General features: G+C 61.4%; 57 protein-coding genes, 4 pseudogenes and 1 riboswitch (1 of these 62 running past the window's edge). Of the genes and pseudogenes, 29 read left to right on the plus strand and 32 right to left on the minus strand.

Translation table 11 applies throughout. The features are described from left to right. The 3 genes from G8767_RS26660 to G8767_RS26670 form a co-directional block, all read right to left on the minus strand. The coding region (locus tag G8767_RS26660) for a universal stress protein (protein WP_166812801.1) at nt 1–481 on the minus strand (481 nt) is incomplete at its 3' end. 10 nt (nt 482–491) lie between these two features. Continuing rightward, entirely contained in the window at nt 492–857 is a 366-nt protein-coding gene (gene crcB, locus G8767_RS26665; protein WP_042926029.1) for a fluoride efflux transporter CrcB, read from the minus strand. Next, on the minus strand, nt 854–1351 hold the full coding sequence (locus tag G8767_RS26670; protein WP_042926031.1) for a CrcB family protein: 498 nt from the start codon (nt 1349–1351) through the stop codon (nt 854–856). Before G8767_RS26670 ends, crcB begins: the two co-directional genes overlap by 4 nt. A 10-nt stretch (nt 1352–1361) precedes the next feature. Further along, a riboswitch (Fluoride riboswitch) is annotated at nt 1362–1450 on the minus strand. A 255-nt stretch (nt 1451–1705) separates the two neighbouring features. Here G8767_RS26670 and eno point away from each other — a divergent pair. The 3 genes from eno to ligD are packed head-to-tail and all read left to right on the plus strand — an operon-like array spanning nt 1706 to nt 4217. Continuing rightward, nucleotides 1706–2971: a phosphopyruvate hydratase gene (gene eno, locus G8767_RS26675; protein ID WP_042926033.1), complete on the plus strand. Its 1266-nt coding sequence runs from the start codon at nt 1706–1708 to the stop codon at nt 2969–2971. Next, nucleotides 2968–3306 (plus strand): hypothetical protein, encoded by a 339-nt coding sequence (locus tag G8767_RS26680; protein ID WP_042926035.1) that lies wholly within the window; start codon nt 2968–2970, stop codon nt 3304–3306. The genes eno and G8767_RS26680 overlap by 4 nt, the downstream gene beginning before the upstream one ends. Nucleotides 3307–3311: 5 nt before the next feature. Further along, nucleotides 3312–4217 carry a non-homologous end-joining DNA ligase gene (gene ligD, locus G8767_RS26685; RefSeq protein WP_080552816.1) on the plus strand — a complete coding sequence of 302 codons (906 nt, stop codon included), beginning with the start codon at nt 3312–3314 and terminating at the stop codon, nt 4215–4217. Between the two features lie 645 nt (nt 4218–4862). On the opposite strand, the gene G8767_RS26690 is transcribed toward ligD, so the two are convergent. Next, nucleotides 4863–5090, minus strand: coding sequence for a hypothetical protein (locus G8767_RS26690; protein ID WP_037131601.1), 228 nt, complete (start codon nt 5088–5090; stop codon nt 4863–4865). Nucleotides 5091–5155: 65 nt separating this feature from the next. On the opposite strand from G8767_RS26690, the gene G8767_RS26695 reads away from it, so the two are divergent. The 3 genes from G8767_RS26695 to G8767_RS26705 all read left to right on the plus strand — a co-directional run bounded on the left by G8767_RS26695 (nt 5156) and on the right by G8767_RS26705 (nt 7033). Continuing rightward, entirely contained in the window at nt 5156–5878 is a 723-nt protein-coding gene (locus G8767_RS26695; protein ID WP_003944653.1) for an SOS response-associated peptidase, read from the plus strand. A 94-nt stretch (nt 5879–5972) separates the two neighbouring features. Beyond that, entirely contained in the window at nt 5973–6776 is an 804-nt protein-coding gene (locus G8767_RS26700) for a hypothetical protein (RefSeq protein WP_003944658.1), read from the plus strand. Beyond that, a complete protein-coding gene (locus G8767_RS26705; RefSeq protein ID WP_003944643.1) occupies nt 6773–7033 on the plus strand; it encodes a hypothetical protein in 261 nt (86 codons plus the stop codon). Before G8767_RS26700 ends, G8767_RS26705 begins: the two co-directional genes overlap by 4 nt. An 81-nt stretch (nt 7034–7114) precedes the next feature. Here G8767_RS26705 and G8767_RS26710 read toward each other — a convergent pair whose 3' ends face one another. From G8767_RS26710 to G8767_RS26720, 3 genes are read right to left on the minus strand one after another with little or no spacing between them, the layout of a single operon-like run. After that, entirely contained in the window at nt 7115–8155 is a 1041-nt protein-coding gene (locus G8767_RS26710; RefSeq protein ID WP_003944645.1) for an NAD(P)/FAD-dependent oxidoreductase, read from the minus strand. 16 nt (nt 8156–8171) lie between these two features. Then, nucleotides 8172–9407 (minus strand): MFS transporter, encoded by a 1236-nt coding sequence (locus G8767_RS26715; RefSeq protein ID WP_011331649.1) that lies wholly within the window; start codon nt 9405–9407, stop codon nt 8172–8174. Nucleotides 9408–9417: 10 nt separating this feature from the next. Then, complete coding sequence (locus tag G8767_RS26720) at nt 9418–10770, minus strand: NAD(P)-binding domain-containing protein (protein ID WP_003944612.1); 1353 nt, start codon at nt 10768–10770, stop codon at nt 9418–9420. Between the two features lie 99 nt (nt 10771–10869). Between G8767_RS26720 and G8767_RS26725 the strand changes: the two genes are divergently transcribed. Then, nucleotides 10870–11751 (plus strand): metalloregulator ArsR/SmtB family transcription factor, encoded by an 882-nt coding sequence (locus G8767_RS26725; protein ID WP_037131630.1) that lies wholly within the window; start codon nt 10870–10872, stop codon nt 11749–11751. A gap of 443 nt (nt 11752–12194) precedes the next feature. Here the strand turns inward: G8767_RS26725 and G8767_RS26730 are convergent, their stop codons facing one another. From G8767_RS26730 to G8767_RS26755, 6 genes are all read right to left on the minus strand, one after another. Further along, on the minus strand, nt 12195–12911 hold the full coding sequence (locus tag G8767_RS26730) for a TIGR02206 family membrane protein (protein WP_003944610.1): 717 nt from the start codon (nt 12909–12911) through the stop codon (nt 12195–12197). Nucleotides 12912–13000: 89 nt separating this feature from the next. Continuing rightward, nucleotides 13001–13420, minus strand: coding sequence for a Rieske (2Fe-2S) protein (locus G8767_RS26735; RefSeq protein ID WP_011331647.1), 420 nt, complete (start codon nt 13418–13420; stop codon nt 13001–13003). Continuing rightward, the gene (locus G8767_RS26740; RefSeq protein WP_011331646.1) at nt 13417–14679 is read right to left on the minus strand and encodes a metal transporter; all 1263 of its coding nucleotides are present in this window, start codon (nt 14677–14679) and stop codon (nt 13417–13419) included. The genes G8767_RS26735 and G8767_RS26740 overlap by 4 nt, the downstream gene beginning before the upstream one ends. Continuing rightward, nucleotides 14676–15737 (minus strand): multicopper oxidase domain-containing protein, encoded by a 1062-nt coding sequence (locus G8767_RS26745; RefSeq protein ID WP_011331645.1) that lies wholly within the window; start codon nt 15735–15737, stop codon nt 14676–14678. The genes G8767_RS26740 and G8767_RS26745 overlap by 4 nt, the downstream gene beginning before the upstream one ends. A 244-nt stretch (nt 15738–15981) precedes the next feature. Next, nucleotides 15982–16509: a signal peptidase II gene (lspA, locus tag G8767_RS26750; protein WP_011331644.1), complete on the minus strand. Its 528-nt coding sequence runs from the start codon at nt 16507–16509 to the stop codon at nt 15982–15984. After that, nucleotides 16506–17426 (minus strand): cation diffusion facilitator family transporter, encoded by a 921-nt coding sequence (locus G8767_RS26755; RefSeq protein WP_003944635.1) that lies wholly within the window; start codon nt 17424–17426, stop codon nt 16506–16508. Before G8767_RS26755 ends, lspA begins: the two co-directional genes overlap by 4 nt. Nucleotides 17427–17605: 179 nt before the next feature. Between G8767_RS26755 and G8767_RS26760 the strand changes: the two genes are divergently transcribed. The 6 genes from G8767_RS26760 to G8767_RS26785 all read left to right on the plus strand — a co-directional run bounded on the left by G8767_RS26760 (nt 17606) and on the right by G8767_RS26785 (nt 24338). Further along, on the plus strand, nt 17606–19537 hold the full coding sequence (locus G8767_RS26760) for a bifunctional copper resistance protein CopD/cytochrome c oxidase assembly protein (protein WP_047270589.1): 1932 nt from the start codon (nt 17606–17608) through the stop codon (nt 19535–19537). A 139-nt stretch (nt 19538–19676) separates the two neighbouring features. Beyond that, entirely contained in the window at nt 19677–20555 is an 879-nt protein-coding gene (locus G8767_RS26765) for a M23 family metallopeptidase (RefSeq protein WP_230691701.1), read from the plus strand. A gap of 32 nt (nt 20556–20587) precedes the next feature. Next, complete coding sequence (locus tag G8767_RS26770; protein WP_003944627.1) at nt 20588–20947, plus strand: BlaI/MecI/CopY family transcriptional regulator; 360 nt, start codon at nt 20588–20590, stop codon at nt 20945–20947. Then, the gene (locus G8767_RS26775) at nt 20948–21898 is read left to right on the plus strand and encodes a M56 family metallopeptidase (RefSeq protein ID WP_047270591.1); all 951 of its coding nucleotides are present in this window, start codon (nt 20948–20950) and stop codon (nt 21896–21898) included. A 117-nt stretch (nt 21899–22015) separates the two neighbouring features. Continuing rightward, the gene (ctaD, locus tag G8767_RS26780) at nt 22016–23773 is read left to right on the plus strand and encodes a cytochrome c oxidase subunit I (RefSeq protein WP_047270592.1); all 1758 of its coding nucleotides are present in this window, start codon (nt 22016–22018) and stop codon (nt 23771–23773) included. Between the two features lie 28 nt (nt 23774–23801). Then, on the plus strand, nt 23802–24338 hold the full coding sequence (locus tag G8767_RS26785; RefSeq protein WP_223304456.1) for a hypothetical protein: 537 nt from the start codon (nt 23802–23804) through the stop codon (nt 24336–24338). Between the two features lie 131 nt (nt 24339–24469). On the opposite strand, the gene G8767_RS26790 is transcribed toward G8767_RS26785, so the two are convergent. The 3 genes from G8767_RS26790 to G8767_RS26800 all read right to left on the minus strand — a co-directional run bounded on the left by G8767_RS26790 (nt 24470) and on the right by G8767_RS26800 (nt 26113). After that, nucleotides 24470–24661, minus strand: a complete 192-nt coding sequence (locus G8767_RS26790; protein ID WP_047270593.1) for an antitoxin — start codon at nt 24659–24661, stop codon at nt 24470–24472. Nucleotides 24662–24809: 148 nt separating this feature from the next. After that, nucleotides 24810–25460 (minus strand): vitamin K epoxide reductase family protein, encoded by a 651-nt coding sequence (locus G8767_RS26795; RefSeq protein WP_052959927.1) that lies wholly within the window; start codon nt 25458–25460, stop codon nt 24810–24812. Next, nucleotides 25457–26113, minus strand: a complete 657-nt coding sequence (locus G8767_RS26800; protein ID WP_047270652.1) for a DsbA family protein — start codon at nt 26111–26113, stop codon at nt 25457–25459. Before G8767_RS26800 ends, G8767_RS26795 begins: the two co-directional genes overlap by 4 nt. Nucleotides 26114–26296: 183 nt before the next feature. Between G8767_RS26800 and G8767_RS26805 the strand changes: the two genes are divergently transcribed. After that, nucleotides 26297–26839 carry a copper resistance CopC family protein gene (locus G8767_RS26805; protein WP_223304457.1) on the plus strand — a complete coding sequence of 181 codons (543 nt, stop codon included), beginning with the start codon at nt 26297–26299 and terminating at the stop codon, nt 26837–26839. A gap of 42 nt (nt 26840–26881) precedes the next feature. Continuing rightward, the gene (locus G8767_RS26810; protein ID WP_054827426.1) at nt 26882–27817 is read left to right on the plus strand and encodes a cytochrome c oxidase assembly protein; all 936 of its coding nucleotides are present in this window, start codon (nt 26882–26884) and stop codon (nt 27815–27817) included. A 59-nt stretch (nt 27818–27876) separates the two neighbouring features. Here the strand turns inward: G8767_RS26810 and G8767_RS26815 are convergent, their stop codons facing one another. The 7 genes from G8767_RS26815 to G8767_RS26845 form a co-directional block, all read right to left on the minus strand. Then, nucleotides 27877–28620, minus strand: a complete 744-nt coding sequence (locus G8767_RS26815) for a DUF305 domain-containing protein (protein WP_047270597.1) — start codon at nt 28618–28620, stop codon at nt 27877–27879. Then, nucleotides 28613–29413, minus strand: a complete 801-nt coding sequence (locus tag G8767_RS26820; protein WP_047270598.1) for a DUF3105 domain-containing protein — start codon at nt 29411–29413, stop codon at nt 28613–28615. Before G8767_RS26820 ends, G8767_RS26815 begins: the two co-directional genes overlap by 8 nt. Nucleotides 29414–29473: 60 nt before the next feature. Next, nucleotides 29474–31075 (minus strand): apolipoprotein N-acyltransferase, encoded by a 1602-nt coding sequence (gene lnt / locus G8767_RS26825; protein ID WP_054827437.1) that lies wholly within the window; start codon nt 31073–31075, stop codon nt 29474–29476. Then, on the minus strand, nt 31072–32631 hold the full coding sequence (locus G8767_RS26830; protein WP_223304458.1) for a cytochrome c biogenesis protein ResB: 1560 nt from the start codon (nt 32629–32631) through the stop codon (nt 31072–31074). The genes lnt and G8767_RS26830 overlap by 4 nt, the downstream gene beginning before the upstream one ends. Before the next feature lie 68 nt (nt 32632–32699). Beyond that, nucleotides 32700–33509 (minus strand): cytochrome c biogenesis CcdA family protein, encoded by an 810-nt coding sequence (locus G8767_RS26835; RefSeq protein WP_058228108.1) that lies wholly within the window; start codon nt 33507–33509, stop codon nt 32700–32702. Next, a complete protein-coding gene (locus G8767_RS26840; protein WP_047270604.1) occupies nt 33506–34120 on the minus strand; it encodes a TlpA disulfide reductase family protein in 615 nt (204 codons plus the stop codon). The genes G8767_RS26835 and G8767_RS26840 overlap by 4 nt, the downstream gene beginning before the upstream one ends. Nucleotides 34121–34146: 26 nt before the next feature. After that, nucleotides 34147–34788 (minus strand): TlpA disulfide reductase family protein, encoded by a 642-nt coding sequence (locus G8767_RS26845; RefSeq protein ID WP_047270605.1) that lies wholly within the window; start codon nt 34786–34788, stop codon nt 34147–34149. Between the two features lie 230 nt (nt 34789–35018). On the opposite strand from G8767_RS26845, the gene G8767_RS26850 reads away from it, so the two are divergent. Beyond that, nucleotides 35019–35282, plus strand: coding sequence for a DUF4229 domain-containing protein (locus G8767_RS26850; RefSeq protein ID WP_080961187.1), 264 nt, complete (start codon nt 35019–35021; stop codon nt 35280–35282). Between the two features lie 136 nt (nt 35283–35418). On the opposite strand, the gene G8767_RS26855 is transcribed toward G8767_RS26850, so the two are convergent. From G8767_RS26855 to G8767_RS36605, 3 genes are read right to left on the minus strand one after another with little or no spacing between them, the layout of a single operon-like run. Next, nucleotides 35419–35727, minus strand: coding sequence for a hypothetical protein (locus G8767_RS26855; RefSeq protein WP_047270607.1), 309 nt, complete (start codon nt 35725–35727; stop codon nt 35419–35421). After that, complete coding sequence (locus G8767_RS26860; protein WP_223304461.1) at nt 35724–36014, minus strand: MerR family DNA-binding protein; 291 nt, start codon at nt 36012–36014, stop codon at nt 35724–35726. Before G8767_RS26860 ends, G8767_RS26855 begins: the two co-directional genes overlap by 4 nt. Then, nucleotides 36004–36135, minus strand: a complete 132-nt coding sequence (locus tag G8767_RS36605) for a MerR family DNA-binding transcriptional regulator (protein ID WP_223304459.1) — start codon at nt 36133–36135, stop codon at nt 36004–36006. The genes G8767_RS26860 and G8767_RS36605 overlap by 11 nt, the downstream gene beginning before the upstream one ends. 201 nt (nt 36136–36336) lie before the next feature. Between G8767_RS36605 and G8767_RS26865 the strand changes: the two are divergent. Beyond that, a pseudogene (locus tag G8767_RS26865) lies at nt 36337–36600 on the plus strand (cytochrome b); the annotation flags it as partial. Nucleotides 36601–36663: 63 nt separating this feature from the next. Here G8767_RS26865 and G8767_RS26870 read toward each other — a convergent pair. Then, nucleotides 36664–38286: an Nramp family divalent metal transporter gene (locus tag G8767_RS26870; RefSeq protein ID WP_047270656.1), complete on the minus strand. Its 1623-nt coding sequence runs from the start codon at nt 38284–38286 to the stop codon at nt 36664–36666. A 43-nt stretch (nt 38287–38329) separates the two neighbouring features. Then, nucleotides 38330–39673, minus strand: a complete 1344-nt coding sequence (locus G8767_RS26875) for a CBS domain-containing protein (RefSeq protein WP_166812803.1) — start codon at nt 39671–39673, stop codon at nt 38330–38332. 931 nt (nt 39674–40604) lie between these two features. On the opposite strand from G8767_RS26875, the gene ccsB reads away from it, so the two are divergent. From ccsB to phoU, 5 genes are all read left to right on the plus strand, one after another. After that, nucleotides 40605–41591 (plus strand): c-type cytochrome biogenesis protein CcsB, encoded by a 987-nt coding sequence (ccsB, locus tag G8767_RS26880; protein ID WP_047270614.1) that lies wholly within the window; start codon nt 40605–40607, stop codon nt 41589–41591. 270 nt (nt 41592–41861) lie between these two features. Next, nucleotides 41862–42131 carry a WhiB family transcriptional regulator gene (locus tag G8767_RS26885; protein WP_052959928.1) on the plus strand — a complete coding sequence of 90 codons (270 nt, stop codon included), beginning with the start codon at nt 41862–41864 and terminating at the stop codon, nt 42129–42131. Further along, on the plus strand, nt 42128–42457 hold the full coding sequence (locus tag G8767_RS26890) for a hypothetical protein (protein ID WP_054827429.1): 330 nt from the start codon (nt 42128–42130) through the stop codon (nt 42455–42457). Before G8767_RS26885 ends, G8767_RS26890 begins: the two co-directional genes overlap by 4 nt. Nucleotides 42458–43963: 1506 nt before the next feature. Beyond that, a complete protein-coding gene (locus G8767_RS35965; RefSeq protein WP_232354283.1) occupies nt 43964–44140 on the plus strand; it encodes an ANTAR domain-containing protein in 177 nt (58 codons plus the stop codon). Between the two features lie 233 nt (nt 44141–44373). Beyond that, on the plus strand, nt 44374–45039 hold the full coding sequence (gene phoU, locus G8767_RS26900) for a phosphate signaling complex protein PhoU (protein WP_047270619.1): 666 nt from the start codon (nt 44374–44376) through the stop codon (nt 45037–45039). Between the two features lie 272 nt (nt 45040–45311). On the opposite strand, the gene G8767_RS26905 is transcribed toward phoU, so the two are convergent. Beyond that, entirely contained in the window at nt 45312–45479 is a 168-nt protein-coding gene (locus G8767_RS26905) for a hypothetical protein (protein WP_155419211.1), read from the minus strand. Between the two features lie 195 nt (nt 45480–45674). Then, complete coding sequence (locus G8767_RS26910) at nt 45675–47690, minus strand: heavy metal translocating P-type ATPase (protein ID WP_047270622.1); 2016 nt, start codon at nt 47688–47690, stop codon at nt 45675–45677. 101 nt (nt 47691–47791) lie between these two features. On the opposite strand from G8767_RS26910, the gene G8767_RS26915 reads away from it, so the two are divergent. From G8767_RS26915 to ccsA, 7 genes and pseudogenes are all read left to right on the plus strand, one after another. Beyond that, nucleotides 47792–48154 carry a metalloregulator ArsR/SmtB family transcription factor gene (locus G8767_RS26915; RefSeq protein ID WP_047270658.1) on the plus strand — a complete coding sequence of 121 codons (363 nt, stop codon included), beginning with the start codon at nt 47792–47794 and terminating at the stop codon, nt 48152–48154. A 778-nt stretch (nt 48155–48932) separates the two neighbouring features. After that, on the plus strand, nt 48933–49256 hold the full coding sequence (locus G8767_RS26920; protein WP_134929860.1) for a hypothetical protein: 324 nt from the start codon (nt 48933–48935) through the stop codon (nt 49254–49256). A 300-nt stretch (nt 49257–49556) separates the two neighbouring features. Beyond that, a complete protein-coding gene (locus tag G8767_RS26925; protein WP_058228114.1) occupies nt 49557–51134 on the plus strand; it encodes an NlpC/P60 family protein in 1578 nt (525 codons plus the stop codon). A gap of 132 nt (nt 51135–51266) precedes the next feature. Further along, nucleotides 51267–51955: pseudogene (locus G8767_RS26930) on the plus strand (cbb3-type cytochrome c oxidase subunit I); the annotation flags it as partial. Nucleotides 51956–52160: 205 nt separating this feature from the next. Further along, a pseudogene (locus G8767_RS26935) lies at nt 52161–53337 on the plus strand (IS3 family transposase). Nucleotides 53338–53651: 314 nt separating this feature from the next. Further along, entirely contained in the window at nt 53652–54128 is a 477-nt protein-coding gene (locus G8767_RS26940) for a hypothetical protein (protein WP_047270626.1), read from the plus strand. 118 nt (nt 54129–54246) lie between these two features. Next, a pseudogene (ccsA, locus tag G8767_RS26945) lies at nt 54247–54420 on the plus strand (cytochrome c biogenesis protein CcsA); the annotation flags it as partial. Nucleotides 54421–55175: 755 nt separating this feature from the next. Here ccsA and G8767_RS26950 read toward each other — a convergent pair. Both G8767_RS26950 and G8767_RS26955 read right to left on the minus strand, forming a co-directional pair. Next, on the minus strand, nt 55176–55862 hold the full coding sequence (locus G8767_RS26950) for a DUF305 domain-containing protein (protein WP_047270628.1): 687 nt from the start codon (nt 55860–55862) through the stop codon (nt 55176–55178). Between the two features lie 38 nt (nt 55863–55900). Further along, nucleotides 55901–56573 carry the 3' end of a heavy metal translocating P-type ATPase gene (locus tag G8767_RS26955; protein WP_058228111.1) on the minus strand. Its footprint extends 1790 nt past the window's final position, so only the last 673 of its 2463 coding nucleotides appear in the window; its start codon lies off the right edge, out of view; its stop codon occupies nt 55901–55903.

Raw genomic sequence — 56573 nt, forward strand, 5'->3', positions numbered from 1 at the left:
TACGGTGAATCAGGTGCGCGGACACCGATTCGCCGGACATGCGTTCGAGCATCGACATGAACCCGCGACGTGGTGTGCCGATGATGATCATCAGTGCGTTGTGGTGTTCGGCGATCGAGGTCAACAGGTGCATCGGATCGTCCTGAGTGCAGTCGTAGGACCAGTTCCCGGGAAGCGGTGCGAGAATGCGGCACGCGTCGATGCGTTCGGATTCGAGGCCGGCAGCGAAGTCGTTCTCGTAGTCGGGAGAGTCGGGATCGATGGGAAGATCGTTCGGGTCGACGCTGTGCCCGACGTGGAGGGCGGCGTTGACGTGCTGCGCGAATTCCACGGCGAACCTCAACGCCGAGTGCGATCCGGCATTGCGGTCGAATCCGACCACCAGATGACAGTTCGGCGGGTGCGCCCGGGGTCCGTCGATGTGCAGTGGTGGCAGTGATCGGAGGTTGCCGGTGAATGCGCTTCGGTGGTCTTTGCTCATCGTGTTCTCCTCACAGACCCGCCAGCGCGAGGCCGGCGGCGCCGGCAGTCACCGTCAAGACGAGGGTGCCGACCGCATTCCCCAGCGCAGGCCAGTAGCGTTGTCGTTGAATCAATCTCACGGTTTCGAAGCTGGCGGTACTGAAGGTGGTGTACCCGCCGCAGAACCCGACGCCCACGATCAACTGCAGTTCACGGGAAGCACTGTGGAAGAGGACAGCTCCTGCTATCAGACCCAGGATCAGGGAGCCGGTGACGTTGATGACGACGGTCGCCCACGGGAATTCGGTACTGCGCCGGGTTCGGATCGCGCCGTCGAGAACGAAGCGGGCCACTGCGCCGACGCTGCCGGCGAGGGCAATCCACACGGTGATCATCGTGAGACCTCGACACGTCGGGTCCGTACCTGCGCGCCCACTGCGATACCGGCGGTCGTGGCGAGGAGACCGGCGATCACACTGGCTACCGCGTACAGGGCGGCACTGCCCAGGTGGTGATCGCGCACGAGGAGATCGGTGTCGACGGCGAGTGTGCTGTAGGTGGTGAAGGATCCGAGCACTCCCGTTCCGAGACAGAGTCGGAGTCGTCGGCGCCATCCGGCGTCGTCACCGAGCCGGGTCAATGCTTCGAGTAGGCACCCCAACAACAGGGCGCCGGCGATGTTGATCGCGAACGTCGTCCACGGGAACTGTCCCGCCGAGGTCGGAAACGCCACCCCCAATCCGTAGCGCAGCGGCGCACCGAGCAGGCCACCAGCGGCGACAGCGGCGATCGCAGACGGGCGAACATGCAACGGGCCGGACTCACGGGGAACGGAATCGGGATCGACCGGCAGTGTCGGGGCGGGGTCGGGCCTACGTGTCACGGACATACTCCTTCCACGGTGGGAAGGAGCCATCAGCCCCGGAGTGGGGCGGTTCAGACAACCCTCCAGAGGGTGCCTAGGCGGAGATCCATCGCCTGTTCTTTTTCGAATATAGCGTGTACGCGGTCTCGCTGTCTTCCGCGCCGCCCCGGGGCAGGGTTTCATATCCGACGACGCGCCGAAGTTCGGCGAGTAGCGTGGAGAACGAAGATGGCGGTGGGGCTCGCCACAACCGCATTGCGCGCCCGGTGGGCACGCCATGCCAACGGTCCCTGGCCCAGCACACAGTGCTGGCCGGGACACCCCTGCACAGGATGCGGATGCTCGGTCAGCGACAACCACATCCCTGAGGGGGAATCGATGTCTGTCTCATTCTCGACTATCCGTGCAGTGGAAATCCTCGACTCACGGGGCAACCCGACTCTCTCGGTGACCGCGCACCTGCGCGAGGGCACCGTGGTCTACGCCGGAGTCCCCTCCGGCGCCTCCACCGGCACCCGCGAGGCGGTGGAGTTGCGTGATCACGACGCAGCACGATTCGGTGGCCGCGGTGTTTCCCGGGCTGTCGCTCACGTCAACGGACCGATCGCCGATGCGCTGACCGGGCGGGTGTTCGACACACTCGCCGATGTCGACGCGGTGATGATCCAACTCGACGGCACTGCCGACAAATCCAGATTGGGTGCCAACGCGATCGTCGGGGTATCCATCGCCGCTGCACGCGCGTTCGCTGCCGCCCACGCACTCCCGCTGTGGCGTTCGCTGGTCCCAGACGGTGTGCAACCGCGGCTGCCGGTACCGCACTTCAACGTTCTCAACGGGGGCCGCCACGCCCCAAACGCGTTGGACTTCCAGGAATTCATGATCGCACCACTCGGGGCGCCGTCCATGGCCGAAGCAGTGCGGGCGGGAGCAGAAATCTACTCGGCCCTGAGAAGCTCACTCGAACAACGCAATCTGGCGACCGGCCTCGGCGACGAAGGCGGATTCGCGCCGGAGGTCGCATGGCCGGAAGAAGTGCTGACCCTGCTCGTGCATGCGATCACCAAAGCCGGCTACACCCCCGGCGTCGACGGTGTCGCCATCGCCCTCGACCCGGCTGCCAGCGAATTCCACACCCATGGCGCCTACGAAGTGGCCGGGCAACGCATCACCAGTGCTGACATGATCAGCCGATACGAGGACCTGGTCGACGAATTCCCGATCTGGAGCATTGAAGACGGACTCGGCGAAGGCGACCTCGACGGGTGGAAACAACTCACCGCCACTCTCGGCGATCGCATCCAGATCGTCGGCGACGACAACTTCGTCACCAACCCCGCCATCATCACCGACGCGATCGCAGCCGGCGTCGGCAATGCCGCACTGATCAAGGTCAATCAGATCGGTACCGTCACCGAAACCCTCCAAGCGCTGAAAATATGCCGAGACGCCGGATACGCGGCCATGATCTCGCACCGCTCCGGTGAAACAGACGACACCTTCATCGCCGACCTCGCTGTCGCCTCAGGATGCGGGCAGATCAAATCCGGGGCACCCGCACGCGGAGAACGCGTCGCGAAGTACAACCGCCTCATCGAGATCGCCGATGCCAACGTCCGCTTGCCATACGGGCTCTCCGCGTGACAGAGCCATACCGGCGGGTCGATCCTCAGACTCCCGAGCCGACCGACGGTCGATGGTTGACCCCGGGGGTGCTCGGTGTGGGTGGGGCGTCCCTGTTCAGCGACGCCAGCCACGAACTGGTCACCAGCCTGCTCCCGACCTTCCTCACCGCCACCTTGCATGCCGGCCCGGGCGCGCTCGGCGCGATCGACGGCACCGCGGACGCGTTGACCGGGCTCGCGAGGCTCGCCGGCGGCCCATTGTCGAACGACCCCGCACGTCGGTCGCACTCGAAAGATGAGCCGAGCGGATATATAGAGAATCGCCCACTTCGATTTCGAGTCGCCACGCACTAGTTCAGATAAGGGCCTTCGAATCGAAATGGGATGGCCAAAGAGCAATAGCAACAACAGGTTCCGTGCATCCGATGCTCTGGTCGCGCAACGGTAACAACATCAGCGCATCATTCCCCGAGATCGTCGATGCACTCCGCTCGGTGCTCGAACACCGAGAAACCGTCCTCGACGGGGAAATCGTCGCCCTCGGACCGGACGGTGTGCCGTCCTTCTCCCTGTTGCAACGCCGGATGCACGTGCTCAGACCCACCGCACAGCTCCGCAACGAGGCCGTGACCTCGTATTACGTGTTCGACGTCCTCGACATCGACGGCACATCAACCAGCGATCTGCCCTATCTCGAGCGCCGCGAGGCGCTCGCCAATCTCAGTCTCGAACACCCGCGCATCAAAGTCCCACCGCACTGGCTCAACGTCGACGGACCGACCATGCTCGAGGTGGCGCGCAAACACCATCTGGAAGGTATCGTGGCCAAGAACATCTCCTCGATCTATCAGTCCGGCAAGCGATCTCGCGACTGGATCAAAACGCCTCTGAGAGCTAATTGTGAGGCCGTAGTGTGCGGCTTCCTCCCCGGCTCGGGAGGTGCGGCAGGAGGAGTCGGATCGTTGATCCTCGGCGCTCACGACGATTCAAGGGTCCTCAGATATATCGGAAACGTTGGTACGGGTCTGACCGATCGACAGCGGCGCGAACTACGAGACAAGCTCGTCGAACTCCATCAGCCGATCAGCCCGTTCACTATCGAGCCGCCGCGAGCGGTCACCCGCAATGCATCCTGGTCGAGGCCGATCCTTGTCTGCGACGTGGAATACCGCGAGTACACCGGTGGCAGCCTTCGGCACCCATCCTTTCGAGGGCTGCGCAACGACAAGACCGCCGATGAGGTCAACGTACCGGGTCGTCACTGAGTCACTGCAACAGTGCAAATCAGAAAGATTCGCTGATGGACAATTTGGTGGTTGTATTGGAGCCCGTTTCCGCAGCCTAAGTAAACGACGGGATCATCTACGAGCCAGGATGTACCAAACCAGAATGGCCAGGAGGGATGCCAGCGAGCAATACGCGAGGAAGCCTCCCATATCAATCCAGGTGCGTTCACCGAAGGGTCCTGGGCTTTATCAGCGAAACCTGGACTTCACGACTGCTGCGTCGGGCGAGGTGGATCCACCACACAGCAACATTGCCCACGCTCCATCCCAGCAGTAGCCACCGAAGCGCCCTGTTGGCTTTGTCGACTGAAGTTCGGTCCTCACTGCGTTGGCGCATGATTTAGTCTCCATCGTCGGCCGGAATACAGCACCTTTCGAATACTGCACATCCGCCAGTCGACCTCCCCGGCCGCCACTGATCGCCACCGGATATGACGAAGCCGCCGGCCCCGAAAAGGGTGTCCAGCGGCTTCACAGGGTCGGTGCCCGTCTTGCGCCTCTCGGCAAGTGGCCGCTCGAAGCGGCATTTCTGGGGTGGTACCCGGGGCAAAGAACCGAACACCGACAGCCTCTACAACGAGACGATGCGCGAACTTATTCCGCGCTGCTGACCAGCAAAGAAGGTCATTTTCGGGTGATGATCGAGCGCAGTACGAAACGGAAGACAACCGCGGTGCCGGCTCCGACCACAACGCCGGCCACCACTTCGGCAAGGAGAACCCCGACCGTGACACCGAGGACTGTGGCGGACGCGACCGCCAACGCGACATCGGCAGGTGCCGGCCGGGGACCGTTGATCGCACAACCCCTTTCCCTGCTTGTGATGTATTTGCTGAGATCATCACACGCCATGCGAGCGTGGAAGTAGGACCCACGCTGTTCAATGGGATAGGAACCGACTACGAGGAGGTCAGGCCATGTGCGGGCGCTACGCCAACCGAAGCTCAGGTAAGGAATTGCAGTCGTTTTTCGACACGATGCAGACTGTCGGCGACGAACTGCCCCCGTCGTACAACGTCGCACCCACTCAGCCCGTCCGCGTGATCCTCGAACGAACCCCACGCGAGGAACCCGGCGCCGAGCCCCAGCGCCAGCTCAGGACGGTCAAATGGGGCTTGCTCCCTGCTTGGTCAAAAGACCGGAAGATGGCGTCCAAGCTGATCAACGCCCGCAGTGAAAGCGTCACGGAGAAGCCCTCATTCAGAAGTAGTGCTTCCAAAAGGCGTGCCATCATCCCGGCCACGGGATACTACGAGTGGATGAAAAGTGAAGCAGGGTCGAAGGTTCCCTATTTTCTTCACGGCGAGGACGACATTCTCGCGATGGCCGGGCTCTACGAGTTGTGGCCCGATCCTGAACTGCCCGAAGATGATCCGAACAAGTGGGTATGGACCTGCACAGTCTTGACTCGGCCAGCCTCAGATTCCTTGGGACACATACACGACAGGTCCCCGCTGATTCTGCCTGAATCGTTCTGGGAACACTGGCTCGATCCGAATCTCACCGACAAAGGTGAAGTCCAGGCCATGATCAACTCCGTTCCGGAGTCGCACCTCGAACCGTACGAAGTCTCGACCGCGGTGAACTCTCCGAGGAATAACGATCCGAGTTTGCTGGAGCCGATCGCTGGACCGGCGTAAAACCCAACCGCTCCCGACTCTGTTTTTATCGAACCTGTGTTCGAGTATCCTGGTGGGCGGGAAGTGCGTGCGGATCCAGGAAAGCGGGGCGACGATGAACCAAAAGCCCCACTCGTCAGCAACAACAGTGCTGACCAAGGCGGAAAAGCTCGAACAGCTACGCCGCAAGATGGCCTCGATCCCTGCCCGCGCGGACGGCACCGAACCAGCTACTCCGTCGGTGATGCTCAAACCCGTAGGCGAGCGTGAGCCAACTCCGATCGTGGCCACCGCGCAATCGACTCTCCGGATGCTTCCCGTTCCGGAGCCGATCGGTGATCTGCTCCCACGCGGGGGGTTGGCACGAGGGACCGTCGTCAGTGTCGACGGCGCAGCCTCGGTCCTGATCGGCCTACTCGCCACCGTCACCGCTGCCGGTGGGCACGTGGCGGTGATCGGAATGCCCGGTCTCGGACTTCTCGCCTTCCACGAGCAAGGGGGCGACTTGGCGAAGGTCGCGCTCGTGCCGCAGCCCAAGGATGCTGGAATCGACTGCGCCGCAATTCTGTTGGAGGGTTTCGACGTGGTTGTCCTGGGCCTCTCTGGTGGCGCTGTAACGCCCTCTCGCGGAAGGGCTGTGGCCGCGCGTGCGAGGAGTAAGGGATCGCTGTTGATTGTCACTGAAGGGCAATGGGACGGTCCGGATCTGCGGATCTCGTCGCGGGTGGCCGGATACACAGGACTCACGGCGGGGAGAGGGCGTGTGACAGGGGTTCGGCTCGACGTCGCGGCCGTCGGCAAAGGATTTCAACAACGCACCGGCAGCCTGGAGATCCGGGACGAGAGCGGACAGCTCCGCTGGGCGACCGTCGACGACACCGCCCTCGCATCGACACCGCCATTGAGGGCTGCACAGTGATCAACACTGACCACTGGACCGAACGCTGGCCCGATCACCCCGTGATCAGGACATTCGACGAGCCGAGGGCAGTGAAAGTCGACATCGGCCGCGCGCTCCCGCTCGGGCGTGGGGGAGCATCACGCGCCGATCACGTGAGCATGCGGGTGAAAACGTCCGCGCTGTACATGTCCGGATACCTGGACGGAATTTTGAGGTACTGGGCGGGAAAATGCACGATGGCCAATGGTTGGCTTGTAGACAGACTTTGCGGTTGACCATTGACCACATCTGCAAATGTGGGTGGGTGAAGCTTTGAGGAGACGAGACTTTCGGTAGACGATGCCATCACGTCGGTTTCAGACTCCGAGAGTCCGGACGACATGGTGTGCATCGCGGCCCACCCCACGTAGGGACGCGGACGAGAGGCTTCGTTGCCATTCCAGTCCCACGTACCCGAGCCCGGGGTGGGTGGTGGACAGACCTTTCTTGTGGCGGGGACGGCCGGTGTCGGTGAGTGCCCCTAGTTCTGTGAGGTAGTCCAGGTTGGGGGTGTATCCGGTGGCGAGGATGACCGCGTCGACGGTTGTTGTGGTGCCGCCGGGCCAGAAGGCTTGGTTTCCTTCGAGTTTGGTGAACATGGCGCGGCGTTGCGGTGCGTCGGCGGTGAGCGCGGCGCGGTAGCGGCCGGTGTCGAACACCGGCGACGTCGGTGGCCGCGAGAGGAGATGCCCGATCGGGAGGGTGTCGATTCCGGTGTACTTGAACCAGAAATGCATGTCGCGACGTAGAGGGCGTTGCGGCGCGAATGTCACGGGTTTTCGGCTGGCCAGGATCACATCGGCTGTTTCGGCGAGCTCGGCAGCGATCTGTACTGCCGAGTTCCCGGCTCCGACGACGATGACGTTCTGCCCCGTGTAGGTGGTGGGTTCGCGGTAGTCGGCGGCGTGCACAACAGTCCCGGTGAAGGCATCGAGCCCCTTCAGTGCGGGAATGTGGGGAGTGCCGAATCCTCCTGTGGCGGCAATGATTCGAGGGGCAGTGAAGATGGATCCGCTGTCGGTCCGGACGGTGAACTGGCCCTCGCTGGTGGTGACCGTGTCGGCTCGCTCGTTGACGTGGAAATCCACATCGAGAGTCTTCGCGTAACGCCGGAGATAGTCGACGACTTCGTCGCGGCCGGGATAGCGGTCACCGTCGCCGCCGAACGGTAAACCGGGGAGGGAGCTGTACTTTGCTGGTGAAAACAAAGTGAGGCTGTCGTAGTACTGCGGCCAGGATCCGACAGGTTCGCTACCAGCTTCGACGATTGCGGTGTCGAGCCGCTGGCGGCGCAGATGATGCGCTGCGGCCAAGCCGGACTGACCGCCCCCGACGACGATCGCGTCGTAGTGCGTCATGAGAGTTCTCTTTCGGTCAGGAAGTGATCGGAATCGTTGTGATGGTGCGGAGGGCGGGGATGGTTGCTGCGCTGATCACCGCGCCGACCAGGGCGATCGCTCCAAGGACGAGGTAGGCGTGGGCGTAAGTACCGGTCCAGGTGGAAAGCACGGCGCCGGCCCACGGCGCCAAGGCCATGACGATGACGATCGGCGCGGACATCAGCCCGTTGAGGCGCCCGTAGTGTTCACCGCCCCAGCGGTCGGTGATGGCGGTGGCCTGTATCAACGTGAAGATGCCGCGGACCAGTCCGGCGCCGACGGCGATGCCGATCAACGCCGCCGCCGAGCTCGCCAGACCTAACCACGCGGTGCTCAGGGCGGCAACGACGATGACCGATACCGTGCGTACGCGGACACTGGTTTTCGCTGCGAGCGGTAGGTAGAAGATGCGGCCGATGACCTGACCGGCGCCGCCCAATCCGAGAGTGAGTGCGGCGAGGCTGGGACTGAAACCGCGTTCGATCAGCAGCGGTACGAGGTTGAAGACGCCGGCGGATGCGGCGAAGGCAGCTGCAGCGAGGGCGACGAGCAGAGCAAGAAATGGGATGCTGCGGGAGGTGCGGTGATAGTCGCCGGGCTGCGCATGGGGTAGCCGGTCGGGGTTGGGCCATCCGCCACGCAAACCCCAGATATGTCCGGGGATGGTGATCACAGCCAGTATGACCGCGAGGATCAGGTAGGTTGTGCGCCAATCGAATCGATCGGCCAGAGCGACAGACAGCGGCGCGAAGACGGTACTGGCCAGACCCGCGGCGAGGGTGAGAATCATCAGTGCTTTGACGTAGTTGTCGCCGTACCAGCGAGTCAGTGCGGCGAATGCCGGTGGATACAGCACCGCGCCCATCGCGATTCCGGCGAACACCCAACCCGCGAAAAACAGTGGGAGGGTGTGAGCTGTCGCGATGACCACCAGTGCGGGTACAGCGAGTACAGATCCTGTGGTCATGACCCAGCGGGGCCCGTGGCGATCGAGGATCCGTCCCACCGGTATGCCGACGGCGGCGGCGGCGAGTTGGCTGACCGAGAACGCCGCCACGATCACAGCGCTCGACCATCCGGTATCGCGGGAAATGGCTACCGACAGAACGGGAAACGCGTAGTACAGAATCCCCCAGCTGGTGATTTCGGTCAGACACAGCGCCACCAGGACCCGCCGCAGCCCCGACGGATCGAGGCTGACGGGGCGAGGCGGATCTTCGATGGTCGTCATCGGCTGTGCCCTATCCGCAGGAGTTGGAACTGCCGGAGGGACTGGACAGCGAGATCAGCTCCGGAGCAGGTGCGGCGCAGCAGCCACCCTCGGATTCCGCGGTATCGGGTTCGTCGAAAACACCAGCGCCGCCGCAGACTCCGGTTTCCGGGAGGATCAACTCCACCCGGGCGGCGGCCTCGTGATCGCCGGCGAGTTCGGCGGCGATGCTGCGTACCTGCTCGTACCCGGTCATCGCCAGGAACGTCGGCGCGCGGCCGTAGCTCTTCATCCCCGCCAGGTACATACCCGGTTCGGGATGGCGAAGTTCTTTCGCGCCGTGCGGATAGACCGTGCCGCAGGAGTGGACGTTCGGGTCGATCAGAGGCGCCAACTGTGTCGGGGCCTGCAGCACGGGGTCGAGGCCGAGTCGGATTTCCGACAGCCACGACAAGTCGGGGCGGAATCCGGTCAAGGTGACGACGTTGTCGACGTTCTCGATCCGGGTGCCGGCATCGGAGACCAGTGCGAGCTGACCATTGTCGGCGGATTCGACGGCGGCGGTGCGGAAACCGGTGACCACGGTGAGAAGTCCGTCGTCGACAGCCTTCTTCGCGCGGAGTCCGAGTGCGCCGCGAGCGGGCAGCTCGTCCGACTCACCGCCGCCGAACGCGGAACCGATAGCCCCGCGGCGAACAGCCCACGTGATGCGCGTACCGGGGGCTTGCTTTTCGAGTCCGGCTAGCGCGACGATGGCAGTCAGTGCGGAATGGCCGCTGCCTGCGATGACGGTGTGTTTCCCGGCGAACTGGGCACGGATCGCCTCGTCGTCGAGGTCGGGCACACGGTAGGTGATCGCGGCAGCGGCAGCCCTCTCGCCGAGGGCGGGCAGTCCTTCCCCGCCGAGCGGGTTCGGGGTGCCCCAGGTGCCGGAAGCATCGACGACGGCCTGGGCGAAGACGCGGTCCTCGCTGCCGTCGGCGCGGCGCAGGTGGATGGAGAGAGGTTCGGTATCGCGGCCGGCGTCGACGACCAGGTCGCGGCCACGTCGGGCGACGCCGATCACCTCGGTGTCGAACTGCACCGCATCACCGAGGGCGGCGGCGAGGGGTTCGAGGTAGAGCTGACGCCACTGCTGTCCGGTCGGGTACGCATCTACGTCGGGAGCGCTCCACCCGTTCTGCTCGAGCAGACACTGCGCGGCGGGATCGACGAGTTCGGACCAGCGGGAGAAGAGCCGGACGTGATTCCATTCGGCGATCGCCGTACCGGCGACGGCGCCTCGCTCAAGCACCAGCGGCGTGAGTCCTCGTTCGCGCAGTTGCGCGGCGGCGGCGAGGCCGATCGGTCCAGCTCCGATCACGACAACGGGTAGTTCGGTCATCACAAATTCCTTTCATCGACAATGATCGATCTTTAATTCGAACTGTATCGATATCAGTCGATGAATGCAACCATCGACGAAGGTCGATATAGTGTGTGCATGACATCGCTGCAGACCCCGACGGTGCGCGTCGGCGATTCGGACCCAGGTGCGGTCGACTCGAATGTGCTCGAGCAAGCTGACGCCGACACCTACGCGCAGTGGTTCGCGTGCCTGGCCGAACCGATGCGGGTGCGGCTGCTGCACCGCGTCGCGAGCGCTGCTGGCGGCATCACGATCGGGGCTCTCGCCGAGGCGTTGGGGATCGGGCAGCCCACGGTCTCCCACCATGTACGTAAGCTCGCCGATGTGGGATTCGTCAGCCTGCGCAAAGAGGGGACCAGCACCGTTGTCGCGATGAATCCGACGTGCTGCGTCGCGTTGCCGCAGGCCGCCGACATCGTGATGGGAGTTCTCGCGCCGCGGCCGTGCTGCCCGAGCGATCTTCCTGACGATGTCGCCGTCCGGGTCATGTCCGATGACGACTGGGACGCCGTTCTGCGGATCTACGGCGAAGGGATCGCCACGCGCAACGCCACTTTCACCACCGAAGTCCCCAGCCGGGAGTATCTCGATGCGCAGTGGCTGCCGAATCATCGCTGGGTCGCCACCATCGACGATGTCGTCGTCGGCTGGGCTGCCCTGAGTTCGACCTCCGGGCGGGACTGCTACCGCGGAGTCGCCGAAAATTCCGTCTATGTCGCCGACGGGATGCGCGGGCGAGGTGTCGGAAAAGCGTTGCTACGCAAGCAAGTCATGGCAGCGGACGCGGATGGGCTCTGGACCCTGCAGACGTCGATCTTCCCTGAAAATCGCGCCTCCGTCTCCCTGCATCACTCGGCAGGGTTCCGCACCATCGGGATCCGCGAGAAGATCGCCCAACTCGACGGGATCTGGCGCGACACAGTCCTGCTCGAACGCCGAACGGCAGCGGATTCCTGATTTTCTGAACCGCCAATCGAAGCATTTTTCGGCAATCGATCCGCCATATGTGATCAGCAACTCGAAGCAACCCCTTAGCTCGAGTGCAGAGTGAATCTGCTGAGACGTGATTCCCGCTGTAACTGGCAAATTATTCGTGGGCTGGTGTCACGTCCTCCTGCAGTGAGTTCTTGAGGGCTCGGGATCAGCGGCTTCACAGCAGAGCGGTCACCGTCGGGGATGTACGTGCAGACGAACTGGAGCGGGTGAAACTGAAAGTCTTCGCGAGTCGCCGATCGGAGTGTGCAACGCCGCCTGCATCTACATGCCGGTTGAGTATCACATCTGCTGCTCTCGCTTGCCTGTCACTCGGCTGCCCGGTAGCTCGATTGGGCAGGACTGTGCAGATTGTTGCTGAAAAGCGGTCGGTCCATGCCAGGGGTGCGGAGGTCGAGCGAGGACGGCTAGACCACGGGTTGCGCGGCGTCCTTGTCGAGAATTCCGTCTCTCTCCCACGGCCACGTCATCAGAGCCCAGATGATGAATACGATTGTCATCCCAGAAAACAGATACACCGGCCACGGACCCATCAGGTCCAGCAGCGATGCGGTGGAAGGTTTGGCGTTGAGAAAGCCGTAATTGGTATCGGCGATGCGATTGAAGATGAAAGTGACTATCGCCCATGTCAGCGTGACCAGTACCGCGAAGCGGTAGCTGCGCCATGTAGGTCGCATTCTCCGGCCCCACGTGAGATAGATCGCGGCCCAGACGACAAACAGGTGAATCGCCCAGAAGGCAAGAAACTCGTAACCGGGGAAGTCGGGCCCGGCCAGAGCCGGTGAAATCAACGCCTGCGTACTCAATACAAGCCCCCAGTAGTAGGTGAGGGCGAACGGCCAATGTCGGTGCGACCACAATGCGTAGATCGCGGACACTGTCGCGAGATCGGTGAGTTGTAAGGGTACGGATCCTCCTAGCGTGGGTGAGGACAGCGAGTAGAGCACCGCCGAGCCGTATATCACCGCCAGTATTCCGCCGAGGGCGCGGCTGAGGTGGCGAGCTTGCGCTTCGGTCTGTCTACGTCCCGCCCAGATCAGAAACACCGAACCCGCGACAAACAGAGCGATGGCTGCCCAATGCGATGGGCCGTACGCCGAGAACTCGGGTTGTGCAGAATACACATCTCTCACTTCCTCAGCGCCGCCGAACGCACTGTTCCATAACAACCTTCGCAGATAGCTGTCCCAGTTCGGAAGTGCCGTTCTCCGGCTTAGTTGACGATGATCGTGTCCGCGGTGCGAGAAAGGGCGTAGCTGTGCAGTGGCTTCTGAGCAGGTCGTTGCACGACCGAGCCATCGACGATGGAGTATCGGCTGCCATGACATGGGCAGTTGATCGTTCCATCGCTGACCTCGGAGACTACGCATCCCTGGTGGGTACATACCGCAGAGAAGGCTTGGAACACGCCTTCCTGCGGCTGGGTGATCACGACTTGCTCGTCCGCCAGAATGACTCCGCCGCCGACAGGAACCGCTGATATCGGAACCTCGGCACTGCCCAGGGTTACGCCGGGTGCATTGCTGTTGTTCTGGGTGCTACATCCGGCAACGGCGAGACAAGTTGTCGCGCAGGCTGTGAGGAGGACCGTTCTGCGCCCGACCTTGATGTCGGATGGATCGATCGTGCTCATGCGGGGACCACCAAACCAGTGAGAAACATCAGGAGTATTCCGACACCGACGCCGACGAGAACCATCGGATCCAGATCCGAGCGGCCTTGTGTGCGCAAGGACGGTGCAATTTGGATGACGACCTGGATGATTGCGCCGACCCCGACTCCGAGCAGCAACGCAGATACTTCACGGTTGTCGACGCCCGCCCCGATAACAGCACCGAGAATTGCCGGCGCACCCGCGATCAATCCCAACCCCAACAAGGTCAACAGGGGGGTACGTCGCCGAGCCAACGGTGCGATGATCGCGAGTCCCTCTGTTGTGTTGTGCAGGGTGAATCCGATAACGAGGAACGCGCCGAGCGCAAGCTCACCTACCGCATACGCGGATCCGATCGCGAGGCCTTCTCCGAGATTGTGCAATCCGATGCCGATGGAAATCATCAGTGCCAGTCTGAGTTCGGATGCACCTGTCGTACCGGCTGGGCGTCTTCCGCGTAGGTAGCGGTCGATGCACGTGAGCGTCAGGAAGGCGATCGCCGCGCCGAGAACGACGAGAGTGCCGCCGCCGAAGGCTCCGCTCGAGGCTGCTGCCAGCTTGAACCCCTCGCTCGTGCCGTCGAAGATCAAAAAGGCGAGCAGACCGACCGTGACGGCCAGCACGAATCTGACTGCCCTGACGCCGGCGCCCCGCATCACAGGTAGCAAGAGCATCCCGAGCAGGACCGGGATGACTCCGACGTATGTGCCCAATAGAGCCATCAAGCCGAAGAACGCCACTCCCGGGACGGGAGTTGCTACGGCAGCGGGAATTTCGTGTTCGATGACCAACCCTGTGGAGGTGAGCATCGAGACGAGGTACGGCTGTCCGGTGATCCACGGGTAGTCGAGGGTGATCGTCTGGGACTCGAGTCTGCCGATGGGATCTGCAGCGCCTACCAAATCGACGAATGTGTCGTTCACGGCAACTTGCGCGACGGTCACCGCGTCGGGGCCGGTGTTGCGTAGCGTCAACGTGATTCGGCCTGGTTCGAGGGCCGTTCGTTCGACGGAGATGTTCTCGATCGGTGGGCCGGTGCGTTCGGGGAGGCTTTGTCCGGCGAGCATTGCCAGCGCAGTCAGGGCGATGACGATGATCGCGAGTACTGCGGCGCCTCGGAGCCAAAGGCCGGTGCGAGATGCGCCTGTTTGATCGGACTCTGTATGCGCGGAACCCGCAGTGTCAAAGGAATTCTCATGAGTGCTCGTAGGAGAGGGAGGATCTGGGGTGCCGGTCATTCGGTCACCTCGAAGAATCCCATCCAGCCCAGATCGGCGAATTCGGTCTTGTGGGCGTGGAACATGTACTTGCCCAGGTAGGGAAAGCGCAGTTCGCATATTCCGCGCTGACCTTGGGCCTGGATGATCGTGTCCGTGAATTCGCTGGACTCGAGCCGAGTCCCGGTCGGGTAGTAGTCGAAGAAGTTCCCGTGCACGTGGAAGCTGTTGATCGGATCGTATTCGAGGACGTTGACCAGGTAGATGCGAACCAGCTCGCCTCGTTTCACCTGTACCGGTTCGTGCATGTGATGGAACGGGATGCCGTTGACCGCGTAGAGCTGGTTTCCTTGCCCGTCGAATGTGGTGTTGTAGCCGTGCATCACCATCACCATTTCGTCAGCCGCCGGGCGCCCCTGAGCTGGATCGACGATGAATGTGCCGTACATGCCGCGGGCAATGTGCTCTGCAAGTGGATTGACGTGGCAGTGATAGAGATGCAATCCGAAAGGGGTTGCATCGAATTCGTAAGTGAATGATTCGCCCGGCTCGATGATGCCCCGACCTACCCCGGGAATTCCGTCCATGTCAGCGGGATGGATTCCGTGAAAGTGCATCGTGTGAGGGTGCGCGGAACCGTTGACGAACCGCACCCGGAGCCGGTCTCCCTCACTGCATCTCAAGGCGGGACCTGGAATGCGGGAGTTGAAGGTCCACGCGGGAAAATAGACTCCGGGTGCTACCTCGATCTCCTCGTCGGCTGCGAAGATCTCCCACTCGCGTAGCGTTCGACCGTCAGGCAATTCGGAAGTCGTCCCGTAGTCGAAGTCACGCAGCATTGCCGTGGGATGAAACCCGTTGGCAGTGTGGTTCACCTGCTGACCGGCCCGAAAGGTCGCACCGCTCGTGCCGCCGTGACGGACTCCGCCGTCTCCGTCAGGTGCGGCGGTACCCGGGTTGGTGTTTCCGGGATGCTCGGTAGGCGATGCGCCCGCAACTCTTCCTGCGTTCATCATGAGTCCGGCTGATCCGGCGAGCGCCCCACCGATCAACAATTGTCGCCGCGACGGTGCGCTCATGGCCACCCGACCGAAGCATCGACATTCCTGGCAGTCAAAAGAGTCACACCTCAAAGTTTGTCATGCCGAACTTTATTTTCATAGCCCCCAAACTATCCGAACGCATTCGACCGAAAACAGGCGGACCGCGGAAATTTTCGACGAGTGGGGCGTCGTGGTTTCGCCACCTCGAACCGCAGAAGTTCGCAGAGATGGACTGCTTCCCTGTCGACAGCGCTCCGGCTCCCTCCTCGCTCGAATCAGGTCACACGGATTGCGGACGCTGAATCTCACGTTCGGACCCGCGCGCGGATTCGAACAGCAGCGACACGGCGACCAGGATGAATCCACAGGTGAGGTAGGTATCGGCAAGATTGAAGGTGGGCCACCAGCCGGTGTGGAAGTAGTCGGTGACCTTCCCGTCGAGGGCTCGGTCGACCACGTTGGAGGCAGCTCCGGCGACAATCAGAGCGAAACCGATCACGGCCACCCCGCGACTTTGCGGGACACTCCGCCAGGCGTATACGGCGATTCCCATGGTGGCGAGGCCGGTAAAGGCGATGATGACGGCACTCGGCAGCTGATTGCCCAGGCTGAAGGCGACACCACTGTTGTAAGCCAGCCTCAAACTGACGACGCCCAGATCCATCTCGTTGGCCCCGGACAGGTGCTTCCGCGCAACGGGCTCAATCGTCAGGGCGACGACGACCGAAACGAGCACCGTCGTAGCGAAGAGAATTCGTTTCTTGCGATGGGGGGATTTGTCGTTCGTGGTCACCTCGTTGGTACTCACCACGGAAGCTCCTGGCAACGCCCGTCACCCGCGGCGGGTTCTACCTGCAGGGTCGCGTGAACGAGATTGAACTGGGTGGCCAACAGATCCTGGGCAGCAGCGAGAACCTTGGTCGGATCGGACTCCTCGTCGATCGTCAGATGCGCCGACGCAACTTCCATGCCCGATGTGAGCGTCCAGATGTGAAGGTCGTGGGCGTCCTTGACCCCGGGGATCCCCTGCAAGGCTTGCGTCACCTCGGTGATGCTCACGCCGGCGGGGGCGTGCTGGAGCAGGATCCGCAGGGCATGGCGGCCGAGATTGTAGGCACGCGGTAGGACGAACAAGCCGATCGCAACACCGATCACCGGATCCGCGTACCGCCATCCGAAGATCAGTGTGACCAATCCGCTGATCAGGACTCCAACGGACCCGAGCATGTCAGCCATGACCTCGAGATAGGCGCCCCGGACGTTGATGCTTTCCTTCGCCCCGCTGCGAAGGAGCAAGAATGCCGCGATGTTCATCACGAGGCCGACGACAGCGACAATGCTCACCGGGAGTCCAGGGACCTCAGGCGGATCGGAAAGTCGACCGAGAGCTTCGTAGAGAACCCATCCGGCGACACCGAACAGGAGTAGGGCATTGAACAAGGCAGCGAACACCTCCGCCCGGTACATACCGAACGTGCGATCCGGGCGCGATCGCGCTCTTTGCGCAAGCAAGATAGCGGTCAATGCCATGAGGATGCCGAACACATCGGTGAAGACGTGTGCGGAGTCGGAGAGCAGGGCGAGCGATGACGTGGACAACCCCACGATGACTTGCGTGACGAACGTGACCAGACCGAGCCCGACGGCTATCCATAATTTGCGGACATGTTTACCCGATGCACTCGCAGCTTGTTCCGCAACGCCGTGCCCATGGCCGTGACCCATCTCGATATGCCCTTCTCGCCTATGACTGGAGCGTCGTATTCTCATATGCGCATATTTGCCAACGAGAGAGTTTCAGTAAACCCTGGCTGAAGCACCCATGCAACTATCCGTCATAGTATTTTGGTCCGGAGCGCCGATCGCGCGGGCGAGATCCACAATGCTGAGAGGTCCACCCGCAAATGATCGAAACCGAACCGTCCGGCGCCGATACCCTCGTCGTCGGACGACCCATACGGAAAGTATTGGGATGGGGTGTCATAGCTGCAATCACTGCGGCGGCATTGGCGCGCGCATCAACTTCCGAGGCGCTGCGATTGCTCGGACTTCCAGATCCGGGGCCCTTGACGATTTACGGACTCCCGGCGGTGATGGCGTTCGGCGAGGTTGCCGCCGTGATGACCGTAGGCAGTCTACTTTTGGCTGCCGTTCTCGTTCCGCCTCAAGCCTCAGGTGTACTCGATGTCGACGGATATCTGGCGCTACGAACCGCAAGCGTCGCCGCCGCTATCTGGGCGGTATGCGCGGCGCTGCTCGTTCCACTCACCCTCTCGGACAGTTCAGGCCAACCTCTCTCCGTCGTGTTCGCCGATCCAGGGCTGTTCGCTCGCGCGATTTCGGACATCGATGTCACAACTGCATGGGCATGGACCGCAGGGCTCGCACTCGTGCTCGCGATTGCGTGTCGTCTGACCCTGCGATATTCGTGGACACCGTTACTTCTCGCATTCGCTTTGTTCAGCCTGCTCCCCAGGGCATTGTCGGGTCACTCCTCTTCGGGTGGATCCCACGACATCGCCACGAACAGTTTGGTTCTGCATATCCTCGCGGCGTCGATTTGGATGGGAGGAATAGCGGCTCTCGTGTTGCATGCCCGCAGAAAGGGGAGCTATCTCGACTTCGCCGCGCGCCGCTTCTCGGCCGTGGCACTCATGGCGTTCGTCGTCATAGCGATCAGCGGTGTGGTCAACGCTGCCGTGCGGGTGCCGCTCACCGCGGTGTGGAGTAGCACCTACGGTGTCTTGATTCTTGCCAAAGTCGCCGCCTTGGTCCTCACCGGACTGGCAGGTTGGCGCCAACGGAAAATCGCGATCGCCGAACTGACGAAGGATCCTAGCGACGGTCGCACCTTCATTCGTCTGGCAGTGGTGGAGTCGGTGGTTCTCGCAGTAACCGTCGGTATCGCCGTCGCCCTGGGCCGCACGCCGCCCCCGGCGCCCACGGAGCGACAGGATCCGAGCAGAGTCGAGGAGGTGCTCGGGTATGCGCTCGATGGCGTACCGACTGCGGGCCGCTTGCTCGTCGACTGGCGATTCGATCTCATTTTCGGAACTCTCGCCGTGGTGTTGGCTGCGTGCTACGTCGTCGGCGTTTTTCGCCTCCGACAGCAGGGCGTGCAGTGGTCGACGTTCCGATCGGTCAGCTGGGCTCTGGGGTGCCTGGTGTTGCTTGTCGCAACATCATCGGGAGTGGGTAGGTATGCACCTGCAGTGATGAGTATGCATATGGCGGCAACGTCCGCCGTGGCGGTCCTTGCTCCACTCTGTCTGGTCCTGGGCGCCCCGTTCACGCTGTTCAGGCTCTCCGTTCGGCGATCGTCCGGAGATGCGCCGGGGCTGAGGGAATGGGCGCAAAGCGTGTACAGAGGCTCCTGGTTCCGATTCATGTCCCAGCCCTATGTGATTGCTGTGATTTTCGCCGGAGCCCTGCCTCTCCTTTACCTGGGAGGGATGTACAGCGCTGTCGCCGGCTCGCACGTCCCCCACCTGGTGATCAACGGAATCCTGCTGATCTGCGGTTTCATGTTCTTCTGGGTCATGGTCGGCGTCGATCCCTTGCCGAGACGAGCGAGCGCCGCGATCAGGACGGCCCTGCTCCTTGCGGCGTTCTTGGCCTACGGGGGCCTCGCAGCAGCACTGATCACCACTGACGCGGTGATTGCCGATCAGTACTTCACATCGTTGCAGCGCGGCTGGCTCGACGACCTCGCACGAGATCAACGGTTCGGTGCCGGACTGATACTCGCGATCGGAGCAATACCCCTGGCAATCGCGACAGGGCTTCTCCTCAACGCGTGCTGCTCGCCGAGATGTCATCGCGCGGCAGATGAGTAGGAGAAGGTGCATTTGCAGCGGGGCGTCTCGTCGAGATTCTGAATTTTGTCAACGCTCGCCCAAAAACTATGCGAAATAGTAGTACGCTGTCTGGGACCGTCACCATTCTGTGACCTTCCGCGACGCAAGGAATGCGATCTTGGCCCGACACCGCAAGCCCGACACCGACGATCTCGACTGCCCACTTCGGGAAAGTAGCTTTTTCGACACGCCACGCAGCGATCGCGACCTGCCAGTCGACACGATGTACATCTCCACCGCATCTGCAGTCGACCGTGAATCCGTCGCTGCAAGCGTTCAGGCGCGACGCGGCGGCGCTCATCGCCGACAGTCCCGCAATCGTCCTGGTGGACGGGCTTTGGTTCTCTCTGTCGCCACCGGCGCTTTGCTTGCCGCCGGCACATCCGCCTCACATGCATCGACAGGGAGCGTCAGTGTTCCCGTCGAGCTCGACCAGCAACCGTTGGCACCTCTCGAGCAGGCGCTGGCATCGGCTCCGGAAATTCTCCAGGTTCCCAAACTGGCCGAGCTGGGGAGGCTGGCCGAACAGTTGGCTCGAGGCACCGAACGCGACACCGATCGCGCTTCGAGAGAGGCAGCTGCACGCCAACCGCTGACGATGGCTCCTGTCAGCGGAACATTGACGTCGAACTACGGACCGCGTTGGGGGTCGACTCATTACGGGTTGGACATTGCCAATGAGATCGGTACACCTATCGTGTCCGTCACCGACGGCACGGTACTCGAGTCCGGACCTGCGTCCGGTTTCGGACTGTGGGTCCGTATCCTGCAGGATGACGGGACAATCGGGGTCTTCGGACACATCAACGAGACTCTGGTAACCGCGGGTCAAAAGGTGCGTGCCGGAGAATTGATTGCGACGGTAGGAAACAGGGGACAATCAACAGGGCCACATCTGCATTACGAGGTGTGGCAGGCAGACGGCCAGAAGGTCGATCCCATGGCATGGTTGGACGCGCGTGGGGTACAGATCCAGCCTCCGGCCGTCAGTGACTGACGCAATCGACGATTTCCGAAGGGGGAAGGAAGATGAAGAGACTCGGCGGGCTCGAATCCGAAGTGATGGATCTCCTGTGGGATGCAGAAGAGCCGCAGTCTGTGCGGGATCTGGTCGACCGCTTCGAGGGCGGCGCCCCGAAGGCATACACCACGATCTTGACCGTCGTGACGCACCTTCACGAAAAAGGGTGGGTGCAGAGGGAAAAACGAAGCCGCGCATACATCTATTCGCCATCGCGTAGCCGCGATGAAGCGACCTCACTGGCCATGCGCGAATTACTCGACAACAGCAATGACTCTGTTTCAGCGCTTCTGCACTTCGCGCAAAACGTCTCCGATGACGAATACGAGGCACTGCGGCGAGCACTGGATCACGGCAAGGTTCGGTAGATGACTCTCGCCGCAGTCCTCCTTCTCGGGGCCGTGCTCATCGGAGCGTTCATGCCCAAGGTTTTGCGGCGTTTCGAATCGACCACTCTGGCTCCTGCAGCGATTCTCGCGGCATGGATCGGCAGCATCGTGGGTCTGGGATTCCTTGCCGTATCGGCAGTAGTGATCCTTCTGTGGCCGAGCCATGCACCAGCGGAAGGGCTCTCCGAGGCCCTTGTGCGATGCTTCACTGCCTTCCAACACGCGATGGCCCCCTGGATCGGGGAAGCGCTCGCTGTCGGCGGAGTTGCGGTTACCGCGCTCATCGCCGTTCGCAGCTTGTTCTTGGCTCATCGGCAACATAAGGGCCGAGCCAAGGTCCGCGACTACCACCGTGATGTCGTATCGATCATCGCCCGCGCAGATCCGGCATCGGATGACGTTCTCTGGCTTGATCATCCGATGCCGATGGCCTACAGCGTCGCTGGACGGCCGGGATTCGTCGTAGCGACCAAAGGTCTCTCCGATTGCTTGACTGCATCCGAGCGTGAAGCGGTGATCGCCCACGAGCGGGCACACTTGCGAGGTCACCATCACCGAATCATCAATGTGTGTGAAGTCTTCGCGAAGGCGCTGCCGGTGATCCCGCTGTTCAAAGCGGCTCCCGCTGCGGTGCGGCGGCTGGTCGAGCTCGCTGCCGATGATCGGGCCGCACAGGCCACCAGCCCCGATGCCGTCAGGTCGGCGTTGCGCGTGGTGGCGACGTCGCCGCTACCTCAGCCGGTGTGGACTCTCGGGCTCGGTGACGACGAGATCTCGGTGCGCTTGGTCAGGCTGCAGACGGATTCCCGGATTCGCGGCACCAAACTGGTCTGCATCTCTGCTGCGATGCTCCCGATGATCGTTCCCGTCATCGCCGCGTTGACCACCATGGTCGTCTTCTCTGCGTCCGCTCATGCCCTCGTGACCTGACGGCAGTCGGAAAGGGTGGCCGAGGCGCCACCCGGACCCAAAAACTATGCAACGTAGTATTTGGGTTATGCTTCTGTCGCACACTCTATTTGCGTCTCGACAGGAAGCGGGCTGACTATGACCGCAATTGCATCACCCCCGATCCCCGCCCGGCCGTACCCCGCGCGACGGGCGCCGAAGGGATCGGTGCTGCGGAACCTTGTGACGACGACCGATCACAAGACGCTCGGCTTGATGTATTTGGTGACTTCGTTCGCGTTCTTCCTCATCGGCGGGCTCATGGCGCTGATCATGCGCAGCGAACTGGCGATTCCGGGCATGCAATTCCTGTCGAACGAGCAGTACAACCAACTCTTCACCATGCACGGCACGATCATGCTGCTGCTGTACGCGACGCCGGTGGTGTTCGGATTCGCCAATTTCGTTCTCCCCCTGCAGATCGGTGCGCCGGATGTCGCCTTCCCGCGACTGAACGCGTTCAGCTACTGGCTCTACCTTTTCGGTGCTCTCATCGCTACGGGCGGGTTCGTCACTCCCGGAGGTGCCGCAGATTTCGGCTGGACGGCCTACACGCCTCTGAGTTCGGCAGTCAGCTCACCTGGGGTCGGTGCGGATCTGTGGATTGTGGGGCTTCTCGTCTCCGGTCTCGGCACGATTCTCGGCGCGGTCAACATGATCACCACCATTGTCTGCTTACGCGCTCCCGGTATGACGATGTTCCGCATGCCGATCTTCACGTGGAACATCTTCATCACCTCTGTCTTGATTCTGTTGGCCTTCCCGCTGTTGACCGCCGCACTCTTCGCACTGCTTTACGACCGTCGCCTCGGTGGCAACATCTTCGACCCCGCGAATGGCGGAGTCCTGCTGTGGCAGCACCTGTTCTGGTTCTTCGGCCACCCCGAGGTCTACATCATCGCGCTGCCCTTCTTCGGTATCGTCTCGGAGATATTTCCGGTCTTCAGCCGCAAACCGATCTTCGGCTACAGCGGCCTGGTCTACGCGACGCTCGGTATCGCGGCGCTGTCGATCGCAGTGTGGGCGCATCACATGTACGCGACGGGCGCGGTTCTCCTGCCGTACTTCTCGTTCATGACGTTCCTGATCGCCGTGCCGACGGGTGTGAAGATCTTCAACTGGATCGGCACGATGTGGAAGGGACACCTGACGTTCGAGTCACCGATGCTGTTCTCTCTCGGATTCTTGATCACCTTCCTCTTCGGTGGTCTGTCCGGTGTGCTGCTGGCGAGCCCTCCGCTGGATTTTCAGGTCACGGATACTTACTTCGTGGTCGCCCACTTCCACTACGTGGTTTTCGGTACGGTCGTGTTCGCGACGTACGCCGGTATCTACTTCTGGTTCCCGAAGATGACCGGTCGCATGATGGACGAGCGCCTTGGCAAGTGGCACTTTTGGACCACGTTCGTCGGCTTTCACATGACGTTCCTCGTTCAGCACTGGCTCGGTGCCGAGGGTATGCCGCGTCGTTACGCCGACTACCTACCCGCGGACGGGTTCACCACACTCAATACAGTCTCGACCATCGGTTCCTTCATTCTCGGAGCCTCCACTCTCCCGTTCATCTGGAACGTCTTCAAGAGCTACCGATTCGGCGAAGTGGTCACTGTCGACGATCCGTGGGGCTACGGAAACTCGCTGGAGTGGGCAACGACCTGCCCGCCGCCGCGTCACAACTTCACCGAGTTGCCGCGCATCCGCAGCGAGCGTCCGGCCTTCGAGTTGCATTACCCGCACATGGTTGCTCGGATGCGAGCAGAAGCACACGTCGGGGCCGGTCACCGGCCGGAGACGAGTTCATCAGAATCGGAGAAGGTACTTACCGCATCCACGTCCGATGATGACGAGAAGAATTAGCTCGGCGGCCATACCGATGGGAAAGTCAATGTCAACACGAACAATGCCGGTGGTCATCGTCCCGGCAACAGATACCGCTGCCGCCCTACTCACGGACTGGTTGATTCGAGACGTACTGCCGACCGCTCTCGACGGCGGCGTGGCGAACCATGCTGGTGCCCGGTTGCGGACTTTGCCACCGGTATCTCGTCGCCACATCCGGCACCCCCGCAAACTTCGGGTTCACACCCGTCGAGTCAGCGAAGTAATCGCCGCAATCGAGAATCATCTCCAGACCGGAGCGGATTTCGTTGACGCAGAGCGGACCTTCATGCGTTCCACCACTGTCCTTCCAGACCCCGTGCTGAACGCCGCGGCCAGTATCAGTGGCGCAGTGATGGATATCGGGAGTTCCGCGGCGGCATTGGCGAATCGTGCCCTCCTTCTCGTTCCGACGACAATCGAGTCGTCGGAAGCGGCGCTCTCGACGCAATCGAGGGTAACCGAATCCTATTACGCCCTCCTTGCGCGGCTGTGGCACAGAGATTTTCACGCGAGTATCGTGATTCCGCAGACCGAACCCTGAGCGCTCCTCGCTTCGGTGTGCTGTCACGAGGGGGGCACACCGAAGCGAGATTATTCGCGCTCTCGACGCCGATTCTCAGTCGTACGGCGTGGAGACCAACGAGCAATCAGGCGGCAAGGCAAAGAGAGTCGCTACTTCTTCGGAGGAATCGCTCTCTTTGCCGCAAGCGCAGCCCTCCGGATCTGGCTGGTCAGTTTTCCACCGGTCTTGGCTTCGGCAGACGCGGCGGTTTTGTCGATCGCGTTTTCGATCTTGTCTGCGTTCTTCGAGGCAGCCTCCTTGCCCTTGTCGACTAGCGCTTTCGCTGCACCCATGAATTTCATATTCGTCTCCTTCTCCTGGCCTCATCGCCCTCTACTCGGGAGGGTTGCGGATCTAAAAACTAAGATCCATAGTAGTTGAGTTGAAGGTTGACTGATCGTGCAACAGTTGGCCGAGTGCGACGGCGTTGGCAGATTTTCGTGGGACTCGTCAGACCAGTGTCGACCAGTAGTCCCAGAATGCGCTGAGAATCATGCTCGCGACGGACACGATCCAGATAGTAAGCACGAGAGTGTGTTTCTCGGTGCCGACGGTCACGATTCGCGAGGAGGTCGACGCGCTACGAGCACCTAGATGCAAAATGGCATACCAGAGGGCTGTCATCGTCACCACCCACACGACCATGCAGTATGGGCACAGTGCCTGGATTCTGTACAGGCTTTGGAAAATCAGCCAGTGAACCAGCACCGCTCCGGTGAGCAAGCCGATGACGATACAGCGCCAATACCACTGAGGTAGTGCCTTTGCGGCGGTGAGGGTCACGATTCCCGTGGTCAGTAGGACGGTGAACCCGACTATACCGAGGATCGAATTCGGGAAACCGAAGATCGAGGCTTGTGGAGAACTCATCACCGATCCACAACTGAGGACGGGGTTGATGCTGCAGGACGGGCGATATGAGGGATCCGCGAGAAGCTGAAACTTCTCGATAGTCAGTATCAGAGACGCCGCCAAGCCGAGAGCGCCTGCTGCAGTGAGAATCCATCCGACGACATAGGGGGAGCACACTTTCGGGGCCGAGTCGACAGTCGGAGGTATACCAGTGTCGACGTGGGCACCGCGTGCTCCCGTTGATGTCATTGGGCCAGCGCTGCGTCGATGCGAGCGGTGAGATCGTCATATGTCGGCATGGACGGCAACTGGACGCCGTTGAGGAACAGCGTCGGTGTGCCCTGCACGCCCAGGTCGATACCTTCGTTGAAGTCCCCTTCGACACGCTCTGCGACTGCGGGATCATTCATATCTGCTTCGAAGGTCGCCATGTCGAGTCCCAGATCCTGGGCGAACGTACGGAAGAGGGCTACTTGAGATTCGGACGACTCGCCCCACTGGGTCTGCGTGTCGTACATTCGCTGGTACATCTCCACGAACTTCCCTTGCCTGGACGACGCTTCGACGACTCGCGCCGCGAGTCGACTGTTCGTGTGACTGGGAATGGGGAAGTACCGTACACCGAACGTGATGCGGTCAGCGTACTCAGCACGTATCCGCTCCATCGTCGGATACATCGCCAGGCATGCCTCGCACTCGAAGTCGAGGAATTCGACCAGAACGACATCGTTGTCCGGCGCAGAGGAAAGTAGATGCGTGTCGTCGCGAAGAACCGATGCGTCCGAAGCGCTGGCGCTGTTTGTCTCCCTCCCGCTGCGGTTGCCGAGCAACAGCGCGCCGAGGACGACAGCGAAGACAGCTATCAGGGCTATCGAGAATTTCGCGTTGGTGGTCAACTTCATGGATCCGCCTACCTGGTCGGTGTTCGTCGATGCGTGCAACCTTCCGGCCACCACACAGCCCTGAATACTATGCAACATAGTAGTCGGAGGTATTGTCTCAGCGAAGTGCGGTGTGCATCGATCGCCGGACTCCGCACCTCGATGGTGTGAGCCGAGTAGGAGGAACAGATTTTGAGGCGTGCAATGGTTGTGCTGCTGGTGGCTGCGGGGTGTGCGCTCATAAGCGCAGGCACCGCGCAAGCACACAGTGCACTGGTCGGATCGACTCCATCCGCCGACGCAGTTCTCGACACTGCGCCGAGTTCGGTGGAATTGGTTTTCAATCAGGAGATTCAGACGAGTTTCGCGAACGTGACCGTCAGTGCGGCCGACGGGACGCAGGTCGGAGCCGGGGAGCCGTCGGTGCAGGGAGAGCGCGTTTCTCTCGTGACGACCGGTCAGATGTCGTCTGGCACTTACACCGTTGGTTACCGGGTGATCTCTGAGGACGGACACCCGATCACGGGGTCGTACTCCTTCACCTTGAACGCGGCGAAGAACAATGCGGCGCCGCTTCCCGGAGGTGCAACACCTCCGGCAACTGTTGCGCCGTCGGCGGCGACCGCCGATGCCGACTCCGACGACGGATCCCCACTGTTGTTGCCGATTCTCGGTGGCGCAGTGGCAATCCTGTTCGTGATCGGGATGGTCATCGTTCTCCGCGGAGACAAGCGCTCGAAGCGCTGAGATGTTACAACACAGTACGAGCGGGGAGGGACCACGTAGGTGATGGACTGGATACGTTTACCCGAGGCCGTGCCTTCGTTCGGAGCAATGGTGGGGTGGGCGCCGCAGCCGCTCCCGGTCCTACCACTGATCGGAGTCCTACTGGCAGCGTGGTATGGCTGGGGTGTCTACCGGGTGACGTCTTCCGGTCGGGTGTGGCCGTGGACGAGGACGGCCAGCTTCCTCTTCGGCTGTATATTGCTGATCCTGGTCACGGGGCTCGCCGTCGAGGGCTACGGGTACGAACTCTTCAGTATCTGGATGTTCCAGCATTTGACCTTGTCGATGGCGATTCCACCACTGCTCGTTCTCGGCAGCCCAGGTCTTCTCCTGCTGCGCTCCACCCCTCACACAGGGTGGGGAATTCCGATCCTCAAGCTGGCATTGACGGCACTCAGAAGCCGGACGGCGAAGATTCTGCTACACCCCGGCGTCACGATTCCACTGTTCCTGTTCAGCTACTACGGCATCTACCTCTCGCCGGTATTCGACCTGGTGGCGTCGTCCTGGGTCGGTCACACAGGCCTGGAGCTCTTCTTCCTGGCCACTGGAGTGTTGTTCATCGTTCCGGTGCTCTCATCTGGGCCGTTGCCCGTCAAGCAAAGCAACCTGGGTCGATGTTTCGACCTCTTCGTCGAAATGCCTCTCCATGTTTTCATCGGCGTGATCCTGATGATGGCAACCTCGCCACTCCTGAGTACCTTCACCAATCCGCCGGCGTCCTGGAACGTCGATCTGATGGCCGATCAACAAATGGCGGGGGCTTTGGCATGGTCGTACGGAGAACCCGTCGCGTTGATCATCATGGTGGTTTTCGCGATGAGGTGGAATCGCGACGAGACCCGCACCAACGCCGCCGTCGACAAAAAGGCCGCCAGGGACGGTGACGTCGACCTCGAGGCCTACAACGAATTCCTCAAAACCCTTCCCCGTCGATGACTGCTCTCGGCATCTCGATGATCGGGTTCGGCGGATGCGACGGTGTGTGAGATGAGTGGTCAGTTCATCGGGATCGGTTGGGCACCTCTCACTGCGAGCAGTTCTCGCAATGCGGTCGATTCGGCCTGCTGTGTAGCGGCGATCTGTCGAGCAAGATTTGTCACGACGGGGAGATCGGCATTGTCAGCGGCGTATTGGGCCATCGGAATTCCCCCTTGATGGTGGCGCAACAGTAATTGCAAATAGCGAATCTCAAATGCCGGTCCGGTCAGGGTGCGTAGTTCCGCGAGTTCGGCGGGAGAAGCCATTCCCGGCATCGCGACTGATTCAGTTACGCCGGAATCACTTTGTCCGGTGCTCATGCCGGGCATCGAGTGATTCATCGCCGAGGAAGTTGAGGGCATCCACTCCATATACTCGCCCGTGCTCCGGGCGGGTCGATCCCAGATGGACAGCCACCCCTGCATCATTCCTATCTGACTTTGCTGAGTAGTGACGACGTCGTACGCGAGCGTACGGATAGCGGGGTCGGCAGTGTTCACCAATGCGAGGGACGACATCTCGACCGCTTGCCCGTGGTGAACCGACATGTCCTGCGCGAAGCCGACCTCCACTGCGCCGACGGCTGGGACCCCCTGCGAGGTGTTCTCGATCCGCCCCTTTGCCCACAGGCCGATGATGATTCCGATCAACAGAGCGATGACAATACCGACCACCAACACTGCGGCCGGCGTGGCATGGCGTTTGCCCGATGAATCGGATACCGACTCGGATTGAATCGATACCGCCTCGTGTTCAACCATTTTCGCGACTCCTCGTGATCGCCGGCGCAGGTGGGGTCGTTGCTGCGGGAAGACCAGTGGCTGACTGCTCCGACGCTGCGGGAATCGCGTCAGGGCCTGGCGGAGATGCGTCGAAGGGGAAAGGAGCGTTCGGGTCGAATCCTCCCGGGACCGTTGCACAGCTGGCACCGGCCTCTGGATGGGTGTTCGGGTTCTGTTTGAGGGCGGTGATGAATTTTGCGATACGGGGGTCGTCGACGCTGTCGACTTTGAGTTGGTGCCCCCACGACTGAATCGAAACGGGGGAATCGATGCCAGGGAACGGTGACATCAGGGAATACGGCTTACCGTTGACTTGGGAGGTAAGGGCGTCGACGTCGGACGGATTCAACGAGTCGGGGTTGTAGGCAATCCAGACCGCACCGTGCTCGAGTGAATGCACCGCATTCTCAGTGCGTATCGGCTCCGGGTAGACGATGCCTGTGCATGTCGCCCAGTACTGATCGTGCGCTCCTCCCAAGGGGGGAGTTTGATCGTATGCAACGCGCTGAGGCGCTTGAATATGATTGCCGGCCGCGTATTCGATTTCGGTTACCCCTTCGATGGACAGCGAGGGGTCCGGGTTGTCCGCGCTCGGAGCGTATTTTTGTGCTTCGGTCCTCTCGATGGCCTTGGGCACCATGTTGTAGGCGATGACCGAGACCAGGCCGGCGATAATCAGGACTGCGATCGATATCGACCACGGAAAACTTCGGCCACCGGGCACCCCACCGCCGCGGGGGCGGGGTGTGTTCTTCTTGCGGTTCTTCGACATTGGTGGACTCGTTCCCTTGCGCGCTGGCACCGACACTGAATTACTATCAATCATAGTAATTCATGGTTTCGTTCTTCTGCCGAGACAGAAGCGGTACGCGCCCCCGAAGAGAGATGCGGCAGCGAGAGAAAGGACGATCACCGCCAGGGCGATCTCGGGAACCGCGCCCAGACGTGTTGCCGGTGTGAGATCGGAACGCAGGGCGATCTCGTCGGTCAATGCCTGTGCTGTGAAGATCTCGCTCTGTTGGCGTACCTCTCCCGTCGGCGTGATGATCGCACTGACACCGCTGGTCGCGGCGATCAACACAGTGCGACCGTGCTCGACTGCCCGCACCCGCGACATGGCCAATTGCTGAAAGGTCATCTCCGTCCGGCCGAAGGTCGCATTGTTGGTGGGAACCGCGATGACGGTGGCTCCCGCCTGGACCGACTCGGTCACCAGATCGTCGAAGGCCACCTCGTAACACGTGGCAACAGCTACCTGAACTCCGTTGAGGTCGACGACACCGTTCCCATTCCCGGCAACGAAATTGCCCGCAGAATCGGCGTACGACGACACTGCACGAATGATCGGTCGGAGCGGCAGGTACTCCCCGAACGGCACGAGTTGTCGTTTGATGTGTTGCTGGCCAGGGCCATCCGTGGGATCCCACACCATGACACTGTTGATCGATGTGCTCGCTTCACCTACGAGAACCGTACCGACCAGGATTGGTGCCCCGATCGAACGGGCTGCTCGGTCCAGTCGCTCTGCCGCATCCCGATTCACCAAAGGATCTATATCCGAAGCATTTTCGGGCCAGATAACAAGCCGTGGCCGGGCTGCGCGACCCGCCGCGACATCGGCAGCGAGCTGCTCGGTGCGGGCAACATGATTATCGAGCACCGCTCGGCGTTGGGCGTTGAAATCGAGGCCGAGTCGCGGCACGTTGCCCTGAACGACGGCAGCAGTGACGACCTCGTCAGGGGCGGCACCGGGAGAACTTGTCACCAATGCACTCACAAAGATGAGGACGACGGCAACGCCACCCTTCGCCAATGCTTGCCATCGAACACGGGAGGGTCCGGCCAGTGACCAGGCGATGAGAGTTCCGGTCAGTGCAGTCACGAAGGAAAGACCTGGCGCCCCTGCGATCGAAGCCAACGGCAGCAGCGGACTGTCCGCCTGCCCGAAGGCCAAACGCCCCCACGGGAAACCGCCGAACGGAATTCGGCTACGAAGTGCTTCGGCGGTGACCCATGCACCCGCAATCCACACCGGGGAAAGGGGAGCGCGACCGACGGCCACTGCCAGTACGCCGAACACGCCGAACGCGAGCGCTTCAATCGCCGCCAACGCCAACCAAGGCGTTGCACCGACATACGCTCCGACCCACGGCAGCAAGGGAACGAAGAATCCCAGTCCCGCGGCATAGCCGAATCCGAAACCCGCACGGAGACTGCGACCCTGGAGAACGGCGGTCAGCAGGGCGATGGCGACAGGGGCCAGAAACCACAGCGTGCGCGGCGGAAAACTGAGAAATAGCAGCCACCCAGCGCCCACCGAAAGCGCGAGACGCAAAGCGTTCCCACCGTAAAGCCGTTTGGGGCGACCACTCTTCAGGCATGCATCGAGTTCACCGTCGGCAGTGAGTGCACGTTCGGACGAAGGGACCCTCACAGGCCCGCTCCCGTAGAAGGAGAACTGTGCTGGTCCGTCCACAATTTCTCACAAAGATCGTCGAATTCGCCGCCCCACCCTGCATGATCGGTCCTCGCGAGGCCTCCGAGTTCGAGATCGACCTGCTCCGGTGCTGCCCCCGGGCGTAAACGGATCCACACGCGCCGCCTCCTGATCACGAGCGAGGTCAGAAGTCCGAGCATCATCGTGATCGCAAAGACGAGAACCCACTGTTGCGCAGGGTCGTACGACACCTGTAGATTGGCGAATTCCTTGGCCCCGTCGAACCGAACCTGTGTTCCGTCAGAGAGAGTCCGCGTCTCTCCCGGTCGAAGGTTCACACGATCTTGTTTGACCAGCCTTCCTTGGTTGATCATCTCCGTATTCAACGAGAAGATCGATTGCGGAATGCCGGTATCCAGACCCGTATCGCCCTTGTAGATGTCGATCGCGACCGCAGGATCACGTGCGTCGGGAAACGACGAAGTCAGGAGCGTCCCACTGAAGGCCGCGGTCGGCGCGAAGAGTCCCTCGATGGCAATCTGATTCTTCCGGCGCTCGTTCGGATCGGGGAACGAACCGCCGGGTGGATCGAAACGCAACGCCCCACTGCTGAGAAACGTCACCGCGTCGTCCGGTTGAAACTGCATTGTCTCGGTACGGGACTGGCCATCGGGGAAAGTGACGGTGAACTGCGGCGCGTACCCGTGGCCGGTCAGATAGACGCGGGCGCCATCGGTACGCAACGGTTCGTTGACTCGAAGACGGTAGTCCTTCCACGTATTGGTCGCGATGTCCTGCCCGCTCTGGTATGAGATGTTGGAGGTGAACATTTCGGCCTGACCAGTATCGAGATAGTCCGCGGAAAAATCGTTGACCTTGATGCAGAACGGTGCGAGACCAGTTCCGTCAGTTGCACTTCCAGCGCGAAATGAGTCGTACACAGCGGGTGAGGTGTTGCAGAATCCAGGACCACCGTCGGCAATGACGATGACCGAACCCTCGTACCCCACCAGCTTGCCGATGGCGACGGTGACGAGCAACCCGATCAACGAGAAGTGGAAAACCAGATTCCCGGCCTCGCGCAGATATCCCTTCTCCGCCGAAACCGATACTCCGGAATCATTTTCGGGATTGACTGCGATGCGCCAACCCTTGAGAGACCGGCGCACTCTCGTCAAGGCCTCGTCGTGAGAGATATCTACCTCGCCGCGGAAATGGTGCGGCAACCGGGACAGATTCCGAGGTGCCCGCACAGGCTGGCTCCTGAGTGCGCCGAGATGCGCCCGCAAGCGTGGAAACAGGCAGCCGATGAGAGAGAGAAACAGGAGAACGTAGATTGCGGTGAACCAGAAACTGGAAAAGACGTCGAACAACTCCAGCTTGTCGAACAGTGGGCCAAGGGTTGGTTGGGCCGCAATGTACTGGGACACTTTCTGCACGTTGAGATTTCGCTGAGGCAGCATTGCTCCGGGGAGTGCTGCCAGCGCCAAGAGGAACAGGAGCACGAGCGCGGTACTCATCGACGTCAATCTGCGCCAGTACTGGCGCAGCATTCGAATGCTTTCTCGGATAATCAGTCTCGGGAGGCGACGGATGCGAGCTCCCGTGGGGACACTCTCTGTCATATCGGCAACACGACCGAACTGACAAACTCGTTGCGCAACCAGCCGATGAACACGCCCCACACACCGGTGACCAGTGCCAGACCGACAGCGACGAGCATTATTCCGCCGACGATCTGAATCGTTCGTGAATGGCGTTTGAGCCATCCGACGCCTCGGAGCGCTTTCACCGACCCGAACGCCAGCACGATAAACGGTAATCCAAGTCCTAGACAGTAGGCGACGATCAGCAGCACCCCGCGCGCTGCCGTCGTGCCTTGAGTTCCGGCCGCCACCGAAAGAACCCCTGCGAGAGTGGGGCCGAGACATGGTGTCCAGCCCAACGCGAACACGCCCCCCAACAAAGGTGCGCCGGCAAGGGAGGAGATTCGTCGCGGCGCGAATCGTGCGTCTTTCTGCAGGGCAGGAATAAGGCCGATGAAGGTCAACCCCATCACGATGGTGATCACCCCGCCCACCCGTTGGAGCAGGTCTTCGTTGATGCGCAGGGTGCTGATCACGCCGAATACCGATGCGGTGGCGAAAACGAACACCACCGTGAATCCCGCGACGAACATCGTTGCCGCGCCTGTCACCCGCCATCTGCCTGCTGCGGGTCTCGTGGTCGCGTCTTCAGGGGTCACCGCCGGAGAATCAGCTCCGGAAATGCCGGCTAGATACGACAGGTATCCGGGAACCAGTGGCACCACGCACGGTGAGGCGAAAGAGACCAGACCGGCCAAAACGCACGCCGCTACGGCGAGCAGCAACGGACCGCTCGAGGCGGCGGTCTGGAAGCTGGACCCGATGCCTTGGGCAAAGTCGTTCACCGTTCGGCCGCCACACGCTCGATGACAGGCTGTAGATCCTCAGTGAGAAGTGCACGAAGGAACACTGCGGCGACGCGATGCTGACGATCCAACACCAACGTGGAGGGAATCACGCTCGTCGGATAGTTTCCGCCGAGCGCTATCAAGGTCCTCATCGACGGGTCGTAGATCGAGGGGTAGCTCACGTTGTTGTCGACGACGAAGTCCTGAGCTTTGTCACGTTGAGGATCTCGAACATTGATCCCGAGAAACTGAACGCCGAGGTCTTTGGTTGCTTCGTAGGCGCGTTCGAGATCGTCGGCCTCGGAGCGGCATGGGGCGCACCATTGTCCCCACAGATTGATCACGACGATCTGATCTGCGTAGTCAGTCAGTGAGATATCGTTACCGTCGGTCATAAGGTCAGGCCCGGCCAATGCGCCGATTCTATTTCGCGACTCGGGTGGGTCGTACAAGATATCGGTTTGCCCCCCAGGCGAGACGAAATCGAAGTTCGCACCCGAAGCGACCGCGTCGGTACCGCTCGCGCACCCACTTGCGGCGACGACCACCGCGGTGAGGATAGCAATGAGTGAGAGGGGATGGGCATGCGCTCGGGGGGTGCGGTGCATCCGTTGTCGCGTGGGTGTGGGGACTGTCATTTCATCAACTCACTTACGGCGGAGCGTATTTGGTCCGTGTTTTCGAAAACCATGGGGGCTGTGACCTGGTCGACGGACCCGTCACGTTGGACGAGGAAGCTCAGCGGCAGAACTGGCGGCGCCGACAGTGCAATTCCGACGTCGTCGATGGCGGCGAACGAGGGATAGCGCACGCCGGCGTCCGTGAGAAGTGCTAGTGCTGCTGACATGTCGTCCTGGACATTGACGCCGACCACACGGATGGCGCCGGGGCTGCCTGCGTAATCGTTCAGAACCGGGATCTCCGATCGACACGGCCCACACCACGAAGCCCAGAGATTGATCAAGGTGGGTTCCCCGGACAGCGCTGCGCCGAGGTCGACTTCAGTGCTCTCGCCAAGACACGTCGCTTTGATTCCCCGGAGTTTTCCGTTCACGGGCGGTGCCGCCGGGGCCGCAGGGCAGGAAACCTTCGCTGCTGCGGTCGCAGATGTGAAGCTCGGGTCGAGAGCTTCGCCGTCGTCTTGGGATGCGGCCGGGGGCATTTGCGGTCGGGTTGGGGAGTGGGATTCGGTTGGTTCGGATCGAGGCCAGATTGCCACGACAAGGAGGGCGATCACGGCCAAGAAGAACATGAGCCATCGCGACCGTGCCTGCATACACTTCCTCCAAGTATGGTGCGGCGAATCGGGGAACAACACTGAACTACTATTGTGCATAGTAGCTATATTGGTTCTTCCACCGGCCCTCGCTCAGCAGCGGCAGGGGCCCGAGTCCAACTATTGAATCGAGCACTGTGAAACGTCAATCCGCCCCGGAGGGTCGTCCCAGCTCGTCGGCCCGCCCCGAAATTCCAGCACTGGATTCACATCAAGGGCCGCCGACGCGAATGACACGAATCGCACGGTCGAAGCTTGTGCGATTGATGGTGTACTACACCGCAGCTCGACTCGCCCTGATCGCTGGGCTCGCAGTGATCGTCATGGGAATCAACGCCGTATTCGACCTCGAAATCCCCGGCGCTTTGTCACTGTTCGGGGCCTTGCTGCTCGGATTCGCCATCTCTGCGATCGCATTCCGATCGTTGCGACGCCGGATCAACGACGAGGTGATGGTCGTAGATGAGAGGCGTCGCGCGTCGCGCACCGCGTGAAGAAGTTTCCCGCGGCCACGCCGGCATAGATGAAGCCTCCTTCATCCCCCGGTGTCACCCGGGAAGGGGCTAGGTCGCGGCGATCGCTGCTGCCGAAGCCGAATTCGGAGCAGCAGTCAACGACTGTCCACGTTGGTCAATCCATTCCGAATGCTCTCCTCAGCGCCGACACAGTAGGAGCGCCGTCGACAGCGCCCGCGGCATCGCGATAGAGCCTGCAGGACACGCTCGGGATCTGATTTGACTCGGCTAAGGGATCGTGGCCGTCGACGAGCAACGTCGGAGACCCGGCCATACCCGCGAGTGCTGCTGATTGGGAATCCTCGATGACCAGGTGGCGCAGTTCCCATTCGATCGATACACCCGCGAGAGCTTGCTCGATTCGTTGTTCGAGGAGCGGCACGTTGGGGCAGTCCAGGACTTGCAAAATTTCGAGTTGAATCATGGTGTTCCTTCGTCGGTGTGCAATGTCTGGAGCATGGGGCAGTGCCGGTCAGCTCGCGGTAGTGCACAGGTGGAAGCGAATTCGGTCAATGAGGCCCGCATGCATTGCAGATCTCGGATCTTTTCGTCGAGCTCGGCGATCTTCTTCTGGGCGAGTCTCCGCGCTGCGTCGCAATCGTCCGGTCCGCCACCGTAGAGGTGGAGAAGTTCGTTGATCTCCTCGAGGCTGAAGCCGTGTTCCTGGGTGCGTTTGACGAACCGGATAATCTCGACCGCCTCATCCCGGATATGAGCGGTATCCCGAGGCGGATCGTGGAGGCTGCTGCAGGAGTCCGCGCCGTTCGTAGTACCGCAACGTCTGCACATTCACCCGTGAGGGTGGCCAGTTCACTGCTACGCATGTTGCCATTGTGAACCCTGTACCCGGCTACGGAGTCAAGTTGTTCTGCCCGGCGGCAGGACATCGTCGACGGTGACCACGCCGACGACTGGGATTGTCGCGAGTTTATAGTCGGCCATCAGTACCACGACCACGACGAGGAAGCGCAGCATCCGAACCCGCGAGCCCTGCGATCGGTGCTGAATCTCCGACTACCACCGCACGCAGGCAAACCTGCTGCAGCGTCCGCGGGACGTTCCGGTCCGCACCGCGATCGGCGCGATGGTCATCGCGTTCTACCTGGTCTGACGATCCCCTGCGTCAACGACATCATTGCGTACAAGTTCAACATCTCGCTGAACGCGATGATGTGGATCGGCCGAATCGGCATGGTGCTGCTGCCCCCCGATCGCGTTCTTCGTCACCTACCGGTTCTGCCTGGGTCTGCGGCGCAGCGACCGTGAGGTTCTCGAGCACGGCATCGAGACCGGCATCCCGCGTGGTGGTGACTCCCGAGCTGCTGGTACTCGCACTCTCATTTGGCTGCGGCTCGGCATCCTATCGGCTGCCGAGTTGAATAGCCTTGACCACGAGAAGTATCGCGCCGATGACGAGGTAGCCCCGCAAGGCCAGCATGCCCAGTTTCGTTCCGGAGGACCACACGACCGGTTCGAGCAGCGTCAGCGGCGGCATCCGCCACTGCATCTTTGCCTCTCGCCCGACGTCAGGGGGCAGAGCGGTGACTACGCCGCGGCGCCGGTCGAGCCACCGCACGCCAACTGTTGCGACGATGCCAGCGACGACCAACGCTATCCCTAGGTATATTGAGGCGGTCACCACGTTGAGGTCGGGAAAAACGGTGGTGGCCATGAGGATTCCCGAGAGCATCAGCAGGACCGCGACGATCAGCCCGGCGACGAGGTTGAGCCAGCGCGGATTAATCCAGGGTCCGAGTACTTGCCGGTCGTTGCACAGCAGCAACAGGAACACGCTCGCGCTGGGCAGGAGCAGTCCGGCAAGAGCCTGCACGGCGGTAGTGATCAGTCCAAGCGGTGCGCCGGGGATCAGCACGATCCCCGCGGCAAGGAGGACCATGGCACCGTATGAGAGGTAGAAGGGTTTGGCCTCCTTGAACCCTCGGTGTAGCGAGTGGCTGATCCCGAACACGTCACCGAAGGCGTAGCTGGTCGACAGAGTGACCGCAGCGGCACCGATGATCGAGGCGTCGAGAAGCACGATCGCGAAGATCGGGCCGAGGACGGAACCATTCGCGCTGAGTAGGCGCGCGATGTCGCCGGCGTCCACGAATTCTCCGACACTGCCAGTTGAGCGGGCGGCGTAGTCGGCGGTCATCATCAATGCCGCTGCGCCGGCGACGACGACCAGCGCCCCGAGGACGGTGTCGGCTCGTTCGTAGCTGATGAACCGCGGGGTGATCCGTTTGTCGATGATGTTGGACTGTTGGAAGAACAGTTGCCACGGCGCGACAGTGGTGCCGACGATTGCGATAATCAACAACACCGCGTCCGAGGTGATCCCGCCTCGGACGCCCGGAATCGCGAAGTCTCGGGCAGCGCGACCCCAGTCTGGGTGTGAGAGCAGCAGCATCGGGATCTGTACCGCCGTGACGGCGATGAAGACGAACATCGCACGTTCCCAGCGGCGGAAGCTGCCGGTGGCCATGATCGCGATCAACGCGACCGCAGCGGTCGGCACGACGATGTACCGTGAGACGCCGAAGTAGCTGGCGGCCAGTGAAACTCCGATGAACTCGGCGACGATGGTCAGGAAGTTCAATACGAACAGATCGCCGACCGAGAACCAGCCCCACCCGCGGCCGAAGCGCTCGTTTATCAGCCGGGCATGCCCCACCCCGGTCACCGCCCCGAGTCGGACAACCATCTCCTGGTTGACGATCAGCACTGGAATCAACAATAGCAACACCCAAAGCAGCGAGTACCCGTAGTTCTGGCCGGCCTGCGCGTAGGTGGCAACACCGCCGGCGTCGTTGTCACCGACCATGACGATGAGGCCAGGCCCGACGATCGCCAACATGGTCAGCATCCGAGCCTTGAAAGTGCGGCGAGATTCCTTGTCGGACAAACTGATTCTTCCGAGCGCCCCCTCGATGTCGCCGAGGTGCGCGGAATCGAGGACTGCGGACGGTCGCGGTTCAGGCATACCGACAGGCGTATGTGCCGGGGTGGCGTCGGTGATCTCGGGTTCAGCCACGGTCATCACCGCCTGGATCTGTGGAGGTGGTGTTGGTCGTAGGGTGGTCGGTGGCGCGCTCGACGATGGGCCTCGGTGCAGGTTCTCGCCGTCGCCAGTCGTCGGGGATGGAGGCCTCGAGGACATCGTCGACGGTGACCACGCCGACGACGTGGTCGGCATCGTCGACGACTGGGATCGTCGCGAGGTTATAGTCGGCCATCAGCACCGCCACCTCGGTTAGGTCCGCCACGGGGGTCACGCGCACAGGGTCGGTGTCCATGATGTCGACGATCGGGGTCACCGACTCCGATTGCAGCAGCCGGATGACCGACGCCACCCCGATCAGCCGGCCGGCGTCGGTGAGCACGTGCACCTTCAGCAGAGCCTCGGGCTGCATGGACCGTGCTGCTGAGATTGCCGACAGGGCCTGCGCCGCAGTGGCGGTGGCGGCGCAGGAGATGACGTCGACGCTCATCAGGCCGCCGGCGCTGGACGAATTGAACCCCATTAGTGTGATCACCTTCGTGCGTTGGCCGGCCGGCATCAGATCGAGCACTCGTCGACGGCGGGACTGTCGTAACTCTGCGACTGCGTCGGCGGCGTCGTCTGCGCGCATGAGACCAAGCACACCGGCCACCTCGACGTCGCTCATGTCGGCGAGCAGCTTGTTGGCCTTGCCCGGGTCGAGCTCTTCGAAAACGTCCGCCTCAAGCTCGGGGTCGGTGTGGACGCGGTCAAGGATTTCCCCACCCTCGCGCTTGTCTGCGCCCTCGAGCAGATCTGCAATCTGCGCCGGTTTAAGGGTGCCGACTCGCCCGCCGACCCGCCGCACTACCATGCTGTGTTTGTGGCCGATCAAGGGTTCGAACGCTTTCCAATCCCGACTGGCGTGTCCTCCATGGGATTTGATTAAGCCGAAGAACCGGGCCGGGCGGCGAGTGTCGAGCCGTGCGAGTACCCACCCGTGACCGGGGTTCTCGAGTTCGATGTCGTAGGCGTGCACCAGCTCCGCGGCCGGGACGTCGATCAGCCGATGGCCAAGGACGTCGGAACGCAGCAGTACCTCGCCCTCGCGGCGCTCGAACCCGCGCAGGTCCACCTTGTTCTGCGCCAGCATCACCCGGTCCCCGTCGAGGTGCTCGATCCGTTCGACAGAAACGTACATTCGCCGACCACCGACATTGACTACCAGCCCGGATACCGTCGGGTAGGTGTCCACGCCGAGCAATCGCACGATCAGATCGTCTAGGGCGCCGACGATGTCCCCATTCCGTGCGATCACTGGTCGCTTCAGTAGCTGTGAGAGATGGATCACCGGATGCGTGGGGGCTCCGTCGGTCGCTGACTCGGTCATCGGCACTCCTCGCGTCGGTGGGTGGTGGGACGAGCCACGCAGGATGCGCACACTCGCGCGACGGCTATTGATGTCCGATTGAAAGGTCGGTGGACGGACAAGCGTGGCCTAAGTTCGGCGCGGCTCGGTCAGTTGCGACTCAGTTCGCCGGTGACGACGCATCTGCATGGTTGAAACTCGCGACCAAAACTTCAAGCACGCCACCTTCTCGCTTCGCGGACAAGCCTTCCCGCTCCGGTATTGTTACATGCGCACCTATGCATGTAAAGTCCGGTTTGGGAGCCGTTTGGGGCGACTCTCAAGCTCGGCGACTTCTGGCGTAGCGGTTCGGGTTGTGAGGTTGTCGGAGCAGAGGCTCAATGCGGATGCACGGTCGACCCCGCCTTTGGTGAGCGTATTCATACATCCGCCCATCTATCGCGCACGTGGTCCAGTGCACCTAGAAGCGTTGCCGTGAGCGCGAAGTCGCGTCCCCGGAGGGTCGGTCAGCAGATCAATGCGTCAACGTGTTCGCTCGGTGACATGGCAATGTTCGTTGCGTCAGCGAGCCCTTGCGCCCTGAGGGGTTTGGCATATCACTCAGCGCCGCGGAACGCGGTATCCGACGGCAGCCTCATTTTCCGGGTGACTCCCCGTTGAGCCACACAACATTGACTACTATCGGGCATAGTAGTCAATATGTGCCCTCGCCGACCTCTACGGGCATGCTGATCTGAACGGACGACTGATCGAAACCGCAGTGCGCCGAGGTCGGGCAATGACGCGTACGGCGGGTCCGGCGCATCCCAGACGGAATTGTAGGTTGTGCGATTCTGCCAAGTCTGCGGCACGGATTAATGGACCACGAATGACGTACGAGTAGTAGAAACTCGCTGGACGGGTGCGGCCGCATCTGATCTGAGAACCCGGATGGCTCAGGAGAGGACCCACCGTGCCCATCAACCAAACCATTGCCAGGCTGAGTGACCTGTCGTTCCAGTCGGCCTTCGCCGTGTATCTGTTAGCCCTCGTGTTGCTGATCTGGCACTACGCCGCGACACGCACCGACCACGTCCACCGGTTCGAGTTGGGGAGCAGGAAGCTTGTGGCGGCAGGGGGAGTCTCGGCGCCGTCGCCGGAAGTGCCCGGACGGATCGTTTCGGCTCCGCCGAAGCCAGTGCCCGAGCGTCTCGGCAACATGGGTGCCGCGGTTCTCGTCGTGGGCTTGGGACTGCACCTTGTGTCGATCGTGTTGCGTGGCTTCGCAACCGGACGTTTCCCGTTGGGCAACATGTACGAGTTCGTCACCATGGCCACCGCGGCCGCAACGGCGACTGGCATCGTGTTTCTGCGTGGGCAGACATACCGCGCGATGTGGGTTTTTCTTCTGGCGCCGGTCCTAATCCTGATGTTCGTTGCGGCAACCCTGCTCTACGCCGACGCAGCGCCTGTCGTTCCGGCTCTGCAGTCCTACTGGCTTCCGATCCATGTCACAATCGTCAGCATCGGCAGCGGCGTCTTCCTGGTTTCCGGCGTGGCCAGCCTCGCGTTCCTACTACGGATCCGACAGCCCGCCGGCGCGGAGCGCCGCGGGCCTGTAGGTTCGATGGCTCGTCGTTTGCCCGACGCCCAGACACTCGACCGGTTGGCCTACAGAACCGTCATCGTCGGCTTCCCTCTCTTTGGTATCGGAGTCATCCTCGGCGCGATCTGGGCGGAGGCAGCCTGGGGTCGGTTCTGGGGGTGGGATCCCAAAGAGACGATGTCGTTTATCGCCTGGGTGATTTACGCCGCCTACCTCCACGCCCGAGCGACCGCAGGTTGGCGCGAGACCAAAGCCGCTTGGATAAACATCGCAGGATTCGTCTCGATGCTGTTCAATCTGTTCATCATCAACATGGTCGTGTCCGGATTGCACTCCTACGCCGGTCTGAGCTGAGCGATTCGTGATCGAATTGAAGCTCGACGGGCACGTCCACGGTGGCGTTCGAAGCGAAGACAACGTATGAGTGCCCAAAGAATGATCTTCGTAGGCTACGTCGCGGGGCGCGACTGGTGCGTTCGAGGCGGCGGGGGGTTCCTTCGTGTCTTGCCTTCCTGCTGCTTGTTTGAATGCAGTCACGGGTTTGGTTATAGGTTATTCGGGTGAGGGCGTGACGGAAGGCGAGGTTCGAGTGCCGGTGGAGGGTGGTCTTACTGCTGGAAGCCGGTGGGATTCGCCGACTCGGCGGATTTGTCAGAACTGCCCCTGCTCGGTAGTTGTCGCGAGTATGCCCTGGGTGCTGGTGAGCCGTACGGAACCTGGGGTGGCATGACCGAAGCCGATCGAAAGCTGGGATCATCCTTTGACCCCGTCGGAGACAGGTGTGTAATTGTCCCGTGGGTCAACCGCAAATCCACGTTGCGAAGTCCGCTCGGCCGGGGAATGGTCTTCGAGATTCTCTTGCGGCGCCGCTGTATCAAGGAGGCGATTCGATGACGAATGACGAGGCGCCTCTGTCGGTTTACCGAATGACGGGCGATGACCTGGTCGCGGAGTACCAATACTTGTACGACAGGTTTGATCGCCACACCCCGAATCAAAAGGCGCGGTTCTACTATGTGAACGGGGAAATGAAAGCTCGTGGGCTCGAACATGGCATGCCAACTCCCGCTGCGCGCGATCACGACGATGCCTGGGATGGAGAGATCCGAGATTCGCGTGTTACGCGAATAACTGCACTGCATGGCTTCCCGGTCGATTTTACGGTGTCGAATCGGTGCGCAATACACACTCATCAAGGGCCTGGGATCAACGAGCACTGAGGCGGTCGCTGAAACCACTCACGCCCGCGGACTCAGGCGTTTGACGGATCACGGTGATGCTCCCTCTTCGGGTGTGGTGTCATCAGGTTCTCCTGACTGTATTGCGTAGAGGTTCGGCTTGCACTGGACTGCTTTTCGGCGGCTAGCGCACAGATAATCGAAGTTACAGATTGGAAAACTTGCGCTGCAGGCGTAGCACCGACCGTCTTGACTTTGCGACACGGCGAAAAATGCTGTGGTGGCATGGAGTTCGCTTTCGGACTGATCTCGTGAGGTCCTCCGTGCCGTTCGTGGTTCTCTGGCCGAGATCGACGAGTGAGAGCGAGCTTTCGGTGCAACTGCGAGATTGGGCCGTGCATCATTGCAGGACCATATGTGCTCTACCCAACCGATGGGGCGCTGACGCCGGGAGGGCAGTCTCGACGACCATACAAGGCAGAGGACCGATGAGACCGGTAGATGCCGGCGCCCGCTCCCGGACGTGTACGACTAGGCCGTACGCTTCGCGGGCGGTCGAGGTGAGGTTTGTCCTGTTTGCCGTGGTGCTTTGCCCCAATCTCCTCATTTCGGAAAATGCTGCCATGCACTCGCGAGTGAAACGCGACGCGATCGCACGGGTACGTGCTGAGCACACGTCGACACCATCAATCCATGTCTGCCACCATGGGGGTCGCGTAGACGAGTGTGTGTTCTAGGCGTTGCCCCCGGCCAGGCGTTGCGGCAAGATCGAAGGTTCCTAGGCGCTGTCCGGGGTGAAATTCTTCTGTACCCATGTTTTCGGCGGCCGAGCGAGGGTATGTGTTTTCGCCAGTTGGGGGGACACAGTTCCACCGTGGTTCACCAGGTCAGGGTGAGACGTCCGACCTGATGGGCCGTGCGGCCCGGTGTCAGGGTCGACGGGCGCGCAGTCAGAGGCGGCCCACCGAATTTTCGGCCTGCGCGACATCGCGTTCGGTGGGCCGAGTGCAACGCCACGTCGGGATGGTGCTGCATTGATCGACTGTAGCGAAAGCATTGTCTGCGTTCGACTCCTGACGTTTCCGCTCGGACAGATCCGCCCTGTGAAGATGCAGTCCGCGAAGGTGGGTGTGGTGGCGTAGCGGAGAGTATTGGGGGAGGGGTGATGTCGGAGGTGCTGGGCGTATTCGGGTGATGCGCCGGGTCCGCTTTCTTGCTGTTGAAGTTCGGTGTTGATGCGGCGGGCTTCCGCGAGTTGGTCTTCGAGGAAGATAATGCCTCACGCCTCGTAGAGGGCGGTGCCGGCGGCGACCAGTTTGGGCCGTTCAGTAGTAGACATCGCATCGTCGACACAAATGGTGTGACGAGATCGGTGAATCGTGGTGGGCGACAGCATCCTCGGCGGCAACGACGAAGTAATCGGTAGTGCCGGTCTTTACATAGACGTCACCGAAACGCTCGACCGCATGGGTCAGGGAGTCGGTCGACGAGTTGGTCGATGAGATCAGTAGCTCCCGTGGAGCGATCGAGCAGGCCAAAGTGATGCTGATGATCGTGTACGGAATTTCCGCGGAGCGGGCCTTCGACATTCTCATCTGGCGCTTGGAGCAGAAGAACGTCAAACTCCGCCAGGTGTCCGAGCAGTTGAGCGCCCGTGTTCGCGCAGACTTCGCTCTACTCGGTGGGTTGCGTTCGCAATTCGATCAGCTGCTGCTCGGTTTGTGACCGATGACAGACTGAATCGCGTTGTGGTCGGCACCTGCGGCTGACTGCTTAACCACAGGCACCTCGCCGACAGCACCCATTACGGCTGTCGGCTTCAATCCATTTCTACCCGTCACCGGCGGGCACAGAAACGGTATTGCCCGGACGGAGGCCGAGAAGAGGCGCAATGGACCCGATGCCCCGGATCGAACTGAAGACGAAACAACCGCTGGGTACACATCTAGGGTGATGAGATGCGCACACATTTCGCCGACAGCCTCGACGACCTCTCGTGTGGCCTGGCGTCGATGTGCGGGCTCACCGTGACAGCGATGTCGGAGGCAACGGCAGCCCTCCTCGATGCCGACCTTCGCACCGCCGAGCGAGTACTCGACGCGAACACCGACCTCGAGCGGGCCGCCTCCGACTGGGAACACAAGTCATTCTCACTTCTCGCCTTACAAGCCCCTGTGGCACATGACCTCCGATTTACCGTTGGCGGTTTGCACATCGCCGCAAGTCTGCAACGTATGGGCGCACTGGCCGTCCACATCGCCAAGATCGCGCGCCTGCGCCACCCGACGTCGGCCGTACCGCCCGAAGCGCGGGCAGTCGTAGCGGACATGGGAAGGACAGCAGTGGCTCGGGCGACCGAAACCCAGGTAATACTGCGGCACGTCGATTCTGCTCACGCGCAAGAGCTTGTGGCCGCCGACACGGTCATGGACGAACTGCACCGGCGCCTGTTCACCGTCACCCAAGCCCAACAATGGCCGCACGGAGTGCAAGCTGCTGTCGACATCACCCTGCTCGGACGGTTCTACGAACGATTCTGCGACCACACTGTGGAAATCGGACGACGCATCATCTTCCTCGAAACCGGTCGACTCCCCGCCCGACCCGACGCGCTCCTTCCGTAGGTTGAAGCTTGCCGGGATGTCAGGAGGGGAGATGACGCATTCCGGCCCCGATGTGGAAGCCGGCTGTCTGGTCAGTCGGAAGACGTGGACAGTGTGATGAGATCCGATTTGGTGTTGCGTTGGGAGTTCGATTCTCGCGCCCGACCTTGGCTGCACGACGTCGCCTCTCCCGAGGAAGGATCTTGACCCCACGTCCGTGGTCCCGCTCGTGGTTGCGAGATGAGATGCAGCACGAGTGTATCGGCGGTGAGCATGGTCGATGCCGTGCCGGGCTACTGTGCGGCGTTCTCCGAATTGAGTCGACTGATCTCCGCGCGCATGCGTCGCATCGGTCGGTCAACTCGGCTCTTTCTCTCGTTGCCCGCGGTCATCAGTCCAATTATGGCGGCCATTCCTGCTGGAATTCCGAGAACTACGACGAGGAACGGCGCCAAGCTCATGGAGTTCTCCTATGCTCGGATCGAGCGGTCTGGGACAGTGTCGATCAACAACCTACTATCGTCAATAGTAGATTGCTCATGGCGGGTGGTCCATTGACGGCGTCCCGCGGCAAAACTCGCGGGTTCCCTTCGCCACTACGTAGCGCGCAGGCAATCGAAGGCGGACGACCTTTGCTTGGGAGATGTACCTCTTCTCTAGATGGATCGAGCCCGGCGCCACCCGAGGTTGCCTGTCTCGTAGCGCCACGCGCGTTGGGAAAGTAGTCGCATTCCGTTGAGTCCGACGATGACGGTGGAGCCTTCGTGTCCGGCGACGCCGAGGGGTAACGGTAAGTGCCCGAACAGGTCCCACAGGACGAGGGTGGTGATGAAGGTGGCGGCGATCGCGAGGTTGGCGATCACGATGCGCCGGGCACGGCGTGAGAGGGCGATCACGCGCGCGATGGTGGCGAGTTCGTCACGGACGATGACGGCGTCGGCGGTGTCGAGTGCGAGGTCGGATCCGGCGCGGCCCATGGCGATGCCGGTGTGCGCGGCGGCGAGTGCGGGGGCGTCGTTGACACCGTCACCGACCAGTAGCACTTTCGCGCCGCTGCGTTCGAGGTCGGCGACGGCGGTGACCTTGTCCTCGGGGAGGAGTCCGGCTCGCATGTCGGTGATCCCGACCTGTGCGGCGAGCGCAGCGGCGGCGCGGGGATTGTCGCCGGTCAGTAGAACCGGAGTGTGTCCGGTGAGGGTGGTCAGTTCGTCGACGACGTCGCGGGCGCCGTCGCGGAGTTGATCGGCCAGTCCGAGTACTCCGATCGGTGCGGCGTCGACAATCACCACGATCGCGGTCTTTCCGCCGGCTTCCATTTCGGCGGCCGCAGACATCGCTTGCGCCGTGGCACGGTCCGCGATCGCGGCCGACGCCGCTGGAAGCAGGTGTGCGGGGCTGCCGACCTGAATCCGGCGACCGTTCAGGCGTGCTCGCACTCCCCGGCCGGGGGCGGAGTCGAACTCTTCGACAGGGGGCACCTGCAACCCGCGTTGGCGGGCAGCGGCGACGACCGCGTCAGCGAGCGGGTGCTCACTGGGATGCTCGGCCGCGGCGGCGAACGTGAGCAGCTCGTCGGCGGCGAGGTTCGCCCCGCTCATCGGCCGGATGTCCGTCAGGGCCGGGGACCCCTTGGTGAGGGTTCCGGTTTTGTCGAATGCGACGGTGGTGACCGAACCGAGCTGCTCCATCACGACGGCGGATTTGACCAACACGCCGTTGCGGCCGGCGTTGGCCATCGCCGCCAGTAGCGGCGGCATCGTGGCCAGCACGACTGCGCACGGGGAGGCGACGATCATGAACGTCATCGCTCGCAGCAGCGACGGTTGCAGGGCGCCGCCGAGCGCGAACGGGATGAAGAACACTGCGAGGGTCGCGGCCACGACTCCGACCGAGTAGTACTGCTCGACCTTCTCGATGAACAGCTGCGACTTCGCTTTGGTGGCGGACGCTTCTTCGACCATCGCCACGATCCGCGCGACGACCGTCTCCGATGCCGCGTGATCGATCCGGATTCGCAGAGTGCCGGTCCCGTTGAGGGTTCCGGCGAACACCTCGTCATCGCGATGTTTTGCCACTGGTAGGGGTTCTCCTGTGATCGAGGCCTGATCGACATCGCTGCTTCCGGAGATGATCCGGCCGTCGCCGCCGATCCGCTCGCCCGGCCGGACGACGATCACATCACCTGCCGTCAACGACGCCGCATCCACCATGGTTTCGTGCCCGTCAGGGCCGATGACGGTGGCACGTTCGGGAGCAAGATCGAGCAGGCTGCGCACCGAGTCGGCGGTGCGCTGGGTCAGGAATGCTTCCAACGCGCCGGAGGTGGCGAAGATGACGATCAGCAGGCCGCCGTCGAGGACCTGGCCGATCGCCGCGGCGCCGATCGCGGCGACGATCATGAGCAGGTCGACGTCGAGGGTTTTCTCTCGAAGCGCCTGCAAGCCCGCCAGTGCGGGCTCCCACCCGCCGGTGACGTAGCAGCCCAGATACAGCGTCCACCACAGCCAGGTCGGGGCACCGCCGAACTGAGCGGCAAGCCCGAGGACGAACAGCCCGGTCGCGATGGCTGCCCACCGCACTTCCGGGAGTGCGAACGGCCGGGTGCGGACGGCGGTTGCGGCCCGGGGCGCCGCGGGCTCGGTGTGTGGATCGCTGCGTACAGGGGTGGTCATGGCACGGCTTCCGGCTGGGGGCAGGGGGGTAGGAACGAACGCCACGATACAGGAAAACATGAAGACCTCTTCATGTAATCATGATGGGTAAGATGCTTCACATGGGTCACGGAGTCGAAGGCACGTCCACACCGCCCGCGCAGCTCGATGCGGAGTCGGCCGCGACGGTGGCTGCCACGTTGCAGGCGTTGGCGACGCCGAGTCGACTGCGGATGTTGACTCGGCTGCGGCACGGGGCGTGTTCTGTGGGTGACCTGGTGGAGGCGGTGGGGATGGAGCAGTCCGCTGTCTCGCATCAACTGCGACTGCTGCGTGCGATGGGGTTGGTGACGGGGACGCGGCAGGGCCGCAACGTCGTGTACAGCCTGTACGACAATCATGTGGCGATGCTTCTCGACGAAGCGGTCTATCACATCGAACATCTCGGGCTCGGAATCGCCGACGACCCGATCCCTGCCCTGTAAAGAGCTCACCCCATATGTGGCCAATCGACGCCGGAGTCCCTCGGCGGCGCGTCCGACGACCAGGTGATCAGTGCGTGCGGCGACACACTCGCTGAAGCTCATGCTGCAGTGGTGTTACCAACCTCGATCTACTCGCTGGGGCGAGATGAATGTGTTGATCAATCGGCAATCTCCTGATCGGGCTACCCTTCATTTCGACCCCTGACATCTCCTCCCTTGGTCGGTGGAACAAAGAAAGCGATCCAACCCGATGGATATTCGCAGTCTGCCTCGGTACATGACGGTGGCGGCTGTGGTCGCCGCCGCCGTGACATCACTCACGGCCTGCACGAACAGCGGTACCGATAGTGCGGAGCCTTCCCTTCAGTCATCGTCGAGCAAGGCCGGCGAACCCTCGGCAGTGATGAATGGGCTCGAGTCCAGCACCTCCGATATGGCGCTGATTACTGATGATTCGATGATTCCCGCCGGTCAAGCCACGACGTGGAGATTCCGAATCGACGATTCAGGGGGTGGCGCGGTAACCGAGTACGAGGCAGAGCAAGGCCAGCTCATGCATCTGTATTTCATTCGGGATGACTCGACGAGATTCGCGCATCTGCATCCGATCATGGCTGGCGACGGCACGTGGAGCGCCCCGATCTCAGGCCTCGTACCCGGGAGATACCGCGTATACGCCCAGTTTAGGGCTCTTAGCGGGAAAACCTCTGAAACGCAGGTGCTTTCGCAGCTGGTCACAGTTCCTGGGGAGGGGACTCCGGAAAGGCTTCCACACGCCATGCCGTCGACCTCGGTCGACGGCTACACGCTCACGGTCGCGGGGAAACTCACACCCGGCCAGTCGGGAGAGCTCACGGTGGACATTGCCGGAGGCGACGAGCAGGGATCCGACGTGCAGCGCTACGAGGGCGCCTATGTCCATGTCACTGCAATCCATGCACAGACTCTCGCCTTTGCTGATCTGACGCCACTGGACAGCGATCAGCGAGGTCCGGAATTCGATGTACCTGCGAAACTCTCGAAATCCGGCGACTGGCGACTGTTCATCGAGTTCCAGACAGGAGGCCAGTTGCACACCGCGGCGATCACCATCGCTCTGTAACGAACCTTCAGCAGGCGCAATGACAATCGGGATGTGCCCGCCGGCGCCTCGTGCGTGCACCCGACATTCCTGAGCAAGGCGGGGTGGCGATTCCACGCAGCGGGTGCGAACGGTCCCGAGGTCAGGAGCATTGCCGTTCTGGTCCAATCCGGTACGACAGCACGGTTAGCCGATCTGTGGTGCGCGAGGGAAACATGTGACGCTTTTTGTCATATGGGGCAGTTGATGATGTTTATCTACTATTGTCCTTAGTACATGGGTGTCGAGCGCAGTTTGAGTCGTCGAGGACGAGGGGTGTTTGTGAGGCAACGGAATCGACTCACGCATGCTCGCACGAGAGTCGCTCACGCCGTCCTTGGTCTGGCTCTCGCCGGATCGATCGTCGCAACCACTCCCGGTATCGCGATGGCGGTTCCGCCGCCGCCACCGAATCCGAGCGATACCGAGTTGCAACAGGCAGACTCACGCGTGGATCAAACTCTGGGCCGTATCGGCGATCTGATCAACGACGTTGCGTCGGCGAATGCGCAACTCGCTGAGATCGCCGCCCAGGTTGCGATCAAGCGGGAGGACGTGAACAAGGCGTTGGTGGACCTTCAGTCATCCCGTGATGTCGCGGTGGCCGCCACTGCTGCTGGGGCAGCTGCACGCACCGACATGGGAGTGGCTGGGCAGGCAATCGAGGTGGCGCAACAGCAGTTCGACGATTTCGTTGCCGCCAGCTACAGACAAGGCAGCACCGCCGGCTCGCTGACCGTCTTCCTCGGAAGCGACAGCCCCGACGATCTCTTGGCCAAAGCTGACCTGGTGCGGATGATTACGAAGAAGCACAACGCGGTCATGGACGAGCTTCAGCGCGCACGAACGGCGCGATCGAACACGGAGTCTGTGGCACGGGCGGCCCAGGCGACCGCCGACGCTGCTGCAGCCAGAGCAGAAGACAACAAAGCCCTCGCAATGGAAGCAATCCAGCGCGTGACGGATGCGCAGAAGTCGGCAACAGAGCAACAGGCAGTGGTCATGAAGGAGCGCGATTCCGCGCAAATCGAGTTGGAGGCAGCGAGAAACAGCGCGACGGGATTGCAGAACCAGCGTCAGGTCTACGACCAGTGGGATACTCAGCGCAGAGCAGAGGAAGCAGCTACCGCTGCGGCGATCGCCGCAGCGCAGCAAGCAGCATCGGAAGCTGCGACCCGGGTTGCTGCGGATCAAATTGCACGTGATCGCGCCGCGGACATTGCCAGCAGACAGCGTCCGCATACCCAGATCAGCGATGATTCCTCGGAGACGAAGGTGCCGTCGGTGACGACTACGCCGTCACCGTCTGCTGCTTCTACAAGGGCTCCCACGTCGGTGACGGCTACGCCGTCACCGCCTGCTTCTCCAACCAAGGCTCCGTCGGTTACGACGGAGCCCGGAGGTGGCGTGAGTGACGACGGTCAGAATTCGGTCACCGGTGACGGTGCCATCGAAACTGTCATCGACCGGGCAATGTCGCAACTCGGTGTCCGCTATTCGTGGGGAGGCGGAGACGCAAACGGGCCGACCGTCGGAATTCGTGACGGCGGAGTCGCGGACACTTTCGGTGATTTCGAAAATGCAGGCTTCGACTGTTCCGGAATCATGATCTATGCGTTTGCTGGTGTGGGAATCTCACTTCCGCACTACTCCGGGTACCAGTACACCGCGGGAAGGCAGGTTCCAGCCTCTCAGATGAAGCGAGGGGATCTGATCTTCTACGGGCCCAACGCAAGTCAGCACGAGGCGCTCTACCTTGGCAACAATCAGATGCTTGAATCCCCGCAGTCCGGCGATGTGGTCAAGGTTTCCCCGGTGCGTTGGGACGGCATGGTGCCCAATGTGACCAGGCTTCTCTAGCTCTTCTCCGTCGGCGGTACGGTTGGCTTCAGAGGTCGGCGAAAATCGTTGCGTACGTCTGTCTCCATAAGAGTTTCGCCGGGCGTGCGCGCGGACATGTGGGGATCGTGGGGTTGGCGTTATCGGGATTGGTGGAAGGGGCAATTGACTTTCGAGTCGCCGATGCTGTTCTCGATCAGTTTCTTGATCACCTTCTTAGTCGATGGTCTTTCGGAGGTGCTTCTGGCCAGACCACCGTTCGATTTTCAGGTCACCGACAGTTACTTCGGCGTGGCACATTTTCACTACGTGGTCTTCGGTACGGTTGTGTTCACCACGTACGCGCGGATCTACTTCTGGTTCCCTAAGATGACTGGCCGAGTGATGGATGAGTGGCTGGGCAAATGGCATTTCTAAGCGGCGTTCGCGGATTCCACATGACCTTCCTCGTGCAGCACTGGCTCGGCGTCGAGGGGATGCCGCGCCGCTAAGCGGATTACCTACCTTTGGACGACTTTGCGGTACTGAACTCCATCTCGACCGTAGAGTCCTTCGTCTTGGGTGCATTCACCATTCACCTTGCCGTTCATCTGGAACGTCTTCAGGAGCTACAGATTTGGTGAAGTCGTCACGGTCGACGATCCGTGGGGCAATGGCAATTCTCTCGAGTGGGCGACCAGCTGTCCGCCGCCACGCCACAACTTCACCGAGCCCCTATCCGCTCCGAGTGTCCGGCGTTCGAGATGCACCACCCACACATGGTGGAACGGATTCGGGCTGAAGCTCACACCGGAAGGTTCCATCCCACAACGAGCACACTGGCGGGAAACGGATCCGAGTGAGCCGTGTCGTCCGCAAACTACGTGTACGCAATATATGTCGCACGTATGACGGGAAGAAGTGAGGACACGAAGTCGCCATGAGTTCGTTCCCAATTTCGGTGATGACTGTGCCGGCGACGGATGAGACTGGCATGACCCCCATCAAGTGACCCGCAAGCTATGAGAATCCTTCCGCCCTGATCAAGGGCATGAAAGGCTGCAACTCATGGCTGGACGCAAACGGCACACGCCCGAACAGATCATCCGAAAACTGCGCCACGGCGACGAACTTGCCGCCACAGGCGCCGACGACGAGGAAATCGCCCGACAACTCGACGTCTCGGTGCCGACGCTCTACAACTGGCGCAAGCAGTATGGCGGCATGAAAGCCGACGACGCCAAAGAGTTCAAAGAACTCAAGAACGAGAACGCCCTGCTCAAGAAGCTCCTCGCCGAAGCCGAACTCGAAAAGGCTGCACTCAAGGAGATTGCTCGGAAAATTCTGGGTCAGGCCGTTCCGTCAACGGGTTGATTCCATTATCACTGGAAAATTCTGAGCCTGACCGCCAAACGAAACGCTGTCGTCATGCTCCAGGAAACGATGGGGCTCTCACAGCGTTTCGCCTGCAAAATCGTCGGGCAACCGCGATCCACCCAACGAAAAGCGCTTGCGAGAGACACCCCGGACGATCCGGACGCCGATCTGCGGAAGTGGTTGCGAGACTGGGCCAAAGCGAATGCCCGCAAGGGGTTTCGTCGGGCGTGGGCGGACTTGCGTGCCATGGGCTGGGTGATTAACAAAGAAGAAGGTTCAGCGTCTCTGGCGCGAGGAAGGGTTGCGGGTGAAGGTCCGCAAAATCCGCAAACGAGCCGACGCTTCGACCACCCCGATTGCCGAGGCACATGCACCGAAGGTGGTGTGGGCGATCGACTTCCAGTTCGACTTCACCACCGACGAACGGAAGTTCAAGATCGCGTCAATGGTGGACGAGCATTCGCGCCAGTCGGTGCTCAACATGGTCGAGGGATCCATCCCGGCAGAGGATCTCGTCGCCGCCCTGGAGAAAGTGTTCGCGCTCTGGGGCGGCCCGCCACAGGTGTTGCGGTGCGACAACGGACCCGAATTCATCTCCGAGGCGTTGCGGACGTTCTGCGAGGACCGACTGGGAATCGGATATGTTCCCCCTGGTCAGCCGTGGAAGAACGGCTACATCGAATCCTTCAACAACCGAGTCCGTGACGAATGCCTGAACATGAACGAGTTCCACAGCCTCCTCGAAGCCCGGGTGGTCATCGAGGACGGGAAGGAGGACTACAACACCCGACATCGGCATTCATCGCTGGCTTACCGCACTCCGAATGAGTACAGCTGCCAGCTGTATTCACACGCATTGATTCTCTGATAGCGAGTGGCTCACCAAACGGGGTCCTACCAAGACGACAGCCGCACTGACCGATTCGTTGTTACGCGAACTCTTACCGCGCTCACGTTTGTCGGTGCGGGCCTCGGTTGCCCTGCCTCGACGCTGCGCAAACTCCCGCTGTCCCGCGCATCGTATTCGATCGCCGTGGAGACTTCGCTTTCACACACGTGCACCTCGGTGATACCCCTGTCGGGTGGGATGCAAGTCGTTGAAGGATTGCCGTTTCCGGTCGTCTCATACAGTGAACTACTATCTCTTTTAGTAGTTCACTGTATGAGGGAGGGACATCGGCGATGACGAATTGGTCGCTCTGGCGTTGGATTACTGCGTCGGCAGGTGCGGTGGCAGCAGCGCTCATCGTCGGCGTCCCCACCGGGATAGTGCCGACTTCGTTCTACCAGCGGATGACTCCGGTGCTGTGGTGGAACTATCCGGTGTGGATCGCGAACGCGATATTGAGTGGATTGATACTCGCGACGTATGTGCGAACGCAATCCAGTTCTGCAGCACCCTCGCGCGTGGGCATTGGCAGCAATGCGCTGGCTCTGTTGGCCGTCGGCTGTCCGGTGTGCAACAAATTGGTGATCATGACTGTCGGTGTGACGGGTGCGTTGAATCTGTGGGCACCGATACAACCGGTCCTGGGGCTGATTTCACTGGCTTTGATGGCGGGCGCGTTTCGGCAGCGGTTGAAAGGTGAGCGGGCGTGCGGAGTGCGTACTTGTGTGTCGAAGGACTCGATCGGTACTGCGGTCCCCGAACGCTCCTAGTGCGCGATTGGATGTTGTCAAGAAGGATGGGACCCCAAGGAAACGGTCTCCTGTTGACGACGGTTGAAAACTAGTCCAGAAACGACGGGTGGTCTAGTTTTCAACCGTCGTTCACATCTCCTTCATCGCTTGGGTGATCTACGCCGCCTCTCTGCACGCGCGTGCTACTTCTGGTTGGCGCGATACCCGTGCCGCCTGGATAATCATTGCCGGTTTCGTCGCAATGCTGTTCAATCTCTTCATCATCAAGATGGATGTCTCCGGCCTCCATTCGTACGCGGGACTCAACTGAGAGCGAGCGGGTGAGAGTGGCGCGGGGGCATATGGATCAGGGGAGCCCCGCGCCTGCATGCCGGGGGAGTGGCGCAGCCATTCTGATGTGAGTGTGTGAACGTGGTGATCAAACTTGTCAATCATGCGCACTTCCTGCCCTTGCAAGGCGGAAGCCGTTGTGGCGCCGCGTCAGGGAGTTTCTTTTCCCGACATCCTGCGCGACACTCGAGTTCATCGTGTATCAGTGTCAACCTGATGTGGTCGCACCTGCTCAATACCGGCTGGCTTTCGAGTCGGTACGCCTCCGCGATCAACTCGGAGTCGGTCATCCCCCGCCGAACGTCCTGCATCATGACCTCCATGTCGTCTGTTCTCGTTTGCGTACCCGGCCTGTCCCTCGTTAATCGATGGGCTCGGTTTGCGCCTGGACCTGATTGATGCAAATAGATCGGTTCGGTTCAGGCGTGGGTTTTTGTGCACCCGTTCCTACCTCGTGCTGGTGGGTATCCCACGGAGCCTGACCAGAATGTTGAGCCCGACGAATGTGACCGCGCACGCAGGACGGCGCGTGCGGATCTCGGGATATCTTCGGGTGTAATTACCAAACCCTCCAACAAATGAGGTTGCCTCGATAGTGTTCGGTGTCCTCCGGGGTATTGACCTGTCGCCTAGAAGGCTCGGTGCCTCTGCCGAGGTCAATTGTCAAGCAGAGACACCGAGCCGCGTGCGCTCACATCCGACTGAAATCTGAGCAATGAACGCCGGAAGTCGTGATCACAGCGTGGCGAGAATGCCTTCCATCGTGGTGATTTCCTGGTTTTGCGCGCTGATGATGGTCTGCGCCATGGAGATAGCTTCGGGATACTGTCCGGAATCAACTTCAGTTTGCGCCATTGCGACAGCTCCGCGGTGATGGTCGATCATCTGAGCGAGGAACAGTTTCGCGGCATCGGTTCCCTGTGCATTCTGCAGCGCGGTCATGTCATCGGCGGACATCATCCCCTCCATCATTCCCGGCGTCATCCCCATGCTCTCTGAGGGCATCGGCATGTTCATGCTGGTAGAGGGTGTCATGCCTTCCATGCTGTGGGAGGTGGTCGGCATATTCATGCCAGAGGAGGACGAACTCTGTCCCCAGCTGGTCAACCAGGCCTGCAGCTGCTCGATTTCTGGGGCTTGCGCTGCCTTGATCTGTTCTGCCAACGTCGTCACTCGGGGGTCGATACCGTCTTTGGAGAGGAGCATGTCGCTCATCTGGACGGCCTGACTGTGATGCGGGATCATCTGCTCGGCGAATGTCACATCTGCCTGATTGTGAGTGCTCGCGTTCGCCGATGAACTGGATTCGGCACTCATTGACGTTGGCGTGGAGGTAGTTTCATCGGTATTGGAGCTGTTACATGCGGTGAGGACGAATAGTGCTGCAGTTGCTGCAGCACTGATTGCGAGGACCTTCTTCATATCGGGGAATCCCTTTCGCTGGGAGATCGGTTGTCGGGTCATGAGACGTTCTGTGAGGTGGACTTCGTAGTGCTGGGTGAAGGCCGGTGTTGATCTGGGGGAGAAGGGAGGCGTAGCCGCTTCAGCAGTAGTGCATTGACTGCGACGATGAAGCTGGACCCGGACATCGACAGCGCCGCGATCTCGGGGCGAAGTACAAGTCCGAGGGAGGGTTCGAAGACTCCAGCGGCGATGGGGAGGGCGATGACGTTGTACCCGACTGCCCATCCGAGGTTCTGTCTCATCTTGCGGAGGGTGCCTCGCCCGATTTGTAGAGCGACCGGTACGTCGAGTGGGTCCGACCGCATCAGCACGAGGTCCGCTGTTTCGATTGCGACGTCGGTACCTGCGCCGATGGCGATACCGAGGTCCGCTTGTGCGAGCGCGGGAGCATCGTTGACTCCGTCCCCGACCATCGCAACCTTTTTGCCGGCATTTTGCAGCTCGACGATCTTGGCGGCTTTGTCGCCGGGGAGCACTTCCGCGATGACGGTATCGATACCGAGCTGGCCCGCGATGCGCTGTGCGGTGGCTTCGTTGTCGCCGCTGAGCATGACGACTTCGACGCCCAAGTCGTGCAGCGCCGCCACTGCGGCGGCGGAAGTCTCTCGGACAGCGTCGGCGAGTGCGATCACCCCGACGCCCTGTCCGTCGACGGCAACGAGTACTGCT

This window comes from Rhodococcus sp. IC4_135 (assembly GCF_011602025.1).
GTDB lineage: Bacteria > Actinomycetota > Actinomycetes > Mycobacteriales > Mycobacteriaceae > Rhodococcus_F > Rhodococcus_F baikonurensis.

Excerpts from the sequence above, each read along its gene's own strand:
- phoU (WP_047270619.1), top strand. The coding sequence starts at position 44,374 with ATGCGCACACATTTCGCCGACAGCCTCGACGACCTCTCGTGTGGCCTG.
- G8767_RS26745 (WP_011331645.1), bottom strand. The coding sequence starts at position 15,737 with ATGAGCGCACCGTCGCGGCGACAATTGTTGATCGGTGGGGCGCTCGCC.
- G8767_RS26735 (WP_011331647.1), bottom strand. The coding sequence starts at position 13,420 with ATGAGCACGATCGATCCATCCGACATCAAGGTCGGGCGCAGAACGGTC.
- G8767_RS26720 (WP_003944612.1), bottom strand. The coding sequence starts at position 10,770 with ATGACCGAACTACCCGTTGTCGTGATCGGAGCTGGACCGATCGGCCTC.
- G8767_RS26785 (WP_223304456.1), top strand. The coding sequence starts at position 23,802 with ATGTCAACACGAACAATGCCGGTGGTCATCGTCCCGGCAACAGATACC.
- G8767_RS26820 (WP_047270598.1), bottom strand. The coding sequence starts at position 29,413 with ATGTCGAAGAACCGCAAGAAGAACACACCCCGCCCCCGCGGCGGTGGG.
- G8767_RS26850 (WP_080961187.1), top strand. The coding sequence starts at position 35,019 with ATGACACGAATCGCACGGTCGAAGCTTGTGCGATTGATGGTGTACTAC.
- G8767_RS26755 (WP_003944635.1), bottom strand. The coding sequence starts at position 17,426 with ATGGGTCACGGCCATGGGCACGGCGTTGCGGAACAAGCTGCGAGTGCA.
- G8767_RS26875 (WP_166812803.1), bottom strand. The coding sequence starts at position 39,673 with ATGACCGAGTCAGCGACCGACGGAGCCCCCACGCATCCGGTGATCCAT.
- G8767_RS26940 (WP_047270626.1), top strand. The coding sequence starts at position 53,652 with ATGACGAATTGGTCGCTCTGGCGTTGGATTACTGCGTCGGCAGGTGCG.
- G8767_RS36605 (WP_223304459.1), bottom strand. The coding sequence starts at position 36,135 with ATGGCAACATGCGTAGCAGTGAACTGGCCACCCTCACGGGTGAATGTG.
- G8767_RS26725 (WP_037131630.1), top strand. The coding sequence starts at position 10,870 with ATGACATCGCTGCAGACCCCGACGGTGCGCGTCGGCGATTCGGACCCA.
- G8767_RS26890 (WP_054827429.1), top strand. The coding sequence starts at position 42,128 with ATGACGAATGACGAGGCGCCTCTGTCGGTTTACCGAATGACGGGCGAT.
- G8767_RS26790 (WP_047270593.1), bottom strand. The coding sequence starts at position 24,661 with ATGAAATTCATGGGTGCAGCGAAAGCGCTAGTCGACAAGGGCAAGGAG.
- G8767_RS26795 (WP_052959927.1), bottom strand. The coding sequence starts at position 25,460 with ATGACATCAACGGGAGCACGCGGTGCCCACGTCGACACTGGTATACCT.
- G8767_RS26690 (WP_037131601.1), bottom strand. The coding sequence starts at position 5,090 with ATGGCGTGTGATGATCTCAGCAAATACATCACAAGCAGGGAAAGGGGT.
- G8767_RS26870 (WP_047270656.1), bottom strand. The coding sequence starts at position 38,286 with ATGCCTGAACCGCGACCGTCCGCAGTCCTCGATTCCGCGCACCTCGGC.
- G8767_RS26815 (WP_047270597.1), bottom strand. The coding sequence starts at position 28,620 with ATGGTTGAACACGAGGCGGTATCGATTCAATCCGAGTCGGTATCCGAT.
- G8767_RS26915 (WP_047270658.1), top strand. The coding sequence starts at position 47,792 with ATGGGTCACGGAGTCGAAGGCACGTCCACACCGCCCGCGCAGCTCGAT.
- G8767_RS26845 (WP_047270605.1), bottom strand. The coding sequence starts at position 34,788 with ATGCAGGCACGGTCGCGATGGCTCATGTTCTTCTTGGCCGTGATCGCC.
- G8767_RS26950 (WP_047270628.1), bottom strand. The coding sequence starts at position 55,862 with ATGAAGAAGGTCCTCGCAATCAGTGCTGCAGCAACTGCAGCACTATTC.
- G8767_RS35965 (WP_232354283.1), top strand. The coding sequence starts at position 43,964 with ATGATCGTGTACGGAATTTCCGCGGAGCGGGCCTTCGACATTCTCATC.
- ctaD (WP_047270592.1), top strand. The coding sequence starts at position 22,016 with ATGACCGCAATTGCATCACCCCCGATCCCCGCCCGGCCGTACCCCGCG.
- G8767_RS26715 (WP_011331649.1), bottom strand. The coding sequence starts at position 9,407 with ATGACGACCATCGAAGATCCGCCTCGCCCCGTCAGCCTCGATCCGTCG.
- G8767_RS26800 (WP_047270652.1), bottom strand. The coding sequence starts at position 26,113 with ATGAAGTTGACCACCAACGCGAAATTCTCGATAGCCCTGATAGCTGTC.
- eno (WP_042926033.1), top strand. The coding sequence starts at position 1,706 with ATGTCTGTCTCATTCTCGACTATCCGTGCAGTGGAAATCCTCGACTCA.
- G8767_RS26920 (WP_134929860.1), top strand. The coding sequence starts at position 48,933 with ATGCCGTCGACCTCGGTCGACGGCTACACGCTCACGGTCGCGGGGAAA.
- G8767_RS26670 (WP_042926031.1), bottom strand. The coding sequence starts at position 1,351 with ATGTCCGTGACACGTAGGCCCGACCCCGCCCCGACACTGCCGGTCGAT.
- G8767_RS26740 (WP_011331646.1), bottom strand. The coding sequence starts at position 14,679 with ATGACCGGCACCCCAGATCCTCCCTCTCCTACGAGCACTCATGAGAAT.
- G8767_RS26830 (WP_223304458.1), bottom strand. The coding sequence starts at position 32,631 with ATGCTGCGCCAGTACTGGCGCAGATTGACGTCGATGAGTACCGCGCTC.
- G8767_RS26810 (WP_054827426.1), top strand. The coding sequence starts at position 26,882 with ATGGACTGGATACGTTTACCCGAGGCCGTGCCTTCGTTCGGAGCAATG.
- G8767_RS26760 (WP_047270589.1), top strand. The coding sequence starts at position 17,606 with ATGATCGAAACCGAACCGTCCGGCGCCGATACCCTCGTCGTCGGACGA.
- G8767_RS26695 (WP_003944653.1), top strand. The coding sequence starts at position 5,156 with ATGTGCGGGCGCTACGCCAACCGAAGCTCAGGTAAGGAATTGCAGTCG.
- G8767_RS26775 (WP_047270591.1), top strand. The coding sequence starts at position 20,948 with ATGACTCTCGCCGCAGTCCTCCTTCTCGGGGCCGTGCTCATCGGAGCG.
- G8767_RS26855 (WP_047270607.1), bottom strand. The coding sequence starts at position 35,727 with ATGATTCAACTCGAAATTTTGCAAGTCCTGGACTGCCCCAACGTGCCG.
- G8767_RS26910 (WP_047270622.1), bottom strand. The coding sequence starts at position 47,690 with ATGACCACCCCTGTACGCAGCGATCCACACACCGAGCCCGCGGCGCCC.
- G8767_RS26710 (WP_003944645.1), bottom strand. The coding sequence starts at position 8,155 with ATGACGCACTACGACGCGATCGTCGTCGGGGGCGGTCAGTCCGGCTTG.
- G8767_RS26700 (WP_003944658.1), top strand. The coding sequence starts at position 5,973 with ATGAACCAAAAGCCCCACTCGTCAGCAACAACAGTGCTGACCAAGGCG.
- crcB (WP_042926029.1), bottom strand. The coding sequence starts at position 857 with ATGATCACCGTGTGGATTGCCCTCGCCGGCAGCGTCGGCGCAGTGGCC.
- G8767_RS26905 (WP_155419211.1), bottom strand. The coding sequence starts at position 45,479 with ATGAGCTTGGCGCCGTTCCTCGTCGTAGTTCTCGGAATTCCAGCAGGA.
- G8767_RS26805 (WP_223304457.1), top strand. The coding sequence starts at position 26,297 with ATGGTTGTGCTGCTGGTGGCTGCGGGGTGTGCGCTCATAAGCGCAGGC.
- G8767_RS26770 (WP_003944627.1), top strand. The coding sequence starts at position 20,588 with ATGAAGAGACTCGGCGGGCTCGAATCCGAAGTGATGGATCTCCTGTGG.
- G8767_RS26840 (WP_047270604.1), bottom strand. The coding sequence starts at position 34,120 with ATGCACCGCACCCCCCGAGCGCATGCCCATCCCCTCTCACTCATTGCT.